The 43,898-nt window shown below is 63.0% G+C and carries 37 protein-coding genes and 3 pseudogenes; 30 read left to right on the forward strand and 10 right to left on the reverse strand.

Features of this window, described 5'->3' with window-relative positions:
* Both D9R08_RS18165 and D9R08_RS18170 read left to right on the forward strand, forming a co-directional pair.
* Window positions 1–564 (forward strand): integrase core domain-containing protein (locus D9R08_RS18165; RefSeq protein WP_147450726.1); only part of this gene is annotated, 564 nt, incomplete at its 5' end.
* 1,180 nt (window positions 565–1,744) lie between these two features.
* Window positions 1,745–1,897, forward strand: a pseudogene (locus D9R08_RS18170) (transposase); the annotation flags it as partial.
* Between the two features lie 156 nt (window positions 1,898–2,053).
* On the opposite strand, the gene D9R08_RS18175 reads toward D9R08_RS18170, so the two are convergent.
* Window positions 2,054–4,498, reverse strand: coding sequence for an alpha/beta fold hydrolase (locus D9R08_RS18175; protein WP_121899551.1), 2,445 nt, complete (start codon window positions 4,496–4,498; stop codon window positions 2,054–2,056).
* Window positions 4,499–4,671: 173 nt separating this feature from the next.
* Here D9R08_RS18175 and D9R08_RS18180 point away from each other — a divergent pair, with 173 nt between their 5' ends.
* From D9R08_RS18180 to D9R08_RS18235, 11 genes and pseudogenes are all read left to right on the forward strand, one after another.
* Entirely contained in the window at window positions 4,672–5,010 is a 339-nt protein-coding gene (locus tag D9R08_RS18180) for a plastocyanin/azurin family copper-binding protein (protein ID WP_158599046.1), read from the forward strand.
* 171 nt (window positions 5,011–5,181) lie between these two features.
* Window positions 5,182–6,378 (forward strand): ABC transporter substrate-binding protein, encoded by a 1,197-nt coding sequence (locus D9R08_RS18185; protein ID WP_121899553.1) that lies wholly within the window; start codon window positions 5,182–5,184, stop codon window positions 6,376–6,378.
* Window positions 6,379–6,436: 58 nt separating this feature from the next.
* Window positions 6,437–7,000 carry a GNAT family N-acetyltransferase gene (locus D9R08_RS18190; protein WP_158599047.1) on the forward strand — a complete coding sequence of 188 codons (564 nt, stop codon included), beginning with the start codon at window positions 6,437–6,439 and terminating at the stop codon, window positions 6,998–7,000.
* A 113-nt stretch (window positions 7,001–7,113) separates the two neighbouring features.
* Window positions 7,114–7,596 carry a DUF5946 family protein gene (locus D9R08_RS18195; protein WP_147450728.1) on the forward strand — a complete coding sequence of 161 codons (483 nt, stop codon included), beginning with the start codon at window positions 7,114–7,116 and terminating at the stop codon, window positions 7,594–7,596.
* Between the two features lie 2 nt (window positions 7,597–7,598).
* On the forward strand, window positions 7,599–8,705 hold the full coding sequence (locus D9R08_RS18200) for a S66 family peptidase (protein WP_121899556.1): 1,107 nt from the start codon (window positions 7,599–7,601) through the stop codon (window positions 8,703–8,705).
* Entirely contained in the window at window positions 8,702–9,505 is an 804-nt protein-coding gene (locus D9R08_RS18205) for an alpha/beta hydrolase (protein ID WP_121899557.1), read from the forward strand. The genes D9R08_RS18200 and D9R08_RS18205 overlap by 4 nt, the downstream gene beginning before the upstream one ends.
* Complete coding sequence (locus D9R08_RS18210) at window positions 9,502–10,443, forward strand: DMT family transporter (RefSeq protein WP_121899558.1); 942 nt, start codon at window positions 9,502–9,504, stop codon at window positions 10,441–10,443. Before D9R08_RS18205 ends, D9R08_RS18210 begins: the two co-directional genes overlap by 4 nt.
* Window positions 10,440–10,916, forward strand: a complete 477-nt coding sequence (locus D9R08_RS18215; RefSeq protein ID WP_121899559.1) for an SRPBCC family protein — start codon at window positions 10,440–10,442, stop codon at window positions 10,914–10,916. The genes D9R08_RS18210 and D9R08_RS18215 overlap by 4 nt, the downstream gene beginning before the upstream one ends.
* Before the next feature lie 181 nt (window positions 10,917–11,097).
* Window positions 11,098–11,325, forward strand: a complete 228-nt coding sequence (locus D9R08_RS18225; protein ID WP_121899561.1) for a TrbC/VirB2 family protein — start codon at window positions 11,098–11,100, stop codon at window positions 11,323–11,325.
* Window positions 11,325–11,594 carry a VirB3 family type IV secretion system protein gene (locus tag D9R08_RS18230; RefSeq protein ID WP_121899586.1) on the forward strand — a complete coding sequence of 90 codons (270 nt, stop codon included), beginning with the start codon at window positions 11,325–11,327 and terminating at the stop codon, window positions 11,592–11,594. The genes D9R08_RS18225 and D9R08_RS18230 overlap by 1 nt, the downstream gene beginning before the upstream one ends.
* Window positions 11,595–11,598: 4 nt before the next feature.
* Window positions 11,599–12,406, forward strand: a pseudogene (locus tag D9R08_RS18235) (conjugal transfer protein TrbE); the annotation flags it as partial.
* 759 nt (window positions 12,407–13,165) lie between these two features.
* On the opposite strand, the gene D9R08_RS18245 reads toward D9R08_RS18235, so the two are convergent.
* From D9R08_RS18245 to D9R08_RS18255, 3 genes are all read right to left on the reverse strand, one after another.
* Complete coding sequence (locus tag D9R08_RS18245; protein WP_121899563.1) at window positions 13,166–14,155, reverse strand: NADPH:quinone reductase; 990 nt, start codon at window positions 14,153–14,155, stop codon at window positions 13,166–13,168.
* On the reverse strand, window positions 14,155–15,879 hold the full coding sequence (locus D9R08_RS18250; protein WP_121899564.1) for a M28 family peptidase: 1,725 nt from the start codon (window positions 15,877–15,879) through the stop codon (window positions 14,155–14,157). Before D9R08_RS18250 ends, D9R08_RS18245 begins: the two co-directional genes overlap by 1 nt.
* Before the next feature lie 94 nt (window positions 15,880–15,973).
* On the reverse strand, window positions 15,974–16,747 hold the full coding sequence (locus D9R08_RS18255; RefSeq protein WP_121899565.1) for an IclR family transcriptional regulator: 774 nt from the start codon (window positions 16,745–16,747) through the stop codon (window positions 15,974–15,976).
* Between the two features lie 109 nt (window positions 16,748–16,856).
* Between D9R08_RS18255 and D9R08_RS18260 the strand changes: the two genes are divergently transcribed.
* The 10 genes from D9R08_RS18260 to D9R08_RS18305 are packed head-to-tail and all read left to right on the forward strand — an operon-like array spanning window position 16,857 to window position 29,753.
* A complete protein-coding gene (locus D9R08_RS18260) occupies window positions 16,857–17,612 on the forward strand; it encodes an aspartate/glutamate racemase family protein (protein ID WP_147450729.1) in 756 nt (251 codons plus the stop codon).
* 49 nt (window positions 17,613–17,661) lie between these two features.
* Entirely contained in the window at window positions 17,662–19,311 is a 1,650-nt protein-coding gene (locus D9R08_RS18265; RefSeq protein ID WP_121899567.1) for an ABC transporter substrate-binding protein, read from the forward strand.
* Window positions 19,312–19,345: 34 nt separating this feature from the next.
* Window positions 19,346–20,323, forward strand: coding sequence for an ABC transporter permease (locus tag D9R08_RS18270; RefSeq protein WP_233557574.1), 978 nt, complete (start codon window positions 19,346–19,348; stop codon window positions 20,321–20,323).
* The gene (locus D9R08_RS18275) at window positions 20,316–21,230 is read left to right on the forward strand and encodes an ABC transporter permease (RefSeq protein WP_121899568.1); all 915 of its coding nucleotides are present in this window, start codon (window positions 20,316–20,318) and stop codon (window positions 21,228–21,230) included. Before D9R08_RS18270 ends, D9R08_RS18275 begins: the two co-directional genes overlap by 8 nt.
* An 11-nt stretch (window positions 21,231–21,241) precedes the next feature.
* Entirely contained in the window at window positions 21,242–22,243 is a 1,002-nt protein-coding gene (locus D9R08_RS18280) for an ABC transporter ATP-binding protein (RefSeq protein WP_233557576.1), read from the forward strand.
* A complete protein-coding gene (locus D9R08_RS18285; RefSeq protein ID WP_121899570.1) occupies window positions 22,240–23,241 on the forward strand; it encodes an ABC transporter ATP-binding protein in 1,002 nt (333 codons plus the stop codon). Before D9R08_RS18280 ends, D9R08_RS18285 begins: the two co-directional genes overlap by 4 nt.
* A 3-nt stretch (window positions 23,242–23,244) precedes the next feature.
* The gene (locus D9R08_RS18290) at window positions 23,245–25,059 is read left to right on the forward strand and encodes a hydantoinase B/oxoprolinase family protein (RefSeq protein ID WP_121899571.1); all 1,815 of its coding nucleotides are present in this window, start codon (window positions 23,245–23,247) and stop codon (window positions 25,057–25,059) included.
* On the forward strand, window positions 25,049–27,106 hold the full coding sequence (locus D9R08_RS18295) for a hydantoinase/oxoprolinase family protein (protein WP_121899572.1): 2,058 nt from the start codon (window positions 25,049–25,051) through the stop codon (window positions 27,104–27,106). Before D9R08_RS18290 ends, D9R08_RS18295 begins: the two co-directional genes overlap by 11 nt.
* Complete coding sequence (locus tag D9R08_RS18300; RefSeq protein WP_121899573.1) at window positions 27,103–28,494, forward strand: M20/M25/M40 family metallo-hydrolase; 1,392 nt, start codon at window positions 27,103–27,105, stop codon at window positions 28,492–28,494. Before D9R08_RS18295 ends, D9R08_RS18300 begins: the two co-directional genes overlap by 4 nt.
* Window positions 28,491–29,753 (forward strand): metal-dependent hydrolase family protein, encoded by a 1,263-nt coding sequence (locus tag D9R08_RS18305; RefSeq protein ID WP_121899574.1) that lies wholly within the window; start codon window positions 28,491–28,493, stop codon window positions 29,751–29,753. The genes D9R08_RS18300 and D9R08_RS18305 overlap by 4 nt, the downstream gene beginning before the upstream one ends.
* 252 nt (window positions 29,754–30,005) lie before the next feature.
* On the opposite strand, the gene D9R08_RS18310 is transcribed toward D9R08_RS18305, so the two are convergent.
* From D9R08_RS18310 to D9R08_RS18325, 4 genes are all read right to left on the reverse strand, one after another.
* On the reverse strand, window positions 30,006–31,313 hold the full coding sequence (locus D9R08_RS18310) for a TRAP transporter large permease (protein ID WP_121899575.1): 1,308 nt from the start codon (window positions 31,311–31,313) through the stop codon (window positions 30,006–30,008).
* Between the two features lie 26 nt (window positions 31,314–31,339).
* Entirely contained in the window at window positions 31,340–31,849 is a 510-nt protein-coding gene (locus D9R08_RS18315; RefSeq protein ID WP_121899576.1) for a TRAP transporter small permease, read from the reverse strand.
* Between the two features lie 4 nt (window positions 31,850–31,853).
* The gene (locus D9R08_RS18320; RefSeq protein ID WP_158599048.1) at window positions 31,854–32,870 is read right to left on the reverse strand and encodes a TRAP transporter substrate-binding protein; all 1,017 of its coding nucleotides are present in this window, start codon (window positions 32,868–32,870) and stop codon (window positions 31,854–31,856) included.
* A 105-nt stretch (window positions 32,871–32,975) separates the two neighbouring features.
* Window positions 32,976–34,691 (reverse strand): thiamine pyrophosphate-requiring protein, encoded by a 1,716-nt coding sequence (locus tag D9R08_RS18325; RefSeq protein ID WP_233557578.1) that lies wholly within the window; start codon window positions 34,689–34,691, stop codon window positions 32,976–32,978.
* A gap of 291 nt (window positions 34,692–34,982) precedes the next feature.
* On the opposite strand from D9R08_RS18325, the gene D9R08_RS18330 reads away from it, so the two are divergent.
* A complete protein-coding gene (locus tag D9R08_RS18330; protein ID WP_121899579.1) occupies window positions 34,983–35,738 on the forward strand; it encodes an IclR family transcriptional regulator in 756 nt (251 codons plus the stop codon).
* A gap of 20 nt (window positions 35,739–35,758) precedes the next feature.
* On the opposite strand, the gene D9R08_RS18335 is transcribed toward D9R08_RS18330, so the two are convergent.
* The gene (locus tag D9R08_RS18335) at window positions 35,759–36,646 is read right to left on the reverse strand and encodes a helix-turn-helix domain-containing protein (protein WP_121899580.1); all 888 of its coding nucleotides are present in this window, start codon (window positions 36,644–36,646) and stop codon (window positions 35,759–35,761) included.
* A gap of 137 nt (window positions 36,647–36,783) precedes the next feature.
* Between D9R08_RS18335 and D9R08_RS18340 the strand changes: the two genes are divergently transcribed.
* From D9R08_RS18340 to D9R08_RS18365, 6 genes are all read left to right on the forward strand, one after another.
* Entirely contained in the window at window positions 36,784–38,019 is a 1,236-nt protein-coding gene (locus D9R08_RS18340) for an amino acid ABC transporter substrate-binding protein (protein ID WP_121899581.1), read from the forward strand.
* Window positions 38,020–38,118: 99 nt separating this feature from the next.
* Window positions 38,119–38,988, forward strand: coding sequence for a branched-chain amino acid ABC transporter permease (locus D9R08_RS18345; protein WP_121899582.1), 870 nt, complete (start codon window positions 38,119–38,121; stop codon window positions 38,986–38,988).
* A gap of 4 nt (window positions 38,989–38,992) precedes the next feature.
* Complete coding sequence (locus D9R08_RS18350; protein WP_121899583.1) at window positions 38,993–39,943, forward strand: branched-chain amino acid ABC transporter permease; 951 nt, start codon at window positions 38,993–38,995, stop codon at window positions 39,941–39,943.
* Window positions 39,940–40,668: an ABC transporter ATP-binding protein gene (locus D9R08_RS18355; RefSeq protein ID WP_121899584.1), complete on the forward strand. Its 729-nt coding sequence runs from the start codon at window positions 39,940–39,942 to the stop codon at window positions 40,666–40,668. The genes D9R08_RS18350 and D9R08_RS18355 overlap by 4 nt, the downstream gene beginning before the upstream one ends.
* Window positions 40,661–41,374, forward strand: coding sequence for an ABC transporter ATP-binding protein (locus tag D9R08_RS18360; protein WP_121899588.1), 714 nt, complete (start codon window positions 40,661–40,663; stop codon window positions 41,372–41,374). Before D9R08_RS18355 ends, D9R08_RS18360 begins: the two co-directional genes overlap by 8 nt.
* Before the next feature lie 18 nt (window positions 41,375–41,392).
* Window positions 41,393–42,844, forward strand: a complete 1,452-nt coding sequence (locus D9R08_RS18365) for an aldehyde dehydrogenase (protein WP_121899585.1) — start codon at window positions 41,393–41,395, stop codon at window positions 42,842–42,844.
* A 101-nt stretch (window positions 42,845–42,945) separates the two neighbouring features.
* Here the strand turns inward: D9R08_RS18365 and D9R08_RS18370 are convergent.
* Window positions 42,946–43,717, reverse strand: a pseudogene (locus tag D9R08_RS18370) (IS5 family transposase).
* Window positions 43,718–43,898 lie beyond the last annotated feature (181 nt).

Genomic DNA, 43,898 nt, shown 5'->3' on the forward strand with positions numbered 1-43,898 from the left:
ACATATCGGCTTTACACCGAGCAGGGCTTGCAGGTTCGCACGAAGAAGCGGCGCAAGCTGCCCAGACGCGACCGTGTTGCGCCTCAAGTGCCAGAAAGGCCGATGCAACGATGGTCCTTGGACTTCGTCAGCGACCAGCTTGCTGACTGCCGTCGGTTCCGTGTGCTGAACATCGTGGACGACCACAGCCGGTTTTGTCCTGGCCAGATTGTCGATGTGTCGATCCCCGGAGCACGCGTCGCCCGGTTCCTCGACGACCTGGCGCAGCGCGTCGGCTTGCCAGAAGAGATCATCCTGGCCAACGGGCCCGAAGGCACCAGCAAGGCCATGTTCGATTGGTCCGAACGAACGGGTGTCCGATTGAGGTTCATCGAGCCAGGGAAGCCCGTGCAAAACGCCTTCGTGGAGAGCTTTAATGGCAAGTTCAGAGACGAATGTCTGAACCTTCACTGGTTTCGATCACTACGCCATGCGCGCGAGGACATCGGGCGATGGCGAAACCACTATAACACCAANTCTCGCGTACCTTCACCATCTTCGTCATACGCACCATCCAACGAATAGTCGCGCGGTGGCCCCGGCTCCCAAGGAGAGCCATCGTTATTTACAATCTTAAAGCCGCCGCCGAGGGGCTCGATCCGAGTTCCACTCGGTGGCGTCCACCCTCCCAGGCCCTCAATAGTATGGGCGACCCACGACTCATAATTCAACGAAGTGACCCGGCCATTCGAAAATTCCTGGTAATAACGCCCATCCGCCAACAGATAGCCTGCGACTTGGGTCGGAAAGAGTACATCAAGAAGGTTCAGTCCTGGCCTGTCACTATCGGATCTAAAGACATTACGAGCGTCGAAGCCAAAATCGTAAGCAGCGTCACCTCGGGTGTCGAGTTCTTGAGCTACATTTGGGTGGATTGCAGTAGAGTAAATATCAATTAGCTCTCCTGAGGAGGAGTAGTAATAGGTCATAGAAGTCCAGCCATAACGGCCCGTAGCGAGATACGTTGTTATAAAGATTTCGCCGGTTCCCGGATTAAGGGAGATGGTACCGCCAGCCGTTCCAGGATCTGAAAAAACATTCTTCAGTATATCGTCGCGAAGGGTTAGTCCAACCTCAAAGGAACCTGACCCGGGCCTTCCTCTTAATGAAATAAAGACATCCAGATGGGGGTCCGATACGGAGGCGTTTATACGTCCACCAACAACACCAACCCTCATATAAATTTCTGCGTCTAGAACAGCGTAGCTCTGTGACTCTTCACTCCAGGCCAGTGTGAATGGCACATCATCCACGCCGGGAAGTAAATTTGTATCTGGAATATGTTCAGAGCTAAATGTTGGGCCCTCAATTCCTCCCAACCCGACCAAGATTCACTATTAAAGTTATATCTGTTTTCATAGCTCCCAAAGACACCAACGTCGGCGGCGACATAGAATTATGTGGAAATCTCTCCTAATCGATAGATCCGTGTGCCATCTTGCTCAACCGACAGCCTGTTTCCATAACTGACTCCCGGAATAACGGGTACAATTGTACCATCGTAAAGCGTCTGATACTCACTCATCTATTGTACCTTGCTTCTGCTAACCATCTGGGAAAAACGAGCTCAATATGCCACCATAATAGGTCATAATCTTGACGCACTGAGTAGACGAGAAGATCTCTGTCGTCGACCTCATAGGGTCAGGACCCATTGATTTTTGGGTGGCGGCATGATTCACGGTTCAAAAAACGAGCGGTGAACATGTCTGATCTTTTCTGGCTAACAGACGTGCAGATGGCGCGTCTTGAGCCCTTCTTCCCCAAGTCACACGGCAAACCCCGCGTCGATGATCGGCGTGTGTTGAGTGGGATTATCTTCATCAATCGCAATGGTTTACGGTGGCGCGACGCGCCTNGGTTAACACCCGTAAACCTGCGGGTCTTGGCGGAGTCCTGAGTCGCTTCGGGTTTTTCCCTCAAAAAGCGTGGATTGGCGCGTTATTCAACCGCCGCGCGTCTGCACGAACTATCCGACATCCGGATCGGGCCGGCAGGCAACGCGCGCTCTGGCTCAGATGCCGTCGAGGAAATCCATCACCGTATCGAGCGTTTCGCGCCAATGCGGCTCGGTCTGCGTGAGGATATGATTGCTGGAGGGCACCTCCACGAACCGCGCCCCGGGGATGGTGTCTGCCACGGCCTTTCCGTGGTCCACTGGCACGGCTCGATCCCCGGAAGCATGCAATACGACGGTTGGTATCTCGATCCGTGGAAGGAACGAGCGGAAATCGAAATCCGCGATGGCTTCGATGATCTGCACCGAAACATCCGCCCGGATCGTGTCGCGCATGTGGTCGTAGAGCCAGCCGGTGTCGATGCCGGTCTTGTCCGGCAGGACGGCGTCGAGGGTGAGCTTCCGGAACACCGGCTCTTCGGCGTCCCAGCCCAGCCGCGCGATGGCTATGATGGCCTCGGTCCGCTCGGTCGTCTCGCCCCATTCGGGGTGGCGCCAGCCGGTCGATGTAGCGCCATAAAGCGCAAGCCGGCTGACGTGGCCCGGGTTGTGTTCCAGGTATTCGAGCGCCACAGCACAGCCATGTGCCATGGCGAATAGCGCAAAACGGTCCAGCTCGGCCGCCTTCGCGACCGTCTCGATATCGCGGGCGAAATCGCGCAGGGTCGTGCCTTCGATCTCTCGCTCAGAAAGGCCCATGCCGCGATGGTCGAACTGGATCAGCGTAAAGCGCTCGGCCAGCGCCTGCACGATGCGGTTGTTGAGCGGATTGGCGTGCCCGCGCCCCAGATGCCCGATCCAGCTGACCGATGCGATCAGGGGCGGCCCGGAGCCCATGCGCGACCAGGCGATGCGAACCCCATCGGGTGTCGTGGCGTAGCGCACCGGATAGGGCTCGAAGATTTCCGTTGCGGCGACGGCGGGACCTGTTTCGGGCTTCCCGCTTTGCAAGCCCGCCTTTTTTAGTGCATCCGCGTAGGCGGGGCCCAGATCGGTCTTGAACGGCTGTCGCGCGACCGCCGCGTCAACGTCGTGATGCGGCAGGAGCCCCATGAGTGCCGCGGCGGCGCGCCGGGCTTCGACCAGGCGGTCAAGGCTCGCGAGGGAGGCGCATTTCATGCGGTGCCCGGACGGGTGGTCGGGACTGAGCGAGATAAGTGCGCGGGCGGAGTCCAGCGCGCCTTCGAAATCGCCCAGGCCGAATTGCGCAATGCCCTTGCCCGTCAGCCACAATCCGCGCCGCCGGTCATTGGGGCTGAGCTGCATCGCCCGGTCGAAGGCGGCCAGCGCCTCCTCGTAGCGGCCGGAATAGGCAAGGACCCAGGACTGGCAGCCATAAGCCATGGCCGAGGCCGGATCGACGTCGATTGCCTTCCCGGCGCTCGCGACAGCCGCATCGAAACGGCGCAAGGTCAGCTTGCAGATTGCGAGAATGGACCAGGCCCAGCTGTCGTCAGGTGACAGGGCCAGGGCTCTCTCTGCGTCGCGGGCGGCAGACGCAAGGGACAGCTCCGCGCTGTCCGACCAGTCATACTTGTAGTCCCACAGATGCGTCATCGCGAGGCCGGCATGGATCCTCCCCGAACCGGGTTCGAGGGACAGGGCTCGGCGGAAATGCGACCGTGCCGCCGTGTTCGCGCTCTTGTCGGGGGCCGCGATCAGGTGCTGGCCCAGGACGAATTCCTGCCAGGCGTTGCGGTCGTCCCGCTCGATCGCCTCGGCCTTGATGCGTTCGGCTTCGAGGAGTTCGGGCAGGACCGTCGCCGTGACAATGGTCGAGATTTCGTCGAGAAGACGGAACAGTCCGTCATATGCCAGATCGTGGCGTGAGACATGGATATGCAGCGCGGGCTCGGTGTCGGTCAGTTGCAGGTGCAGCCGAACGTCATCTCCGTCGCGAAAGACGCCGCCTTCCACGAGGTAGGTGGCGCCCAGTTCGCGGAAAGGATGCCGGGCCTCGGGCGGAAGCTCGAGAAAGGTCCGGACGCGGTTTCGGGCGACCATTGGGAACCACCGGGTCCGGGCAAGGGCCGCCATGACCTCCTCGGTCACGCCTTCGCTCAGGCCCTGCGTGTCAGCGGTATCGCCCACGATCTCGAAGGGCAGGACGATGATCGCGGGGGCCCCTTCGACACGCGGTCTTGCCGGGGACACGGCATCCCGCATGGCCTCGCCGACGACCACGGGGGCCTCGCGTTCCTCGACCTCGGCGCGAAAGACGAACCCACGGCCATGGCGCGTCGCGATGACGCGCTGTTCATCGCCCGAGTCGCCTACGAGGCGCCTTGCATTCCTGACCAGAGTCGAGAGGGCCGCGTCTGACACCACACGATCCGGCCAGAAGGTTTCGTGCAGCATGTCCTTGGTCACAAGTTGCCCGCGATTGCGGATCATGTGGATCAGGAACTCCAGCGCCTGCGGTTCGGCATCGATCGCGCCCTCGGGACCGGAGAGCTGGAAGCGGTACGTGTCGATCGTGAACTGTTCAAACGCATAAATCATTTGATGTCATCAAAGCTTGCAAAGGCCGGAATTCGTTTCAAAACCGAAGATATCAGAAACACCGAGGCATTGCTCAGGATTTGCTCAGGGGTCTGTCAAGCTTCGCTGTTCCGGATGGATTTATGTGCTTCTTGCGTCGCTCTGCAAGCGCAACCCATCAAGGAGCAACCATCATGAAACGCATCATTGCCGGGCTTGCGGTCGCCGCGGGCACCGCGCTGCCGGTTTTGGCCGAGGAGCATCGGGTGACCATCCGGGGCATGGCCTTTGAACCCGCCCTGCCGGAGATCGCGGTGGGCGATACCGTGACCTTCGTCAACACCGGACGCATGACCCGCACGGCATCTGCAATTGTCCGTGGCCTCGATGCCGGACGGGAAGGTGCTGCCGCCTCCCACACGGGCCGGATCGATCCCGACGCGGCGGTCCGTGTCCCCATCATCCGCACCGGCGCCGCCGACTATTTCTGCAGCGACCACTCGTCGATGCGGGGTCGGATCGTCGTGAACTGAGCCCCGGAGCCCGAACATGCAGAACCTCATGATCCTCTGGCGTGCGTGGTTTCTCTCGCCCGTGGAGGACACGTCCGGGCGCGGGTCGCACCGATCCCGTCACCCCGCGCGAGAGCATCGCGCGGCCATCCTGGCCATCCTGGCCCTCAAATCACATGAAAAGGAAATGAAATGCTGAAACATCTGCTTGCAACTACCACTGCACTGACGCTTGCGTCCGGTGCCGCCATCGCGGACAGCCATGTGGGTGCCGTGAAGATCGGCGTCCTGATGGGCTTCACCGGGCCTGTCGAGTCGCTCACGCCCGACATGGCGGCCTCCGCCGAGCTTGCCTTCGATGAAATCAACGCCTCGGGCCTGTTCCTGGGCGGTCGCCGGATTGAAGCCGTTCGCGGCGATAGCACCTGCGCCGATGCCTCCGCCGCCGCCGCGGCTGCGGAACGGCTGATCGGCGATGGTGTCGCGGCCATCCTTGGGGCCGCCTGTTCCGGGGCCACGACGGCCGTTGCCATGAACGTGGCCGTGCCCAACGGGGTGTTGGCCGTGTCGCCTTCGGCCACGAGCCCGGGTCTCAGCGATATCGAGGATCGGGGCCTGTTCTTCCGCACGGCACCCTCCGACGCCCGTCAGGGCGAAGTGCTGGCCGAACTGACCATGGCGCGCGGCATCGACGAGGTCGCTGTGACCTACACCAACAACGACTACGGTCAGGGCCTCGCCGACGCCTTCACCCGTGCCTTCGAGGCGCTTGGGGGGCGCGTGACGGTGTCTGCCGCCCATGAAGACGGACGCGGCGACTATACCGCCGAGGTCTCGACCCTCGCGGCCTCCGGCGCATCGGACCTGCTGGTGATCGGCTATGTGGACCAGGGCGGTCGCCAGATTATACAGACCGCGCTCGATCTGGGCGCCTTCGAGCGGTTCATCCTGCCCGACGGGATGATCGGCGACACGCTTCTGGCGGATCTCGGCGATCATTTGGAAGGGTCGTTCGGCTCGGTTCCCGGTTCGGACGGTGATGCCGCCGCGCGTTTCGATGCGATTGCGGCGGAGGCGGGGATCACCGGCATCGGTCCGTTTCGTGGCGAAAGCTATGACGCGGCTGCGCTGATCGCGCTGGCGATGCAATCGGCGGGCTCCGCCGAGCGGGGCGAGATCGCTGCGCACATGGACCGCATCGCCAACGCCCCCGGCACGCCCATCGGCGTCGGTGAACTGGCCGAGGGCCTCCGTATCCTCTCGGAAGGGGGGGACATCGACTATGTCGGCGTTTCCAATGTCGAATTCGACGCCGGCGGCAATGCCTCGGGCACCTTCCGCGAACTCGAAGTCAGGGGCGCGGCCTTCGAGACCCAACGCGTCTGGTAGTCGCAACCTCAACCGCCCCGCCGAAGTCATCGGCGGGGCGCCATGTGGAAATAGTGATATGACATACCAAGCAGCTATTCTTGAAACACCGATCATCGAAATTCGGCGCGCCACTTTGGCGGACCGTCCGGCCCTCGAGGAGATGAAGGAGCGTTCGATTTCGACGCTCCTCGATCCGCTCATGACGCCCGAGCAACGCACGGAGATGAGACGGATCACGCCCTTCGATCCGGCCCTGATAGAGGACGGCACCTACTATGTCGCAACAGTGAACGGCTGGATCGCGGCCAGCGGTGGCTGGTCCCGTCGCGCCGCCCTGTTCAGTCCGAACGGGCGGGGTACAGGCGACGCCCCGATGCTGGATCCGGAAACCGACGCCGCCGGCATTCGCGCCATGTACACGAATCCCGACTTCGCCCGAAAAGGTCTAGGCTCTCTCGTCTTGTCTACGGCCCTGGCCGCCGCACGTCTTGCTGGATTCCAGCGTGCACAGCTTTTGGCGACCGTGGCGGGCGAGCGGCTATATCGCGCGGCCGGGTGGCGTAGCGACGAACAGGTCATGGTTGGCTCGGGTGATGGGGCAGTCGTGCCCGGCTACCGAATGTCGCGGGATATCCGATGAAGGTCTTCTACACACCGTTGCCCCGGGGCCACCAGCCGTCCGGCCAGCTCCGCGAGGATGGGATGGTCGCCCGGCCATGGCGCAGGTCCCGTTATCGATGGAGGCACGGAAACATGGAGCAGACCAGTGTTTGCAAGGGATGCGCAGGTTGCTTTCCCGATATCGATGGCCCGGTCCACGATACCCTCACCGTGTCGGCGGGCTGTTGGGCGCGGTTCGGACAAGCGCTCGCGCTGCAGTATTCCGATCACCGCTTCTGGCCCGCGCATCAACTCCTGACCGATGCCTACGTCCTTCAGCACAGCAGGAGTGACGACCGGCGCAGCATCCGCTCGGCGCATGTGCATCTCGCTGCGCTCTACGCCCAACTTTGCCTTGGCCAGACGGAAGCGAGGGTCATCGCTCTGCGGCGGGCGCTTTCGGAGTTCGACTTCAAACCGCTTGGGCACCCTTGGCCGACTCCAGGCCAATCCATCCTGGCCGTGGATCTCTTAGCGCCGGATCAACACCAGATGACGGTAAACGCCTATGCTTGGCGCGTCCTGGAGGATTGGCGACCATTTCACGAACTCGCGGAGAGGCTTTGCAAGGTGTGACCATGACGAACTGCGGTTCTTTCAGTCCATGGCGACGACGGCTCACCAAACCTCGGGTGCTGTCGGCCGGTGATCGTGTGGCGATCGTCACACCGTCCTGGGGCGGTCCTGCCTGTTTCCCGCACAGGTTCAACGCCGGGATGCGGGTCCTTGCCGAGGAGTTCGGGCTTGACGCCGTGGTCATGCCGAATGCCTGCAAGCCCGCAGACTGGCTCGACCGGAACCCTGAGGCGCGGGCCGACGATGTCATGCGGGCCTTCGCCGATCCGTCCATCTCTGCCGTGATCGCCAGCATCGGCGGTGACGATTCCGTCCGCCTGATCCCCTGGCTCGATCCGCGCGTGATCGCTGAAAACCCCAAGGCGTTCATCGGCTATTCGGATGCGACCGTTCTGCACTTCGCCTGTCTCAAGGCCGGCGTGACGAGCTTCTACGGCCCGACCGTCATGGCCGGATTCGCTGAAAACGGCGGGATGCATGAGCTCACCAAAGCCGCGCTGCGCCGGATTCTGTTCTCGACCTCCGCTCCCGGCCCGCTGCCGCGCAATACCGAAGGCTGGACGGACGAACGGCTCGACTGGGCCGACCCCGCCAACCAGACGCGCAAACGCCGCCTGAACGCACCCGGGCCGCCACGGCTCTGGCAGGGGTCGGGGCGGGTGCGAGGGCCTCTGATCGGCGGCTGTGCGGAGGTGCTGGAGATGATCAAGGGGACCGAGCTCTGGCCACCCCTTCACCGGTGGGACGGCGTGATCCTGTTCTACGAGACATCGGAAGAGGCGCCGCCCCCGTCACTCGTCGCGCGCTGGCTGCGCAGCTACGGCGCGCAGGGTATCCTCGCGAGGATTGCTGGCCTGATCGTCGGGCGCCCCGGTGGCGGTGTCGCGCCCACCCGGCATGACGAATACGGCGCCGCGATTGCCAGGGTTCTTGGGGAGTATGACGCAGGGCACCTCCCCCTGATCACCGGCCTAGATTTCGGCCACACCGATCCGATGACCGTACTGCCGTTTGGCATAGAGGCTGAGGTCGACTGCGACGCTGTGTCGGTTTCGCTCGTGGAGGGCGCTGTGACCGATCGGGCGCCGCTGGCGGAGGGGCGCGCATGAAACATGACCCGACATACAGACCGCCTGTCCTGTTACTCCATGGCCTCGGTGGAACCGGCGAGACGCTTCGCCCGATCGCACAGGCGCTAGAGCGGCGCGGTTTCAGTGTCACGCACCCGACACTGGCGGAGGCACACCGACGTGCCACCTTGTCGGGGGCCGGGATGACCTCCGGATTGGCCCATATCGGGCTCGACTTCCTGCTCGACGAGGCGCGGACCTACGCCAAGCGGATCGCAGCGTGTGGTACACCGCCCATCATTTGCGGCCATTCCAATGGCGCGCTCCTCGCGCTCGCTCTGGGGTCCGACGATCTCGCAGCCGGTGTCGTTCTGATGGCCCCTGCTCCGCCGCCTTCGGTCGGGACCGGAGTGCCCCTCTGGCTGCAACAACTGTTCTTCCGCCTAGCCTTCGGCGCAGGCTGGCAGCGCGGCGTTCTGGACCTCGGCGCGGCCCGCCGTCTGGACCCGGACCCGCCGTCGCCCGCGATCGCCCGGACACTTCTGCAAGATAGCGGTCGGGTCCTGTCGGAGGCTGCGGCGCTCAGGCCCGGAAGTCGGTTCGACCCCGATCCGCCGCTCGAGGTGCCCTGCGCGGTGCTCGCCGGTGACAGGGACCGCATCGTGCCAATCGAAACCGCGCGCCGGATCGCAGCGCGCTACAGCGCGGAGGTCCACGTCTTCCAAGGGGCCGGTCATTGGTTTCCGGCCGAGGAATGTCGGGCACGAGAGATCGCCACCCGTATCGCGCATTTGGTCGGTTCAGCACTTCCATATACATTCGAGGTTCCGTCGGCATGACCCCTTTGCCCGCATCAGACCGGCGTCAGAACGCCTTGGGAAGCCTCTGGATGGTGGCGTCCATGCTGGCGTTCTCGGTCGAGGACGTCTTCCTGAAACTGGCCGGGGCATCGCTGCCGGTCTCCCATGTCATGGTCGCTTTCGGCACTCTTGGCATGCTGGTCTTTGCCTTGCTCGGCCTTTGTCGCGGGCAATCCCTCGCTCCGCCCGGCTTCATGCATCCCAGCATGATCCTGCGCTTCTGGTTCGAGGTTTTCGGGCGCCTGTTCTTCACCCTCTCACTCGTCCTGACCGCGTTGAGCTCCACGGTCGCCATTCTGCAGGCGACACCTCTCGTCGTCGTGGCGGGTGCGGCGTTCGTCTTTGGCGAGCGGGTGTCACGTCTTCGGTGGCTGGCCATTCTGATTGGACTCGTCGGTGTGATGCTGATCCTACGCCCGTCGGCCGAAGAGTTTTCCGCGATGTCTTTCCTCGCCGTTCTGGGGATGCTGGGGTTGGCGTTGAGGGACCTCGCCACGCGCGCCGCGCCGCGGGCGATCCCGAATGCCGTGCTCGGCTTCTACAGTTTCGCCTCGGTCGTGGTAGCGGGCCTTATCTATTCGGTCTGGGAAGTTGAGCCGCCTGGGCTCCCCGAGATCATCCACCTGCCGGTTCTGGCGGGCGCGGCGCTGGCGGGGGCTGCGGGCTACATCGCCCTGACCGCGGCGATGCGGACCGGCGATGTCTCGGCGGTCACCCCGTTCCGGTATACGCGGCTGATCTGCGGTGCGATCGTCGGGGTCGCCCTGTTCGGAGAAACGGCGGACGCGGTCGATGTCCTCGGGGCCGCGCTGATCATCGCCGCGGGTCTGTTCATCCTGTTGAGCACTCAACGCGCGCCGGGGGTCTCGATGCTGGCCGGACAACACGACCTGGAGACAGGGGCGAAAAAGCCATGAGCACTCATCAACACCTGGATGACCTCGGCATGATGCGCATCGAAAGCCGCATCCAGATCTACGCGCCGCCCGAGCTTGTCTGGAGTGTCACCATTGGCATTGACGGCTGGCCCACATGGTCCCCGACCGTGCGCGCGGTGCATGGCCTGGACGGCAATCCTCTCACCAATGGAACCCGGTTCCGGCTCAGTCAGCCCCTTCAGCGGGCCAGGCTTTGGCAAGTGACGCGGCTGGAGCCGCCGGTCCGGGCGGAGTGGGAAACCGTCGATGCTGGGCCGCCCTTTCGCGCCATTCATGAGGCGACGCCGGAGGCTGATGGAACCCTTTCCTTCCTGGGTCTCGTTGCAAAGCGCCCGCGCGGTATCCTTTCACCTGCCGCCGCGCTGGCCCTGCGAACCGCGCTCGCAGTCGAGAACCGGGCGTTAAGGCGACGGTGCCTGAGAGTGTCCGGGAATCGGAGGCTCGCCTCATGAAACTGGCGAGCCTTTACGATGGCTGCGCCAGAGCATGGACTGCATGGATTTTTGGATGTCATCTCCAGAGCGGAGAAAACCCATGACCCAAAGTGTCCACGCGCGCACCGCAACGGGCGCCGCCATCCTAGCTATTGCCTCCATCCTCTTGTAAGACGCAGCCGTCGCGGCCGGCTCGGGCATGACTTGGGAGGAGCCACTTCAGACGATCCTCAAGTCGATCGAAGGCCCGGTTGCGAAGATCTTTGCCGTGATCATCATCATCGTCACCGGCCTGACGCTGGCCTTCGGCGACAGTTCGGGCGGGTTTCGGCGGCTGGTGCTGATCGTTTTCGGCCTTTCCATCGCCTTCGCGGCCTCGAGCTTCTTTCTGTCGTTCTTCTCCTTCGGCGGCGGGGCGCTGATATGATGGAGAACCCCACTGGCATTCCCGGCTATTTCGCACCCGTGCACCGCGCCCTGATCGATCCGATCCTGCTGGCCGGTGCGCCGCGCACCATCGCGATCGCCAACGGCACTCTCGCCGCCGCCATCGGGCTGGGCCTACGGCTCTGGCTCGTGGGCCTCGCACTTTGGCTGGTCGGCCACCTTTTCGCTGTCTGGGCAGCAAAGCACGACGCGCAGATCTCAGAGGTGGCGCGACGGCATCTCCGGTACCCCTCCTGGTTCGGGGTCTGAGCAGATGATGCGTCTGGCCGAATACCGCTCCAAATCCGCACTACTGGCCGATTTTTTGCCCTGGGCTGCATTGATCGCGCCCGGCGTCATCCTGAACAAGGACGGCAGCCTGCAACGCAGCGCGGTTTCGGGGGCCGGATTTGGATTCAGCCACGCCCGCCGAACTGGTAGCCACATCGGCCCGGCTGAACAGCGCGCTCCGGCGGCTTGGCTCCGGCTGGACTGTCTTCGTGGAAGCGCAGCGGATCCCAGCGCAGGACTACCCCGCCTCCGAGTTTCCCGATCCGGTCTCGGCCCTTGTCGATGCCGAACGGCGCGCGCAGTTCGAGGAAGCGGGTGCACATTTCGAGAGCGCGTATTTCCTGACGTTGGTCTGGATGCCGTCCGCTGACGACGCGAGCCGCGCCGAAGGCTGGCTGCTCGAAAACGCCCCGGATCGCAGCACCAAACCTCAGGATCTTATCTCCAGCTTTGTCGGCCGCGCCGACCGGCTGACCGATCTGCTCGACGGGTTCATGCCGGAGATCGCCTGGCTCTCCGATGAAGAGACCCTGACCTACCTGCATTCAACCGTTTCGACCCGGCGCCCACGCCTCCGCGTGCCGGAGGTGCCGATGCATCTGGACGCGGTGCTCGCCGATGACCCGTTGGTCGGTGGGCTTACACCCCGGCTCGGGGCCGCACATCTCAAGACCCTGAGCATCATCGGGCTGCCAAGCGCCACCTGGCCCGGACTGCTCGACGAGTTGAACGCGCAGGGTTTCGAGTATCGCTGGTGCACCCGCGCGATCTGCCTCGACAAGACGGATGCCGACGAAGCCAAGTTGAAGGCCGCCGAGAAGATATCGTGCAGGGGCGCGATTTTACCTGCATCCCGGAAACGCTGAACGCGCTCTAGGCCTGGCTCGGCTGGAGCGCCGCAATCGCAACGCTAGCGGAGAATCTGTCCCCGGAGCCAATGCTTGCGACGATCTCGACGAGAGAGCGCCAGAGTGCCTCCTTGCCACGAGGTGGTCGCGTCGACTTGGCATCTCGCCATCTTGCGGAGGATGGCATCATGTTCACCGAACCGCTGGATCAGTTTTGCCCGTGACAGACAAAGCCGACCTGCGACATCGCTCAAGGTGAACGCTGCTCCCTTGTCCGCGAGCACCTGACGCGCAGCGTCGAGAACCGTGGCATCTGAGACCGTCATTGGCTGCGGCATTATTACTGCGTCCTCTGTTCTGACCCTTGAAATTCTTGAGCACGTGAATCCAGTCTACCGGTTTCTCGGTTTGGACTCGATGCCATTAGGTGCGCTTAGTTGGGGCGCTTTGGTGGCCGCGCTAGCTCCAGGCATAGGTCGCATGGAGGCACTACAGGTACCATATCTGCTGGCGGCAATGGCTTGTGGCGTTCTTTTCACTTACGCGCTTACGCGGCTCAATTTGAGTTGAGAAGCGGCATGATGGAAACAGGATCTATTGATTCCGGCTGGTGGCGTGATTCACGGTTGGAAAACCGAGTGGTGAGAGCGCCATAACAACGGAGCGGGTCAGGACTGCAAGGGGTCTGCCGCAGGCATGAGACTATTGCTCCAGCATGACCACCGTTTGCCCAAATGCGTTCGCCTGCTCGACGTGAAGATGCGCCTCGGCGCAGCGGTCGAGGGGAAATGTGGCGGCGATGGGGATTTCCAGGTCATGGGTCGCAAGCCAGTGCTGGCCCTGCTCACGCGCGTTTTCGGGTAAAGCGAAGCCCTGGATGAAGCGGATATTCGCGCCCCTGGACGCGAAGGCGTAGTAGTCGAGAACCGGCATCGGGTCCGACGTGCTTGAGTAGCTGGCGATGATCCCATTCGGTTTGATCACCCGCGCATCCGCGGCCTGATTGGCCGCGAAATCGACTTCGACGATGCGGTCGACGCCTTCCCCATCGGTCAGTTCCCGGACTTTGCCGACAACGTCTTCGTCGTGGCGGTTGATCGGCGTACCGCCCAGGGCCCGCACACGCTCGACGTCCGATGATCTGCCGACCGTCGCAATGACACGGGCGCCGTCCTTTCGCGCGATCTGCACCGCGAGATAGCCGACGGCGCCCGCACCTCCCTGAATCAGAACCGTTTTGCCCGCAACCGGGCCATCCGACAGGACGGACCGGTGGGCGGTCATCGCAGGCACGCCCAGACACGCGCCCTGCGCCATCGTGAAATGGTCCGGCAGGGGGACTGCCTGCGCTTCGGGCAGCGCTACGAACTCGGCCGCCGTCCCGAACGCGCGGCCAGCTTGCCCGTAGCCCCCTTGCGCATTCCACAGCCAGACACGCTGGCCCACCCGATCGGCGCTGACGCCTTCTCCGACCGCTTCGATCGTGCCTGCACCATCGCAATGCGGGATGATCAGCGGGTGGTCCATTTGCATGCCGGCCCAGCCCGCCCGGCGCTTGACGTCCGCAGGGTTGATGCCGGAGGCCGCGATCCTCACCAGAACGTTCCCCGGGCCGGCGACCGGCGCGGGGAAACGTCCCAGTTGCAGCACCTCGGCCGCCGGGCCCGTGGTTTTATAGTGAACCGCCCGCATCAGCCGGCGACGAGCGAAATGTGCCGCGTTGCCTGTCTGAGTGCTGCAACCAGCCGGTTCTGCCCGCGCACCAGTTGGTTTTGGGCAAAGCCGAGCGTGTCGTCGTGCTGGTCGAGCTCCGCCGCCGTGTAGATCGTCGGCAGCGGCGGTATCGTGGCCGCAGGGTCGTGACGAAAGCGCGGTTCGCGACAGAAATTGATCGGCACGAGAATACGGGCAAGGTCCTGAATGACCGTGTTCGCCTTGTCTTCGGCCAGTTTCCCGGCGCGGGCCGCTGCATAGAACGCCTCAAGCGCATCCAGAAGATGCTGCGCAGCCTCGGCTGACGGAGAGAGGTCGAACCGGTCGCCTGCGGCTGCCTGATACTGCGTTATCGTATCCTGAAACTCCCGCGCCGTTATGCGCCAATCAAAGGGCAGGATCCCGGCATTGACCGTGCGCAGGATGGCCAGGAGGTAAACCTTGATGTCGCGCTCTAGGATATCCTTGTCGGCGATTTCGAGCGTGTCGTTTTCCGTATGCCAAGCGATGTTGGCGCCGCAGCCACCGACCGTGTAATACCCCTTCTCTTCCCGCAAGACCGTCGGCATCGTGGAGGACAGCATGAAGTAGCCCGAGATGCCGATGTTGTTGAAGGAATAGTCGCCCGCCCGGTGCGGTCGTTCCCCTTCGGCGGCCTTGCCTGCAACCTCCTGGATGACGGCGCTGATCATGTCGTCGGTCTCTGGCATGCGCGACAGGTTCAGGAACTCGGTCGCCCAACGGCAGCCGGGGCTGTCGCAGTTGACCTGGGCCACACAGTTTTCTTCGAGGTCGAGAGCGAAGGCATCCGCGTACCATGTCGAGCCTGCATAGCGCCCCGTGGAGTGGCCGGGCCACCAGCAGATCCGCACTGACCGGCGCAGCTTGTCGCGGTTCGCCCAAAGGATGCGGGCAATCTCCAGCATGCAGGCATCTCCGACGGCATTGTCGCCGACGCCCACGTCCCAACTGTCGAGGTGACCGTGCAGGAGGACGTATTTGTCGGCCTCTTCCGTGCCGGGGATCACGACCTCGACGAGCTTGCTGTCAAACCAGCCCTCTTCCATTTCGGTGAATATCGTGGCGTCGCCGCCGTTCTTGGCCAGCGCGATCAGCGCCTCTCCGTCGGGCTTGTTGACCGCGACGGCGGGGATGCCCGGTTTTCTCGGCAGATCGTCAAGGTCGGGGACGCCCCAGATCGTCGTGCAGATCCCCCAGTGAATATCGACGCCCGGGTTGATCGCGATGACGCCGACGGCGCCGAGATCCTCGAACTGCCGCACCATGACCGGGCTTGCGAAACCTTCGGAGATAACGATTGCCCCATTTGCAAGGCCTGCCATATCCGCCGCGCCATCAATCTTGACGTCGAACATGTCGTCGATGTCGTCCACCGCATTGGCTCCGAGATAGACAAGCGGGGCCGTCACCCCGCCACGGGCATCTGTGGCATAGGCCGGCGGTTTGGCGCGGTAGGTCGTGCCGGATGCCTCTACCCGCGCGGCACCGGGCAGGCTGAGATAGAGAGATGGCTTGTGGACCGTCGCGGGGACGCCATGGCGCGAGAGGCGTTCAACCACCTCGTCCATTCCGCGGTTCACATCATCGGGGTGCTCCCGCTTGAAGGTGGCGAAGCTTTCCACCAGACCCCAGGGCTCTTCCATCGTCACCTGGTCGAGAATTGCGGTTTCAGAAGTCTTCATGGCACACCTCGTTGTTTCATCTGACAAAACAAAGTTTCATCAAATGAAGCGTGACACCCGCGCAGCGATTCGACAAGCGCGGGGTCGATTCGGATCAGCTGGCGCCTGTGAGACCGAGCTTGCCACTGATTTCGGCAGCGGCTTCTTCTATAAGCGCGAGATAGCGGCGGCGGCGGGTTTCATCGTACCGCGCCATCGCGCCCGCAACGGACAAGGACGCGATGACGTCCCCGGAGGCGCTTCGGATCGGCGCCGCGATGGAAAACGCCCCATCGTCGAGATCGTTGATGGCAATGTGGAAGCCATCGGCGCGGATCATATCCAGCCGCGCGCGAAGGTCATCGGGGTCTGTTGCGGTGTTGGAGGTGAAGCGCTCCAGCGGTTCTGCCAGGACCGCTTCCCGGACGTCTTCCGGAGCAAATGCGAGCAGCAGCATGGATCCTCCCCCGGCGTGCAGCGGCCCGTATCGCCCCGGATTGGCGAAGATTCGCATGGCGTGATGGCCGGCGAGCGTCGCTAGAACAAGGGATTGGTGCCCATCCCGCAGAATCAGGTTGATGTTCTCCGTCGTGTCATCGCGCAAGCGCTCCATCACCGGGCGGGCGGCCGTCATCAGGGTGTTCTGCGCTCCGGCCTGCTCGCCAAGAACACCTATCCGATAGCCCAGAGAATAGACGGCTTTGTCACCATCCCGAAACACGAAGCCCCGTGCCTCAAGGGTCGAAAGCAGCCGAAAGACGATGGTTTTGGTCATTCCCAGGCGGGAGGCAAGTTCCGTCACGCCTTGTCTCGGATGGCTCGCCAAAGCTTCCAGCACACGCAGGGCGCGGTCGACGGCAGCTATGGTGTAGTCGCGGGGTTCAGACATTTTCGGCCCTACTCTTTTTACGTGAGGCTTGCTTTGCAATAAATTTGCAGCATACTGACTTTAAAACAATGTTTTGCTTAGTGAAACACTGTTCTTTCAGGGGATGGCGATGAAAATTGCATATGTTGTACCGGGGCCGATGTCGAAAGGTCCGATGGGGCGAACGGAGATGCAGCGCCGGGAGGCGCTGATGAATGGCTGGGCGTTCGATGGTACAGAGGTGTCGGTGATCGATGTGCCGTCCGGCCCGGCCTCGATCGAATCCGCTTACGAGGAGATGCTCGCGATCCCGCCGACCCTCGATCTGATCATGGAATGCGAGAAGAAGGGTTTTGATGCCGCCATCATCGGCTGTTTCGGTGACCCGGGGCTGGAGGCGGCCCGTGAGCTGGTCACGATGCCGGTTGTCGGCCCATGCGAAAGCGCCATGCTTCTGGCCGCGGCGCTCGGGCACAAGTTCAGTGTCCTGACGATTTTTGAAAGCCTGATCGCCGGGCAGGAAATGCTTGCCGTCCATGCCGGGGTCCGTGCGAAACTTGCGTCGGTCCGTCCGACCGATATCCCCGTTCTGGAACTCATGGCCGATCCCGAAGTGACCAAGGCGCGGCTGATCGACGTGGCCCGCGCTTGTGTCGAACAGGACCGCGCCGACGCCCTTCTGTTCGGCTGCATGACAATGTCCTTCCTCGATATGGGCGATGAGATCGCCGCCGAGGTTGGCGTGCCGGTCGTCAATGCGGGGCGGGCCGCGGTGAAACATGCAGAAATGCTGGTTTCCATGGGATTGGCCCATTCGAAAAAAGCATGGCCCACGCCTGCAAAGATGAAGGCGGGCAAAACCGCCTCTGACATGCGCGTCGCTTGAACCCGCGCACATCCAACGTCGTCCGCCGGACGCCAACAGGAGAACCACAATGACACTGCCCTTAAGAACATCTGCCTTTGCCGCCATGCTGTCGGCCACCGTGCTGTCGCCCGTGATGGCCGATGAGATCCGAACCATCAACCTCGTCACACGACCGCAGGCTGCGCAGCCTGCCGAGTTCCAGTTTACCCAGCTGATTGCCCAGGAGTGGCGCAGGCTCGGTCTTGATGTGAATGTCGAAGTGATGCCCTGGGAGCAGATGATCCAGGCGATCTGGTTCAGCCGTGATGACTGGGACACGACAGCCTGGCAAATGGTCGGCCGCCCCGAGCGGTCCGACCCTGACGAGATCGTCTACAACCTGTTCCATTCCACGACGGCGGAGCAGGGCTTCAACTTCATCGGTTACAACAACCCGGAATACGACGCGCTGGTCGAACAGCAGCGCGTGACGCTCGACCCCGACGAGCGGCGCGAGATTGTCCGGGCGGCACAGGCGATGCTCGCTGAAGATCAGCCCAACATGATGCTTGCGCACCCGCAATCGACCTACGCGTTCAATACCTCTGTCTGGAACCCCGACACCGTGGTGGACCAGTCCGGCATCGGCATCCGCAATACCTGGAGCTATCTCCAGATGGAGCCGCTGGGCGATGTCACCGACATCATCCTTAACTCGTCTGACAACGTTACCGCGATCAACCCGCTCTATATCTCCGGGGGTACGGACAGCTGGATCACGGAGCTTGTGTATGATCGTCTGATGCGGATCGGGCCCGATGGCCTGCCGCAACCCTGGGCGGCCGAAAGCTACGAGTGGATCGACGACACAACAATCAGGGTCACGCTCCGCGAGGGGATGACGTGGCATGACGGCATGCCGGTGACGCCCGAAGACGTGGCATTCTCGTTCGAAGCTGCCGGATCGGGCGAAGCGCCCATGTATGGCCCCTTCGTCGGGAGCATTGCCGATATCACCATCGACGGCATGGACATCACCTTCTCCCTGACCGAGCCGTCGGCACCGTTCCTCACCGCGAGCCTGTCGAAGATCAACCTGATCCCGATGCATATCTGGGAGCCGGTGATCGCCGAACAGCTGACCCTCGACACAAACGCCGAGTCGTTTCAGGAAGAGGTGCCGATCGGCTCCGGGCCCTACCGTTTCGGAAGCTGGACCCTGAACGAGGAGGTCGTGCTGGAAGCCAATGCCGAGCATTGGGCCGCCCCGAAAGCGGATCGCTGGATCCTGCGGATCGTGCCAAATGTCGAGGCGGCGCTTGGGATGCTCCGCTCGGGCGAGATCAACTTCCTGTCGGACTTCCCCGGCGATCCGACCGTCGTGGTGGCGGCAGCGGATGAAGATCCCAACCTGACCGCGGTCTCGACCGTCGATATCGGCTTCCGCTATGTCGCCTTCAACCACCGTCGGCCGCCGTTCAACGACCCAGCTTTCCGCCGCGCGTTGTCGGCTTCGGTCGATCGCAGGCTCATCGTGGGTGCCGCGTTCCGCGGGTTCGCCGTACCGTCGAATTCGGTCGTCTCTCCGGCGCTTGGCTTCTGGCACAATGAAGCCACGGTCGAGGGCATGGAGGCCGGTATCGAGTTGGCCCAGCAGATGCTGGAAGATGCCGGCTACATGGTGGTCGACGGCCGGCTGCACTACCCCGAAGGCGTGTCCGAGACGTTGGGCGAATGAGCCTGACTGAACCAGAGCAGAAGGGACTGGCAGAGTGAAGGCGATCACCGTTATCGGCGCGCGCTTGCTGCAAACAGCGTTCGTCCTGTTGGCGGTGATCACCATTCTGTTTTTTATGTTCCGGTTGATGCCGGGCAGCCCGCTCGCGGCCTATATCGACCCGAATTTCACACCCGAGCAGCAGGCCGAACTGATGGCCCGCTTCGGCCTCGATCAGCCGCTCTGGCGACAGTATCTGATCTATCTGGGCAATCTCCTCCAGGGCGATCTGGGGGAGAGCTTCTTCTATCGCCAACCTGTCGCCGAACGGGTTCTGGCGCTTTTGCCGAACACGCTGATCCTGACGTTCAGCTCCCTGATCCTGGCATATGTATTCGGCGTTCTTGCCGGCGCGTATCTGGCCTGGAAGCGCGGCTCGGTCGTCGAGCAGATATGTGTGCCCTTGGTTCTGACCACGCGCGCGATGCCAGAGTTCTGGCTTGGCATGCTCTTGCTGGCGGTGTTCAGTTTCGGCATGGGATGGTTCCCCGCGGGCGGGACAAGGCCGCCGGGCGCGGAATACGATTCCCTCTGGGCGCTCTACAGCTCTGCCGATTTCTGGTGGCACATGACCTTGCCGGTCATGACCTTGGCTATCTACAGTCAGGGACTTCCGCTGTTGCTCATGCGATCGAACATGATGGATGTCATGCGGGAGGATTTCGTCACCATGGCGCGGATCAAGGGCCTTTCGACCTTCTCGGTCGTGATCCGCCACGCGGCCCGTAACGCGCTGCTGCCCGTCATGACATCCTTCGCCATCGCTGTCGGCTACCAGATCCAGGGCAATGTGGTGGTGGAAACGGTGTTCTCCTGGCCCGGGCTTGGGCGTGAACTGGTGCGCGCCGTCTCGACAGCGGATTACCCGCTGGCGCAGGGCGCGTTTCTGATGATCGCGGTTGTCGTGATCCTGATGAACCTCGTTGCGGACCTTCTTTATGCGGCGCTTGATCCACGGGTGACCCATGAGTGAGAGCGTGACCTCTAAGCACCGACCGTCTGGCCTGTTTGCACGCCTGCGCCGCAGGTTTGGTTCGATCCGCCTGCCGCTGCACGATCCGCTCGCGGTTATCGGTCTGTGCATATACGTGTTCTTCATTCTCATGGCGGTCTTTGCGCCCCTTATCGCGCCCCACGACCCCAACGAGATCCTTTTCACGTCCGAATTCGCCCTGGCGGCTGATCTGACACCGGGTACGGACGGGTACATTCTGGGGACGACGACTCTCGGCAGGGATATCTTCTCGCAAATCGTCTGGGGTGCCCGTTCCGCCCTTCTGATCGGGCTCACCGCAGCCTTCGTGGTGGCGCTCATCGGGTCGGTCGTGGGCATCGTTGCGGGCTATTTCGGGGGGTGGGCGGACACGGTGCTGATGCGCCTGGCGGATGTGGCGTTCGGCATTCCGTTCCTGCCCTTCGTCATCGTGCTTGCTGCGTTTCTCGAACCGTCTATCTGGAACGTCGTGATCGCCATGGCGCTGGTCTTGTGGCGCGATACGGGCCGGGTGATCCGAAGCCAGACGCTGACCCTGCGCAACCGGGCGTATGTGGAGGCCGCGCGCGTGGCAGGCTCCTCCGACCTGAAGATCATCCTGCGCCACATCGCGCCAAACGTCTTGCCGCTGTCCTTCCTCTATGGCTCCATCGCCATCGGCTGGGCGATCCTGACCGAGGCGTCGATCAGCTTTCTTGGGTTCGGCGATCCGGATTCCATCAGCTGGGGCTACATGCTCCAGGATGCTTTCGCCTCGCAGGCGCTCTCCAAAGGGTCCTATTACTGGTTCGTGCCTCCGGGCTTTCTGATCATCCTGATCGTTTCGGCGGGGTTCTTCATCTCCCGCGGATACGAGCAGATCCTCTTTCCGAAGCTTGACCGATGACACAGCCGCTCTTGACCCTCAAAGACCTCAGCATCGCGTACCGGGTGGGCGACCAGGACACGATTGCCGTCGAAGGGGCGAGCTTTGATGTTCAGCCCGGCAGCATCGTGGGCCTTGTCGGCGAAAGCGGCTGCGGCAAGACCACGCTGGCGCGCTCCCTCACACGGGTGCTCGCGGGCAACGCGCGGATTGCCGGCGGCGAGGCGATTTTTGACGGGCGCGATATCATGGCCCTGTCGGAACGGGCGATGAACGGCCTGCGCTGGCGCGAGATCGCGTTCATTCCGCAATCGGCGATGAACTCGCTCGATCCGGTCTACACGGTCGGTACGCAACTGGCGGAGGTATTGATCCGCCGCGGCGGGTTGGGGCGCACCGCCGCGCGCACGCGCGCCGAGGAACTGTTTGAATGGGTTGGGATCGAGACCAACCGGCTTGGCGATTATCCGCACCAGTTCTCCGGCGGGATGCGTCAGCGCGTGGCCATTGCGCTGGCATTGGCGCTGGACCCGAAACTGATCATCGCGGATGAACCCGTGACGGCGCTTGACGTCATCGTACAGCGTCAGATCCTCGACCAGCTGCGCGAGTTGAAAGAACGTCTGGGGATTTCCGTCATCCTTGTGACCCATGACATCTCGGTCGTGGCCTATGTTTGCGACCGTGTGGTGGTGATGTATGCGGGCCGCGTGGTCGAAACCGGGCCGATGGCCGCGACGCTGACGGCCCCTGCGCATCCCTACACGATGGGGCTGCGCAACGCCTTTCCCGATCTGGCCAGCGCCGCCGGAGAGCTGACGCCGATCGAAGGCGCACCCCCCGATCTGGCCAGCCCGCCGCCCGGCTGCCGGTTCGCGCCGCGTTGTCCGTTTGCGGAGGCCAGGTGCCGCACGGATGTGCCCGGTCTTGACGTCTATGACGGCGACCATCTGGCCGCCTGCCACCGTATCCCCGAGGCGGAAACCCTGAGGGCACGGGCAGTGGTATCCGAGACCTGGGAGGCTCCGGCATGAAGGACGGACACGACCAGGGTCCCCCGCTCGTCCGGCTTGACGCAGCGGAGCTGCATTTTCCCGTTGGCGGCGTGGTGGCGCAACTGCAAGGCCGCGCCACCGTGGTCAAGGCTGTCGACGGCGTCACCTTCGAGTTGCGCCGGGGCGAAAGCGTGGGCCTGCTGGGTGAAAGCGGCTGCGGAAAGACCTCGACCGGGCGGATGCTTGTGCGGCTGGACAAGGCGACCGGGGGCCGTGTGGAGTTCGATGGCGAAGATGTCAGCGGGCTGACAGGGGATGCTCTGAAACGGTTTCGCAGCCGGGTCCAGCTTATCTTTCAGAACCCGTTCGAGGCATTGAACCCGCGTTTCACGATCCGCGATGTTCTGGCAGAACCGCTTGAGAATGCGCGCATTCCCAGAGCCGAGCACGAGGAAAGGATCCTGCGCGCCATGGCGCTGGTCAAGCTTGGCGACGCGGGGCAGTTCATGGACCGCTATCCGCACCAACTGTCAGGCGGTCAACTTCAGCGAATCGTGATGGCCCGCGCCCTGATCCTTGAGCCGGAGTTCGTCGTCGCGGACGAACCCGTATCGATGCTCGACGTATCGGTCCGCGCCGGCGTGTTGAATGTGTTTCGGGACGTGCGGGCGCAACAGGGGATCACGGCGATCTATATCAGTCACGATCTGGCGCTGGTGAGGTATGTCTGCGAACGCACCATCGTGATGTATCTGGGTCGGATCGTCGAAGACGGCCCGACGGAGGATATCGTCGCCAACCCGCTGCACCCCTATACACAGGCGCTGGTCGCGGCCGTGCCCGTGCCCCACCCGGATCAAAGCCACGCGCCGCTGCCCATCGGACGCGGTGCCCCCGATCCGCGCAACCCGCCCTCGGGCTGTACATTTCGCGACCGTTGTCCGCGCGCCTTCGACCGTTGCGCGGTTGAGGCACCCGGCCCGACGCATGTCCAGAACCGGATCGTTCACTGCCACCTTCATGAACCGAAGACGTGACCCATGACCTATGCCGCCGACATGAACACCTCCGCCGACCCGATCTGTGATCCGATCACGCTCGAGATCATTCAGGGCGCCATCCAGGCTGCGCAAAGCGAAATGGAGGCATTGATCGAACGCACTGCGATCTCGGCTTTCATCCGCGAGAAGAAGGACTTCTACACCGCGATTTTCGATCGCAATGGCGTGATGGCCGTGGGCTCGATGGTGCCGATCTTTGGCGACATCACCACGCCGGTATTCGAGCATTTTCCGATTGAAGCAATGCAGGACGGGGACCTGTATTGGTACAATGATTGCTATGGCTCCTATGGCGCGGTGAGCCATTCCAACGATCAGGTGCTGCTGGCGCCCGTGTTCCACAACGGCCGGCGCGTGGCCTTCGTGATGAGTTGGGCGCATTTTGCGGATATCGGCGGCATGCGGCCCGGCTCGATCAGCCCCGATGCGACCGAGATCTGGCAGGAGGGGATCATTATCCCGCCGACCAAGCTGATCGAGGCCGGTGCCGTGAACGACGCCGCGCTTGCCATCTTTCACCGAAACTCCCGTTTCCCCGCGCAAAGCGAGGGCGATATGAGCGCATTGATGGCCAGTGTGCGGCTTGGTGCGCAGCGTATGACGGAGGCGTCGGACCGTTTCGGGGCTGCGGTTCTTGAAGATGCCCTTGCCCAGCTTCTCGACCGGACGCGGCGCCTAGTCAGGCGCAAGCTGGCGGAAACCTTCGATTACGGCACGCATCGCTTCACCGATGCCATCGATAGCGACGGCCATGGCAACGGGCCGTTTCATCTGCGCTTCGCCATCATCCGTGAGAAGGGCCCGGACGGGGCCGACCGGTTCATCTTCGACGCTACCGAGACCGACGATCAGGCGCCCGGACCGGTCAACCTTCTGATGAACCGCTCCATCCCGGGCATGGCTTTGGGATTGTTCTATCTGGGCGGAGAACCCGGGCAGGTCTGTAACGCAGGGGGACCCCTCGCGCTGGACGAGGTGCGTCTGCGCGAAGGCTCGCTGGTGAAACCGAACTGGCCGGCGCCGCTTGGAATGCGTGGCCTGACGATGATGCGGGTGCTGGCGACGCTGAATGGGCTGGTCAACGCGGCCGGCGGACAGGCGCCGGCGGCACAGGCGGCTTATGTCGTGGCGCTCATTCGGGGCAGCTATACCGCGGAGGACGGGACCGCGACCCCGTTTCTTCTGGCCGATGGCATCGGCGTCGGCTATGGCGCGCGCGCCTTTGCCGACGGTATGGACGCCGTCTATTTCGTGGCGCAGGAAAACTATCCGATCGAGTTCACAGAGCTTGGCTACCCCGTGTCCTTCAGAACCTATGGCATGGTGATGGACAGCGGTGGCCCCGGCGCGTTTCGCGGCGGAACGGGAATACTGCGGGAGTACGAAATCCTCGCCGATCACGCGATGCTGGGCATTCGCATCGATGGCGTTGAAAACCCACCCTGGGGGATCAATGGCGGGAAGTCGGGCGCGCCCGGGCGCATCGTGATCAACCCGGGCATGGCCGATGAAAGGGTTCTGCCGCCTCTGTCGGATGGCACGATGCTGAAGAAGGGCGATGTGGTGCGCATAGAAACCGGTGGCGGCGGGGGCTACGGACACCCCTTTGACCGACCGGCTGCGAAGGTTTTGGAGGATGTGCTTGCCGGGCTTGTCAGCAACGAGGCCGCAGCACGCGAATACGGGGTCGCCGTCACCGGGCGACAGGTCGACGAGGCCGAAACTGCGCGGCTGAGAACCGCGCGGCCCGTGGTCAAACCTTTTCACCGCAAGGAGTATCTCGATGTCCTTTGATGGTGCGGATTCCGCGCGCGGGGCGGGGCCTGCGCTGACGCTTGCAGTGGATATTGGCGGCACGTTTACAGATGTTGCGCTTGCAGATATCGCGACGGGGCAGGTCTGGCGGGCCAAGACGCCTTCCCGTCCCGATGACCCGTCGGAGGCGTTTCTGACCGGGCTGCGTCTGGCCCTGCGCGCTGCGGGCGCTGTGCCCGGTGACCTGCGTCAGGTTCTGCATGGAACCACCGTCGCGACCAACATGATCCTTGAAGGCAAGGGCGCACGGGCGGCCCTCGTGACGACCCGCGGGTTCCGCCACGTGCTCGGGATCGGGCGACAGGACATCCCCCGCGCGGCCAATCTCTACAACTGGATCAAGCCCGAGCGCCCCGTGCCGGCCTCGCGGATTGTGGAGGTGGCTGAGCGTGTCCTGCCCGGCGGCGTCGTCACTCAGCCGCTGGACGAAGACAGCGTTGCAGCCGCCGCTGAGTCGCTTCGCGAGATGTGCGTCGATGCGGTGGCCATCTGTCTGCTACATGCTTTCGCCAACCCCGAACACGAGCGTCGTACCGCCGAGATCCTGCGGGCCGCCCTGCCGGGCATTGCGGTCACGGCATCCTCGGATGTGCTGCCCGTGGTGCGGGAGTATGAGCGGACATTGGCATCGGTGCTGAACGCCATCGTGATGCCCGGCGTCACGAAATACGTAGGGCGAATCGAAGACAAGCTCACCGCCGAGGGGGTTCCCGCCCCGCTCCTTCTGATGCAGTCGAATGGCGGTGTCGCGGGCGCAGACAAGATCCGGTCCGCCCCCGCTCTGACGGCGCTGTCTGGACCCGCTGCAGGTGTCGTGGGTGCAAGATCCGTTGCGGCAGCATCTGGGATCAATGACATCCTGACAGTCGATATCGGCGGCACAAGTGCGGATATCTGCCTCGTTTCGGGTGGCAAGATCGGACTGACGCAACAAGGGCAGGTTGGAGATTGGCCCTTGCCCTTGCCCATGGTCGATATGGTGACAATCGGCGCGGGCGGGGGGTCCATCGCCCGTGTGGCCGATGGTGTGCTGACGGTCGGACCGGAAAGCGCCGGGGCCACGCCGGGGCCCGCGGCTTATGGCCGGGGTGGGACCGAGGCGACCGTGACCGATGCGCATGTGGTGTTGGGGCACCTGCCCGCGCGCCTGCTTGGCGGGGACATGGCGCTCGACGTGGTGGCGGCGCGCCGCGCGTTGGAAGACGGCGTCGCCCGACCGCTTGGCATCGCCGTGGAAGACGCGGCGCGCGGCATTCTCGCCATTGCCGACAACAAGATGGTCGGCGCCCTGCGCGTCGTGTCGGTCGAGCGTGGCTTTGATCCGCGGGATTTCACGCTTCTTCCCTTCGGCGGCGCCGGCCCGCTCCACGGTTGTGCGCTTGCCGATCTGATTGGTACACGCCGTGTGCTGATCGTGCCCGCGCCCGGCATTCTATGCGCCGACGGGCTGATGGCGGCGGATCTCAAGTCCGAGTTCAGCCGCGCCCGGCCCCGCGCCGGAGTCGCCGATATGGCGGAGGCCGAACGGCTTTGCGCAGAGCTTGAAGCAGATGCGGCCGTGTGGTTCGATGCGGAGGATGTGGCGGAGGCCGACCGGCAAACCAGTCGTGTCGCCCTCTTGCGCTATGCCGGTCAGGGCAATGAACTGGCCGTCCCGTGGGCCGACACGGTCGAGGCGTTGGAGGCGGGCTTCGTGGCCGCCCACCGGGCCCTTTACGGGTTCGAGCTGAGCGCACCGATCGAGCTTGTGACGCTGCGGGTCGAAGCCCGCGCCACCATGCAGGCGCTTGCCCCGGCCGTGCTTGCCCCGGGCGATCCGCCGGTGCCGGTGGATCACGTGCCCATAGCCTTGCCATCGGGCCGGCAGACTGTCCCGCTTTTCGACCGATCCACCATGAAGGCCGGCGCAATCATTGAAGGCCCCGCAATCGTAAGCCAACTTGACACCACAACCCTGATCACGCCCGGCTGGACCGGCACGGTGCAAACCTCGGGCGCGCTTCTGTTAACCAAGGCCGACACATGACCGAAGATACTGAAATCCCCGACACGCTGGCTGCGGTCTTCGACTATATCGAGGCGAACCGCGATGACCATCTGCGGCGCGTTATAGACTACGTCAAACACCCATCGATCAGCGCCCATGATATCGGCATTCGCGAAGTTGCGGCGATGCTGGTCGAGCACCTGAGCGGGCTCGGTTTTGAAGCCGAGGCCGTTCCGACATCGGGGCATCCGATGGTTCTGGGTCATCGGTGTGAGGCGCCCGGCAAACCGACCGTCCTGCTTTACGGCCATTACGATGTGCAGCCGCCAGATCCGCTGGAGGCGTGGATCACTCCACCATTCGAGCCGACGATCCGTGACGGGCGCATCTATGCGCGCGGGATCGGAGACAACAAGGGCCAGCATTTTGCGCAGCTTCTGGCGCTGGAGGCCCATCTGAAGGTCACCGGGACCTTGCCCTGCAACGTGATCTTCCTGCTGGAGGGAGAAGAGGAAATCGGCTCCCCCCGGATTGCGGAATTCGTCGGTGCCCATGCGGACCGTCTGAAAGCCGATCTGGTGGTGACCGCCGATGGCCCGCTGCACCCCTCGGGCCGACCGATCGTGACCTTTGGTGTGCGTGGCATGGCCGGATTTGAACTGGTCGTCAAAACCGGTCGGACGGACGCTCATTCCGGCAATCATGGCGGCACGATGCCCAATGCATTGTGGACGCTTGTTCACCTCTTGGGCACCATGAAGGATGCGGAGGGGCGGATCACGATAGAGGGCCTGCACGATCCGGTGCGCCCGCCTACCAATGCCGAACGGGCCGCTGCGGACTCCCTGCCGGTCGACGTGCCCGCATATCTCGAGTCCATGGGGCTTGGCCGTCTGGATGCGCCTGCCGACCGACCGTTCCATGACCGGTTGATGTTCCACCCGACTCTGACGATCAACGGCATTCACGGCGGCTATGGCGGCCCAGGCACGAAAACGGTGCTTCCTGCAGAGGCGATTGCGAAATGCGACATCCGCCTTGTTCCGGACATGACGCCGGAACAGGCGGTGGCCTGCGTCCGTGCCCATGTCGAAAAACACGCGCCCGAGGGCGAGGTTGAGGTGGTCATGAGCGGCAGCGGCATGTTGCCGTCGCGCACATCGCTCGACAATAGGTTCGCGTCGGCGATTGTCGATGCCGTGCGGACCGCGCGCGGGGTCGAGCCTTATCTTTACCCGAGCATTGGCGGCAGCCTGCCGGATTACGCCTTTACCAAGACGCTGGGGCTTCCCGCCTTCGTCACACCCTATGCAAACGCGGACGAGGCCAATCACGCCCCGAATGAAAACCTTGAGATCTCTCTCTTTCATGACGGCATCCGCACCGGCGCCGCGTTGCTCGACAGGTTGGGCAGAATGTCGATATGAACGCGCGCCGCGATCCGGCGGAGACAGGCGTCACCGTCTTTCACAACGCCAGGCTCTGGGACGGTGTGTCCGATGAGGCGTTGGAGAATGCCTCCATCGTGGTCGAAGGGGCTCGCATCCGCGAGGCTGGCGCGGATGCGCGCCATACCGGTCCGGCACACCGGATTGATTGCGGCGGCCTGTTTCTCATGCCGGGCCTCATCGACGCGCATTACCACGCCAACACACCAAGCTACGACTTTTATGGCACCGACCGCATGCATCCCGCGTTGCTCGCCGCCCATGCCGCGCGGCTGCTAACGGGGGCCGTCGACCGTGGCTATACCACGATCCGGGACGCAGGCGGTGGCGATGTCGGTCTTGCCCAGGCGCTCGATGCCGGTTTGATCGACGGACCGCGGTTTTTCTACCCCGGCAAGGCCCTGACGCAAACCGGAGGGCACGGTGACATGCGCCGGCGCGGTGAACCGGATCTGTGCGGATGCGGGGAGTATGCGGGCGTCATCTGCGAGGCCGTTGATGGACCCCATGAGATGCGCAAAGCCGTGCGCCAGCGGTTCAGACAAGGCGCGACGCAGATAAAGATCTTCCTGTCGGGCGGTGTCTCGACAGAGCTTGCGCCGCTGGAAATGCCTCATTTCACCGATGCCGAAATTCTGGTTGCGGTCGAGGAGGCGGCGCGGCGCGGATCCTATGTCATGGCCCATTGCCATACCGATGCCGGCGCGCGGCGGTGCGTCGAACTGGGCGTGCGGACCATCGAGCATGGCAGCCTGATTGAGCCTGAGACGGCCGCTTTGATCGCTGAGGCCGGTGCATATGTTGTGCCCACGCTCTCCGCGGGTGAGTTGATTGCCGAAAATGCCGAAGCGCTCGGGCTTCCGAAATCCGCGACCGAAAAGGTGCGGGAGGTCAACAAACGCACGCTGGACGCCATCGAGGCCTGCGTGAGCGCCGGGGTCAAGCTTGGCTTGGGTTGCGACCTGCACGGCGATGTTTTTCTTCAAACCCAGGGCCGGGAGTTGCTTTTGCGCGGACAGGTGCAGCGGCCCGTGGATGTCCTGCGTTCGGCGACGTCGATCAATGCAGAGATCGTTCAGCGCGCGGGCGAGCTGGGCCGGATCGCAGCCGGCGCGCTTGCGGATCTGATCCTTGTCGATGGCGACCCGTTGAGCGACTTGTCGGTCTTCGTCTCATCCGCCAAGACCGTTCGATTGGTGATGATCGATGGCAAGATCCGCAGGGATCGTCGCGTCTGACGCCATGGGTGGGGGCACGGGGCGTCGCGTGTCCAGCGCATTTCGGCGGTTCTTGCTTTGCATCTGCCCCGCTATCCAATCTTGTCTTGCCCGCGCAGATCTGAAACCTCAGCGTGTGCGTAATGCCCGGTCCGAGCAGGCGACGATCCGGCGGCGGCTTGGCATCTCGGATAGCGGGGTTTCGTTTCCCGGATGCAACCTGCGCGGACGATCGGCACAAGCGCAGCTCTCACTCAGAACGCGCGGCAGCCGTCACTCCATCTGGCTTGGCAGATAGGTCACCAGATCGGGGAAGGCGACAAGGATACCAAGGCGGATCAGGTCGCTGAGAACGAATGGCGCGACGCCTATGAAGATCGTCGTCAGCCCCACGGTCCGCAGCACGCTTTTGATCACGAAAACATTCATACCCACCGGCGGTGTGATCAGGCCCAGCTCGACCGTCATCACCATGATGATCCCGAACCAGATCGGGTCGAAGCCCAACTCCAGGATCAACGGAAACACGATGGGTACGGTCAGAAGGATCATCGCGATCGGATCGAGCACACAACCGAGAAGTAGAAAGAAGGCCAGAAGGATCCCGAGCACGACGTATCGGTTGAGCCCCATGTCGATGATCGAGTTGGTCAGGTTTTGAGGCACTTGAGTGATCGCAAGGAAGTAGCCGAAGATCAGGGCGCCGATCAGGATCGTGAAGATCGCGGCCGTCGTCCGAACCGTTTCGCGCAGCGCCTCCCAGAAATTCGCCCAGCTCATGCGGCGACGCGCCAGGGCGATGATCAGGGCGCCCATGGCCCCCATGGCGGCCGCCTCGGTGGCGGTGAAGATGCCGCCGTAAATACCTCCGAAAATGAAGATGAACAGCAGTAGGATCGCCCAGATGCCGCGCAGGGCCGCAAAACGGACGCTCCAGGCCGCCTTCTCCACGCTTTTCATCTCGGAGCCGGAGAACCCGGCAATCACCCGGATTGTCAGAATGTACATCAACGCGGCAAGAAGGCCGGGAATGATCGCGGCAATGAACAGCTCGCCTACATTCTGTTCCGTGAGGATGCCGTAGAGCGCAAGCGGGACGGAGGGCGGGATGATGATGCCGAGGGTGCCACCTGCCGCGATGACGCCGGAGGAAAGGCGTTCGGAATACCCCAGGCGGCGCATTTCCGGAAAGGCGACCTTGGAGAAGGTGGCCGCCGTGGCGACGGAAGAGCCGCAAATCGCGGCAAAGCCCGCGCAGGCCCCGATTGTCGCCATTCCGACCCCGCCCCTGCGATGGCCGAGCCATGCGCTTGCAAATCCGAAAAGCTCCCGGCTCATACCCGAAGCGGTCGCGAAGGCTCCCATCAAGATGAACATGGGGATCAGCGCCAGACTGTGCTTCGTTGCCGTGGAGATCGGTGACGAGGACAACAGGTTCAGTGCCACGTCCCAGTTGAACCCCGTGACCGCGGCGAAGCCTACGACACCGGAGATGCCCATGGCGAAGCCGACCGGCACGCGGAGAAGCATCAGGGTGAAGAGAAGGCCGAAACCCAAGGCGGCAATGAGGTCACGATCCATGTCTGGCATCCATTTGGAATGTCGGGTCAGTCGGCGGTCTGCACCGGGATTTGGGAAGGAGGGTCACCGCGTCCGCGAAGGATCCGCACCAGCCGGACAACACCGAAAACCTGCGCGGCCACGAGCCCGAACCACGCGAAGGCGTAGAAACCGGCCACCGGCAAGTCGAGGTCGATCGTGCCGTGATTTGCGGTCCAGGTATCGACTACCTTCTCGGTGAACTTCCACAGAAGAAAGGCGAGCCCGAGGATGACAATCGCGTTGGAGAGCACGTCGATCACCCATCGAAGGCGCTTGGGCGACAGCGCCCATACGGCATCCATCGTGATGTGATCGCCCCGATAGCACGTACTTGCGAGGCCCCAGAAGATCACGACGCCAAGAAGGTAGCGCGCGCCGTCGAATGCATCGGGAATTCCGGTGTTGAAGACATACCGGGCGACCACGGCCGAAAATGACAGCACCGTCACCACAAGAAGGGCTGCCGCCGCGGTGTTTTCCACCGCGGCGACAATGCGCTGAAAGGCGCGAGACATTGCTTCAGTTCCCGTTCGCGGGCGTCTGGGCAAAGGCTTCGATCAGGGCGTCATAGGCGGCCTGGCCATCATATCCGGCGTCTTCGGCTGCCGCGAGCCACTCGTTACGTACCGGCTCAACCGCGTCCTGAAAGGCCTGAAGCTGCTCGGCACTCGGTACGTTGATGGTGTGGCCATCATCTATGAGGCGTTGCCGGCCGTCCGCTTCCACGGCGAGCCAGCCCGAGGAAATACGCGCGGCCCATTCGCTCGTGCAATGGCTGTCCACGGCGGCCTTCGCCCGATCGGAAAGGCCGTCATAGGTCGCCTGGTTCATCACGAAGGCAAAGTTGTTGAAGGCCATATCGATATCGAGGTGGTTCTGAACGACATCGTTGATTCCGAACGGGAAAAGGCTGGCCCATGGAAACAGGATCGCATCGGCTACGCCGCGCTCCAGCGCCTCGCGGGACTCAGGCGCCGAGATCTGAATGTTGGTCGCGCCCATCGCGCCGAAGTAGTTCGCAAGCGTGCGGTTCGGCAGCCGGATGCGCATACCGTCTATGTCCCCGATGCTCACGACCGGTTCAACGGAATGCAGCGCGTAGAGACCGCCATTGAAGGTCAGGCAAAACTTGACCTCCGACATCTCCTCTTCCGCATATTCGCGGTACCAGCCGTCAAAGGCCTCGGTTTCTGCGGTGACGGGGTCGTCGATGAGAAAGGGCAGCTCGGCCACGCCGACCATCGGGAAACGGCCGGGCTGATAGCCGGTGTTGATGAAGGCAATGTCGGCGATGCCGTTTGCCGCCATGTCGTAATGGTCGCCGGCCGCGCCAAGCTGGCGCGCGGGGAAAACCGCGACCTCGATTTCGCCGCCCGATGCTTCGACGAGCGAGTCGATCCATGCGGGAAACACCGTGGTGTTCAGTACGTGCTGGGCGGGGAGCCAGTTTGCGAAGCGGAGTTCCGTCGCACCGGCGGGTGCTGCGGCAATTGCAAGCGCGACCGCCCCGCCTGCTGCTATCTTCTGTGTGGTCATCATCGTGGTTTCCTCCCTTGGTGAGTTTCCGTGTCGTCGGCACCGCATGTCTTCTTTTTCTGTCCGGCGAGATTTTACGGTTTGGTCGTCGTTCCTTTGTTCTGATCAGGCCGCACCGGTCCGCTGGATGGCGATGTTCAGCAAAACTTGCCGCCTGTCCCGCGTCGCGACGTCGATCGCGCGTTCCAGCGCTGCGGGCAGTGCGTCGCCGGTCAGGACCGTTTCGGTATAGGCACGGCTGGCCTCGGCCGTTTTCGTGAAATCCGGGCTGGGCCGGAGAGATGTGAGCGGGACTTCATTCGCCTTCGGCGCCAGCCCATCCTTGTAGAGCCCCTCGGCGGAGTGCCGGACGGCCGCCCACTCTTCGTTGTTGAGCACCAGCGTGATAATCGGAAGGGCCAGGGCCTCCGCGATCTGGTGGCAGGCGGTGGGATTGGCGAACATGTAGCTGCCATCGCCCATGGTCGCGAAAACGAGCCGGTCTGAATCGGCGAGTTGCGCGCCGAGCGCCGCAGGCAAGCCCCAGCCCAGCCCGCCGGAGTATGGCTCCTGAAAATAGCTTTTGTGGTGCTCAAGATCGAGCGGTTCCATCGGGGCGCCCAGTTCGTGAAAGACTGTCGCCTTGCGGCCCTTTATCGCCTGACCAACACAATGGCTGACCCACTCTTTCGTCATAGGTGCGCCGGAGCCGGATTTCGCGCGTTCAATCATCGTCGTGCAACGTGCTTTGGACCGCGCGGACATATGCCGATGCCTGCGGGCGATTGCCTCTGACGCGGCGGGGGGCGTGCCCATTTCTTCAATCAGTGCGACCAGCGCGTCCGACGTTTCTCCCGCAAGGCAGATATCGGCAGGAAAGTTGCGAACGGGCGTGCGGGAAAACAATGGATCGGGCCCCAGCTGAATCACCGTGGCGTCATCGCGCAGGGTCGTGCCGTCTGGCCACCATGGTGCCAGCGCATTGATCACGAGGACGACATCCGCCTCGGCCAACAGCTCTGTCGGATCCTGCCCGATGCTCATCGGATGCTGGTTGGCGAGGGACAGCTGGTTCGCCCAGTACTGGCAGACCGGAAACGCCCAACTGTCGACGAAACCGGCAAAGGCCTCAAACGCTGCGTCCGAGCCGACACCGCGCTGGCTGATGATCAGCGGATGCTCAGCCGCCCGCAAGAGTTTTGCCGCCTGGGCCAGCGCAGCCACGTTCGGCGCCACTTCGGCCGGTTGCATCCTCGCCGGAGCGCCGGCCTGCTCCGTCGGAATCGGTTCGCACAGCACCTCCCGCGGAAGGCTGAGATAGACAGGTCCCCTGGGCGTCGAGTTCGCGATGGCGGCGGCCCGGTCAAGAAGCTCGGGGAGTTGCTCGGGGAACCGCAACTCGTACTCCCATTTCGACACTTCCCGCACCAGCGCGGTCTGGTCATACATTTCCTGCCCCCAACCAATGGGCACGGTGCGGGCGCCAAACCGGTCCTTCTCCATGACAGGCGTCCGGCCCGACATCATCAGAACGGGGATCTGATCGCAGGCGGCATTAATCGCCCCGGTCGCGCCGTTCGAGAGACCGACATTGGTGTGAAGGAGAACCGCCTGCATCTGCCCCGACATAAGGTAGTATCCATGTGCCATGCCAAGGGCGGCATGCTCATGGGGGCAGGTGACCGGCGTGGGAAGGTCGATACCCTTCCGGGTCGCGTCGATCAGGCCTTCGATGATCGGCGGGAAGTCGGTGCCGGAGTTCGCGAACACATAATCGACACCGAGCGTCTTGAGCTTGCTGAAGAGTGCGCCGCCTGCGGCAACCTCGGTCCGCTCGGTCACTGGCGTGATATCGGCAGGGGTCTTGCGTGCCCTGCAGCTTCCGCATTGGCGTTGTCGATGACCTGTGACGCCCCCATATTGTGACTGCCCCCCCATCTCACTCTTTGACTTGGATGCCTCACCATATGCTTGAATGTCGACGGGTCAATCGGGATTCTGAGAATTTAATCTCACATAGTGAGATATGGCTTTCCATAGAGCCTGCATGTGATATGTCTTGATGGGCGGACGGGTGCCTTAAAGGCGGTCCCGCCGATGGCCTGACACCGAACGGAGCATCAAGGATCAGACGTGCCCACAAAACCCAATGAATCGGTTCTCAAGAGTTTCGATATCCTGAGCCTTGTTCGTGCCGACCGGCCCGAGATCACCTCCCAGATCGTCGTTCATGAACTGGGGATGAACCCGGCCACCGCGCACCGGTTCCTGTCGACCCTTGTGATGGTCGGGGCTTTGGCGAGTTACAAACGCGGCAGCTATTGCCTCGGACCGCGCGCTGCCGAACTGGGCAGCCTAGAGCAGCTTACGAACCCGCTGTCGAATGTCGTCAAGCCGGTTATCGAAAGCGCCAGCCAGGAGTTGAACGAGTCCGTCATGGCAAGCCGCTTGTCCCGCGGCGGCCCGGTTTGCATGGCCGTGGCCACGCCGAACCGCCCGTTCAACATCGCCATCAAGGTCGGCACCATCTTGCCGCTCCATTCGACGGCGCAGGGGAAGCTATGGCTTTCGTCGCTGACCCGGAAGGAGCGTCTGGCACGCCTCGGAGCATATCGGCTGGTCGCCCTGACCGACAGGACGATACAGGATCTTGATGTGCTTGAGCAGGAGTTGGACCAGATCCGCAGCCAGGGATTTGCGATCAACAAGGGTGAAAACGAGGTGGATCTGGGCGCGGTCTCGATCCCCGTGAAAGGCAAAACGGGTGAGATCATCCTCACGCTCTCTCTTTTCGGTTTGCTGAGCCGGTTTGACGATCAGTTCGTGGCGCGCGCAATCGAGCGATTGAGGCGCGCGGCGGAAGAGATCCAGGATCAAAGCGGCCAATGAAGCACAGGTTGCGACCGAGCCTAGGGCCAGGCGGCGTATGACGCGCGCCTGTCATCGTCACCGCCTGTGGGTCTTTGCAGCCTGCGATACTTTCCGGGCGGTACGTCCTCGTGCCTTTGGAAGAAACGATTGAAATAGGCCGCATCGTTGAACCCCAATCTGTAGGCAATCTGTGCCATCGGCAGGTCGGATTGCAGAAGCAGCGTCTTCGTCTCGTCCATCAGGCGCGCCTGGATGTGGGAATGCGGGCTGCGCCCGATGGCCCGGCGGACGACGGTATTCAACCGATCGCGCGAAATGCCGAGCGCTTCCGCATACTGGCCAACCGTCCAGTGCTGGGTGAGGTGAAGCTCCACGAGTCCCAGAAAGTCCTGCACGATCCGGCTGGGCAAGGCGACCGATCGTTCGATTTTGGGGGCCGCCGCCCGCCAGATATGGATCAGCGCCAGCGACACCAGTGTCTGAACGGCCATGTCCGACCCCGGGGGCGCGCCGGACAGTTCTGCCTCGATCTCGTCAAAGAGGCTCCGCAGCCGGTCGAAGCTACGCGTCCCGGCAGTGTTGAAGGCCAGTACCCTGCCTCCGATGGTCGAGCGGATATGCCCCGAAAGGCCTCCCGCCGGCATTGCGCGGCCGATCACCGTTTCCGTAAGACGCAGTGAAAACCCTGGCGTCCCGGCCGAGAGCTTCAGGCGCGCCGGGTTGCCCGCCGGCAGCCAGACGAGGCACGGCGCGTCCACCTTTGTCTCCCGCGCGCCCTCGATCAGCCGGACCGACCCTGCGTCGAGCACGAACAGGCCGCACCGCCGCCCGCGCAGGGCGAACTCCGTTGCCGTCAGCGCGCTGCGGATACGGTCCGCCTGAATCGTTGGAACCTCGCCGATTTTCGCCTCCCGAGAACACCTCAAAAGTGCAATTTAATACTCAAATCGTCTATTATCGGCCCAGCTCCTGCAAGCTATCATTTTAACCACACCGCGCCGCCCGCTCTGGGCAGCCCGGAAAAACACCGCGCAAAGCGGGCCGCAAATATAGGGAGGAATCAATGTCACAGACCGTTCTGAGGCGCGCTTTCTTGCGCTCCGTATCTGCGTTTGGCGCTGCTGCGCTTTTCTTGTCCGCGATGTCGGAGGGCGCGACCGCGCAGGATGACCGCACGTCGGTCCGAATCGGATATGCTGTTTCCCTGTCCGGTGCAAACGCCGGTGGCGCCGGGATCACCACGATCCCGAACTATCGCCTTTGGGTCGAAGACGTGAATGCCGCGGGCGGCCTGCTCCTGCCCGATGGAAGCCGATTGCCCATCGAGGTGATCGAGTATGACGACCGGTCCTCGTCGGAAGAAGCCGTGCGCGCGGTGGAGCGTCTGGCCACCCAGGACGAGGTCGATTTCATCCTTCCGCCCTGGGGTACGGGCTTCAACCTTGCCATCGCCCCGCTGATGGCGCGCGCCGGCTATCCTCAGATCGCCGTGACGGCTGTGACCGACCGCGCGCCGGAATTCGTCGAGCGCTGGCCGTCGAGTTTCTGGCTTTTGGGCGGTGGCGCCGACTATTCGACCGCCCTGGCCGCCGTGATGGCCGAGGCACGCGATGCCGGTGCGATCAACAATCAGGTCGCCATGATCTCGGTCGCTGACGGGTTCGGGATCGATCTGGTGAATGCCGCGCGGCCCGCTCTGGCCGAGGCCGGGTTCGAGCTTGTCTATGACGAGGTCTTCCCCGTCGGAACCTCCGACTTCTCCACCATCCTCAACGAGGCGCGGGCCACAACCGCCGACAGCTTCGTCGCCTTCTCCTATCCTCCGCACACTTTCGCGCTCATGCAGCAGTCGCAGGTCGTCGATTACAGCCCGCCGCTTTTCTATCTGGGTGTCGGCGCGGGGTTCCCGGTATTTCAGAACATGAACGCGGAGAATGTGGAGGGCGTGATGAGCCTTGGCGGCATCGACCCCAACAACCCGCAGAACGCAGCCTATCGCGAACGCCATCAAGAGGTCATCGGCGCGCCTGCAGATTACTGGGCCAGCGTTATCACCTATTCCAGCCTGCAGATGCTGCAGCAGGCCATCGAACGGGTCGGGCTTGACCGGGAGGCCGTGACGCAGGAACTGGCGACTGGCACGTTCGAGACGGCGGCGGGCACGATCACGCTGGAAAACAACCAGCTTCGCGATCTGTGGTGGGTCGGACAATGGCAGGGCGGTACCTTTGTCGGCGTCGCGCCTACCGACCGCGAAGGAGCCAGCGCGCCGCAACTTCCGAAACCGGGCTGGAACTGAGCCTTCGGCAGTATCGGGCCCGCATGGAACTGCAGGCGGGCCCGATCTCGCTTCCTGCGGGGTGAACCAGTCGTCCCGGCTTGCGGTAAGAGACAGCAGATGTTGATCGACACACTTATCACCGGGCTGGTCGCCGGAGGCACCTATGCGCTGGTCGCTATGGGCCTGACGATCCAGTTCGGTATCTCGCGGATCATGAACCTGGCGCATGGCGACACAATCATCGCCGCGTGTTTCGCCAGCTTCATTCTGTTTTCGGTTTTCGGGCTGAGCCCGATACTGGCGCTGATGATCGTCGTACCGGCTGGCTATGTGCTGAGCGATGCCATCTACCGGCTCATCATGCGCCCGCTGGTCGCCCGCGCGCCAAATGCGGGCGCGCTGGAAGTCGATTCCATCCTTGTCACCTTCGGCCTGCTCTTCGTGATCCAGGGTGTTTTGCTGGTGGCCTTCGGCGGTAACTACACCGGCTACACCTTTCTTAACACGCCGGTCGATCTCTTTGGCACGATCGTTGCCGCGAACCGTCTTCTGGCGCTTTTTCTTGCGCTCGTTTTCGGTATCACGCTGATCTTCGTGCTGAGCCGTACGAGATGGGGAATGACGCTGCGCGCCGTTTCCATCGCGCCGGAGAATGCCCCGCTTGTGGGCATCGACATCAATCGTGCGGCGCGCACCGCCTTCGCACTTGGCGGCGCTCTTGCCGCAACCGCGGGCGTTGTCGTCTCGATGTATCAGACGTTCACCGCCACCATCGGCGTCATCTTTACCATGAAAGCGCTTATCGTGGTGATCCTGGGAGGAAAGGGGAGCCTGACCGGCGCGCTGATCGGTGGGCTTCTGCTCGGCCTCGTGGAGACCTTTGTGGCCGCTTACATCGATCCCGGGCTGACCCTTGCAGCGACCTATACGATCTTCCTTTTGCTGCTGATCCTGCGTCCCACCGGCTTTTTCGGACAGGCGGGGTAAGCGCATGAGTACGACCGTTGCCTTCATCCTTGCCGCGGCCGCCCTTGCCGGCCTCGCCGTGGCCCCGCTGTTCCTGAATGCCTATGGTATCGGGCTGCTGGTCGGCATGACGGGCTATGTCGTGCTGGCCTCGGCCTGGGCGATGTTCTCTGGCCCCACCCGCTATGTCTCGCTCGCCACGGTCGCCTTTTTCGGCATCGGCGCCTATACCGTTGCGGTTCTGTCCGAAACCCTGCCTTACCCGCTGGTCCTGCTCTGCGCCTGCGCGATCGGCCTGACCGTCGCACTGATCGTGGGGCTGTCGACGCTGCGCCTTGCGGGTATCTATTTCGTGATCTTCACTTTCGGGCTGGCCGAACTGATCCGCCAGCTTGTCACATGGTACGAAGTCAACGTGACCGGCACGCTCGGCCGCTACATTTTCCTGCCGTTCGAGGGCATCCATATCTACTGGCAGCTTCTAGCGCTTGCCGCGGTCACGCTGCTTCTGTCCTGGTGGATCAGCCGCAGCCGTCTCGGGCTGGCGCTGCGGGCGGTTGGCGACGATGAGGTCGTGGCGGCCCATGCGGGTATCAACGTTTCTCGCGCCAAGCTCATGCTTTTCGCGCTCAGCGCCACGATCATCACACTGGTCGGCGCTATCCAGGCACCGCGCTGGGTCTATGTGGAGCCGGCCATCGTGTTCAATCCGACGATCTCGTTTCTGACGCTGATCATGGCGCTTCTGGGCGGGGCCACCCGGCTTTGGGGGCCCGCACTTGGCGCGGTTCCGCTGTTTTTGCTGTTCGAATGGCTTTCCGCCAACTTCCCGAACTATTTCTCGATCATTCTGGGGATTTTCTTCATTTGCATCGTCTTCTTCCTGCCGCAGGGGGTGCTGGCCAAGATCGAAGGTCTGCGTCGCCCGGCAGGCAAGGTACCGCCCGAAGACAAGGAACGGAGCGGTGCGGCATGAGCTCTCATTTGCAGATCACCCATTTGCGCAAGCGTTTCGGCGGCTTGGTGGCAGTCAAGGATGTGAGCTTCGACGTGGCGGATGGTGAGGTCGTTGGCCTGCTCGGTCCCAACGGGTCGGGCAAGACGACCGTTCTCAACATGATCTCCGGCGCTCTGCTGCCCACGGCCGGTGAGATCACGCTGCGGGGCGTGCGTATCAGTCGCCTGCGCCCCGACCGCATCGCCCGGCACGGCGTCGCACGCACCTTCCAGCTTGTCCGCCCGCTGCCGTCGCTGACCGTGGCCGAAAACGTTCTTGTCTCTCTCGCCTTCGGACGTTTCAAGCATTGGGGGCCGGATGCCCGCGATCTGGCAGAAGAGAAGCTCGCCTTCGTTGGCCTTGGTGGGCGAGGTGGCGAGAACGTCGCCAACCTGACTTATATCGACCAGAAGCGCATGGAACTGGCCCGGGCGCTTGCATCCGAACCGGCGCTTCTGCTGCTTGACGAATGGCTCGCCGGCCTGACCCCATCCGAGCTTCAGATCGGCATCGACCTTGTCCGCCGTCTGCAAGGCGCAGGCATGTCGGTTTTGCTGGTCGAACATATCATGGATGCGGTGCGCGCGCTCTGTGCACGCTGCGTGGTGATGAACGCGGGCGAGATCATCGCCCACGGTCCAACGGAGACGGTGCTGAAGGACCCCGGTGTGGTCGCGGCCTATCTGGGTGATGGTCATGCTTGAGCTTTCAGATGTCACCATCCGCTACGGCCAGCATCTGGCGGTTGATCGGGTCTCGGCCACCGTTGCCCCCGGCGAGACGGTGGTGATTCTTGGCGCCAACGGGGCTGGCAAGACCTCGCTTCTGAAGGCCATCTCGGGGATTATCACCGCCCAGCCCGGATCGGCGATCCGGTTTCAGGACTGTGACGTGACGGGCACTCCGGCCCATGAGATCACCGGCGCCGGCATCGCTCTGGTGCCCGAGGGGCGGGGCCTTTTCGGCGGCATGACGGTGCGCGACAACCTCCGGCTTGGCGCCAACCCCGCCCGCGCGCGCGCGCTGGAGAAGGAACGGCTGGAGCTTGTCCACGATCTCTTTCCGCGCCTTGCCGAGCGGCAGGGACAGATCGTGCGCACCATGTCGGGCGGCGAGCAGCAGATGGTGGCGATTGCCCGCGCGCTGATGTCGAACCCCGATCTGCTGCTTCTTGACGAGCCAAGCCTCGGTCTCGCTCCGATTGTCGTGCAGGAGCTTTTCCGTGCTCTCGCCAGGATCCGCGAGACCGGGGTCGGCCTGCTGATCGTCGAGCAGAATGTGCGGCTGAGCCTGGGCATCGCCGACCGGGGATATCTGATGGAAGCCGGCCGTCTGACGGGCGAGGGGTCTGCCGACGACCTGTTGACCGACGACGCCGTGCAAAACGCTTTTCTAGGAACCGTAAGCTGACCGACAGGGAGATCGACTATGGAAATGCTGGAACTGCTGATCGCCGGAGAGGACGTACAGGCATCGGGCGGGCGCACCTTCACGAGAGATAATCCGCTGACGGGCGAGACGGCCACCGTTGCCGCCGCCGCGTCGGTCGAGGACGCGACGCGCGCGGCCGATGCCGCCGCCGCGGCCTTCCCGGGTTGGTCCGCGACGGGCCCGGGCGAACGACGCGCCCTGATGAACGCGGCCGCCGATGCACTTCAGGCGCGCGCGGAAGACATCGTCGCCGCCATGGCGGACGAGATCGGCGCGACCAAGCCCTGGGCGATGTTCAACATCAAGCTCGCGGGCGACATGCTGCGCGAGGCAGGCGCGCTGACGACCTCGATCAAGGGCGAGATCATCCCCTCGAACCGCCCGGGCAGCATGGCCATGGCAATCCGCCAGCCCGTGGGCGTGGTCTTGGGCATGGCGCCCTGGAACGCTCCCGTGATCCTGGGCGTCCGGGCGATCGCGATGCCGCTGGCCTGCGGCAACACGGTCGTGCTGAAGACCTCGGAAATTTGCCCTCGCACCCATCGGCTGATCGTGGAGGCGATCCAGAGCGCGGGCTTCCCGCCGGGCGTCCTCAACGCCGTCTCGAACGATCCGGCAGACGCGGCCCAGATCGTCGAAGCGCTGATCGGCCATGCCGCCGTGCGCCGCGTAAACTTCACCGGTTCCACCCGCGTCGGTCGGATCATCGCGCAATCGGCAGCCAAACATCTCAAGCCCGCGCTTCTCGAACTCGGCGGCAAGGCACCACTGATCGTGCTGGACGATGCCGATATCGACGCGGCGGTCGCTGCGGCGGCGTTCGGGGCCTACATGAATCAGGGCCAGATCTGCATGTCGACCGAGCGCATCATCGTTCAGGAGGGCATCGCCGATACTTTCGTGGATGCGTTGGCCGCCAAGGTCCGCACCCTGAAGACGGGCGACCCGCGCGAGGCTGCGGCCCCGCTCGGCTGCGTCGTCGACATCACCGCCGCGCAGCGTATCGAAGGGCTGATCGCCGACGCGGTCGACAAGGGCGCAGACCTGATCGCGGGAGGCACGACCGATGGCGTCCTGATCGAGGCGACGCTGCTCGACAATGTCGTGCCGACCATGCGCATCTATACCGAGGAAAGCTTCGGCCCCACCGCCGCCATCGTCCGGGTCGGTTCCATTGATGAAGCGGTGCGGGTTGCCAACGACACCGAGTACGGGCTTTCGGCAAGCGTGTTCGGCCGCGATGTGATGCGGGCCGTGGGCGTGGCGCGACGGATCGAGTCGGGCATCTGTCATATCAACGGACCGACGGTTCACGACGAAGCGCAGATGCCCTTCGGAGGAGTGAAGGCCTCCGGCTACGGTCGGTTCGGCGGTACGGCGGGGATTGAGGAGTTCACGGAACTTCGCTGGATCACGATCCAGGAGGGCATCCCGCATTATCCGATATAGCGCCGGTCCTGCTGTTCCGGGGGCAGTCTGGCGGCCACGGCTTTCTTCCGTGACCGTCAGCATCACGGAAGTTTTCCCGGAAAGCTGGGCAGTCATCTAGGTCATGTCGACAAATGTCGGACCCGAAGTCCGATCGACGTGATGTCGACGAAGCCGAGGACGCTTTCTGCTGTCTTGTCGTGGCGGGTGGCGACACGGCGGGCGTTTCTCAAGTTTCTTGCAGCAGCGTTCGACCAGGTTGCGCAGACGATACAAGGAGCGGTCGACGCCGATGCGCGTCCTGAGTGATTTGCGCATTGGGATGACGGGTAGGAGATGCATTTGTCCATGATTTCGCGAATGCTGTCAGCGTCATAGCCTCGGTCAGCCAACAGGACGCTTGATGTGGGCAGGTTATAAGCCATGACTTGATCGAAGCCGAGATAGTCGGAGGTTTGCCCCGCAGTGATCCTCGTCCCCATAGGCAGCCCTGCAGCGTGACGAGAAGGTGGATCTTGGTCGTGAAGCCACCTCTTGAACGCCCAAAACCCTGTCGCCGTGTCTCCCTTCAGCGCCCGCTGCCTGATGGCGGGCGCGAAACACGGTGTTGTCGATCATCTGCAGGGGGTGCGGGACCGCCCCGCTTTCATTCAGGGCGTCCATGTGTCCTCCCAAAATCCCGGCAGTGTCCAGCGGCGGAATTGCCGGTAGTTGCCTGACCATTTGCCGAACTCATCAGGCAGGTCGCGCCACGGGGATCCGGTTCTGGCTATCCAGAACAAGGCGGTGATTGATGGGCTTACGCCTGTTAGGGGCTCGGACAGACAGGATGAACCGCTCAGAGAACGCCCACTGCTCATCCGATATCAGGTCTCGTGCCAAGCTGCTCTCCACTGCAGATACCAGCTTGAGTCACACCTGACGAAAAGTGTGAATCCCTTTGTCAACACGGCCTAGGGTCAGGACCCATTGATTTTTGGGTGGCGGCATGATTCACGGTTCAAAAAACGAGCGGTGAACATGTCTGATCTTTTCTGGCTAACAGACGCGCAGATGGCGCGTCTTGAGCCCTTCT

Source organism: Rhodophyticola porphyridii (assembly GCF_003688285.1).
Lineage (GTDB): Bacteria > Pseudomonadota > Alphaproteobacteria > Rhodobacterales > Rhodobacteraceae > Rhodophyticola > Rhodophyticola porphyridii.

Bases quoted from the DNA above. Each gene is read 5' to 3' on its own strand.
- D9R08_RS18210 (WP_121899558.1), top strand. From the start codon at position 9,502: ATGACCCCTTTGCCCGCATCAGACCGGCGTCAGAACGCCTTGGGAAGC.
- D9R08_RS18185 (WP_121899553.1), top strand. From the start codon at position 5,182: ATGCTGAAACATCTGCTTGCAACTACCACTGCACTGACGCTTGCGTCC.
- D9R08_RS18320 (WP_158599048.1), bottom strand. From the start codon at position 32,870: ATGACCACACAGAAGATAGCAGCAGGCGGGGCGGTCGCGCTTGCAATT.
- D9R08_RS18265 (WP_121899567.1), top strand. From the start codon at position 17,662: ATGACACTGCCCTTAAGAACATCTGCCTTTGCCGCCATGCTGTCGGCC.
- D9R08_RS18225 (WP_121899561.1), top strand. From the start codon at position 11,098: ATGACTTGGGAGGAGCCACTTCAGACGATCCTCAAGTCGATCGAAGGC.
- D9R08_RS18340 (WP_121899581.1), top strand. From the start codon at position 36,784: ATGTCACAGACCGTTCTGAGGCGCGCTTTCTTGCGCTCCGTATCTGCG.
- D9R08_RS18180 (WP_158599046.1), top strand. From the start codon at position 4,672: ATGAAACGCATCATTGCCGGGCTTGCGGTCGCCGCGGGCACCGCGCTG.
- D9R08_RS18290 (WP_121899571.1), top strand. From the start codon at position 23,245: ATGACCTATGCCGCCGACATGAACACCTCCGCCGACCCGATCTGTGAT.
- D9R08_RS18365 (WP_121899585.1), top strand. From the start codon at position 41,393: ATGGAAATGCTGGAACTGCTGATCGCCGGAGAGGACGTACAGGCATCG.
- D9R08_RS18300 (WP_121899573.1), top strand. From the start codon at position 27,103: ATGACCGAAGATACTGAAATCCCCGACACGCTGGCTGCGGTCTTCGAC.
- D9R08_RS18245 (WP_121899563.1), bottom strand. From the start codon at position 14,155: ATGCGGGCGGTTCACTATAAAACCACGGGCCCGGCGGCCGAGGTGCTG.
- D9R08_RS18215 (WP_121899559.1), top strand. From the start codon at position 10,440: ATGAGCACTCATCAACACCTGGATGACCTCGGCATGATGCGCATCGAA.
- D9R08_RS18250 (WP_121899564.1), bottom strand. From the start codon at position 15,879: ATGAAGACTTCTGAAACCGCAATTCTCGACCAGGTGACGATGGAAGAG.
- D9R08_RS18195 (WP_147450728.1), top strand. From the start codon at position 7,114: ATGGAGCAGACCAGTGTTTGCAAGGGATGCGCAGGTTGCTTTCCCGAT.
- D9R08_RS18355 (WP_121899584.1), top strand. From the start codon at position 39,940: ATGAGCTCTCATTTGCAGATCACCCATTTGCGCAAGCGTTTCGGCGGC.
- D9R08_RS18360 (WP_121899588.1), top strand. From the start codon at position 40,661: ATGCTTGAGCTTTCAGATGTCACCATCCGCTACGGCCAGCATCTGGCG.
- D9R08_RS18295 (WP_121899572.1), top strand. From the start codon at position 25,049: ATGTCCTTTGATGGTGCGGATTCCGCGCGCGGGGCGGGGCCTGCGCTG.
- D9R08_RS18230 (WP_121899586.1), top strand. From the start codon at position 11,325: ATGGAGAACCCCACTGGCATTCCCGGCTATTTCGCACCCGTGCACCGC.
- D9R08_RS18305 (WP_121899574.1), top strand. From the start codon at position 28,491: ATGAACGCGCGCCGCGATCCGGCGGAGACAGGCGTCACCGTCTTTCAC.
- D9R08_RS18345 (WP_121899582.1), top strand. From the start codon at position 38,119: ATGTTGATCGACACACTTATCACCGGGCTGGTCGCCGGAGGCACCTAT.
- D9R08_RS18285 (WP_121899570.1), top strand. From the start codon at position 22,240: ATGAAGGACGGACACGACCAGGGTCCCCCGCTCGTCCGGCTTGACGCA.
- D9R08_RS18350 (WP_121899583.1), top strand. From the start codon at position 38,993: ATGAGTACGACCGTTGCCTTCATCCTTGCCGCGGCCGCCCTTGCCGGC.
- D9R08_RS18200 (WP_121899556.1), top strand. From the start codon at position 7,599: ATGACGAACTGCGGTTCTTTCAGTCCATGGCGACGACGGCTCACCAAA.
- D9R08_RS18205 (WP_121899557.1), top strand. From the start codon at position 8,702: ATGAAACATGACCCGACATACAGACCGCCTGTCCTGTTACTCCATGGC.
- D9R08_RS18315 (WP_121899576.1), bottom strand. From the start codon at position 31,849: ATGTCTCGCGCCTTTCAGCGCATTGTCGCCGCGGTGGAAAACACCGCG.
- D9R08_RS18275 (WP_121899568.1), top strand. From the start codon at position 20,316: ATGAGTGAGAGCGTGACCTCTAAGCACCGACCGTCTGGCCTGTTTGCA.
- D9R08_RS18190 (WP_158599047.1), top strand. From the start codon at position 6,437: ATGACATACCAAGCAGCTATTCTTGAAACACCGATCATCGAAATTCGG.
- D9R08_RS18310 (WP_121899575.1), bottom strand. From the start codon at position 31,313: ATGGATCGTGACCTCATTGCCGCCTTGGGTTTCGGCCTTCTCTTCACC.
- D9R08_RS18260 (WP_147450729.1), top strand. From the start codon at position 16,857: ATGAAAATTGCATATGTTGTACCGGGGCCGATGTCGAAAGGTCCGATG.
- D9R08_RS18255 (WP_121899565.1), bottom strand. From the start codon at position 16,747: ATGTCTGAACCCCGCGACTACACCATAGCTGCCGTCGACCGCGCCCTG.
- D9R08_RS18175 (WP_121899551.1), bottom strand. From the start codon at position 4,498: ATGATTTATGCGTTTGAACAGTTCACGATCGACACGTACCGCTTCCAG.